This window comes from Ensifer sp. (assembly GCF_035999185.1).
Taxonomy (GTDB): domain Bacteria; phylum Pseudomonadota; class Alphaproteobacteria; order Rhizobiales; family Rhizobiaceae; genus Ensifer.
Genome location: NZ_DASYHB010000172.1, coordinates 1 through 54,729 on the forward strand (window position 1 = coordinate 1; position 54,729 = coordinate 54,729).

Annotated in this window: 62 protein-coding genes, 3 pseudogenes and 1 riboswitch (1 of these 66 only partly in view); of the genes and pseudogenes, 50 read left to right on the plus strand and 15 right to left on the minus strand. The window is 61.9% G+C overall.

Annotated elements, in window-relative coordinates:
* Window positions 1-86: 86 nt before the first annotated feature.
* The 8 genes and pseudogenes from VGO04_RS33045 to VGO04_RS23385 all read left to right on the plus strand — a co-directional run.
* A pseudogene (locus tag VGO04_RS33045) lies at window positions 87-230 on the plus strand (portal protein); the annotation flags it as partial.
* The gene (locus tag VGO04_RS23355; protein WP_327498350.1) at window positions 227-772 is read left to right on the plus strand and encodes a portal protein; all 546 of its coding nucleotides are present in this window, start codon (window positions 227-229) and stop codon (window positions 770-772) included. The pseudogene VGO04_RS33045 and the gene VGO04_RS23355, both read left to right, overlap by 4 nt.
* Window positions 769-1,434: a hypothetical protein gene (locus VGO04_RS23360; protein ID WP_327498351.1), complete on the plus strand. Its 666-nt coding sequence runs from the start codon at window positions 769-771 to the stop codon at window positions 1,432-1,434. The genes VGO04_RS23355 and VGO04_RS23360 overlap by 4 nt, the downstream gene beginning before the upstream one ends.
* 2 nt (window positions 1,435-1,436) lie before the next feature.
* Window positions 1,437-1,832 carry a DUF6258 family protein gene (locus VGO04_RS23365; RefSeq protein WP_327498352.1) on the plus strand — a complete coding sequence of 132 codons (396 nt, stop codon included), beginning with the start codon at window positions 1,437-1,439 and terminating at the stop codon, window positions 1,830-1,832.
* A gap of 152 nt (window positions 1,833-1,984) precedes the next feature.
* Window positions 1,985-2,392, plus strand: a complete 408-nt coding sequence (locus tag VGO04_RS23370; RefSeq protein WP_327498353.1) for a DUF6258 family protein — start codon at window positions 1,985-1,987, stop codon at window positions 2,390-2,392.
* 269 nt (window positions 2,393-2,661) lie between these two features.
* Window positions 2,662-3,117 (plus strand): portal protein, encoded by a 456-nt coding sequence (locus tag VGO04_RS32990; protein WP_422653421.1) that lies wholly within the window; start codon window positions 2,662-2,664, stop codon window positions 3,115-3,117.
* 82 nt (window positions 3,118-3,199) lie between these two features.
* Entirely contained in the window at window positions 3,200-3,550 is a 351-nt protein-coding gene (locus VGO04_RS23380) for a hypothetical protein (protein WP_327498354.1), read from the plus strand.
* The gene (locus VGO04_RS23385; RefSeq protein WP_327498355.1) at window positions 3,547-4,206 is read left to right on the plus strand and encodes a hypothetical protein; all 660 of its coding nucleotides are present in this window, start codon (window positions 3,547-3,549) and stop codon (window positions 4,204-4,206) included. Before VGO04_RS23380 ends, VGO04_RS23385 begins: the two co-directional genes overlap by 4 nt.
* A gap of 485 nt (window positions 4,207-4,691) precedes the next feature.
* On the opposite strand, the gene VGO04_RS32995 is transcribed toward VGO04_RS23385, so the two are convergent.
* Complete coding sequence (locus VGO04_RS32995) at window positions 4,692-4,838, minus strand: DUF6258 family protein (protein ID WP_414650591.1); 147 nt, start codon at window positions 4,836-4,838, stop codon at window positions 4,692-4,694.
* A gap of 320 nt (window positions 4,839-5,158) precedes the next feature.
* Between VGO04_RS32995 and VGO04_RS23395 the strand changes: the two genes are divergently transcribed.
* The 3 genes from VGO04_RS23395 (at window position 5,159) to VGO04_RS23405 (ending at window position 7,040) form a co-directional block, all read left to right on the plus strand.
* Window positions 5,159-5,401: a hypothetical protein gene (locus tag VGO04_RS23395; RefSeq protein WP_327498357.1), complete on the plus strand. Its 243-nt coding sequence runs from the start codon at window positions 5,159-5,161 to the stop codon at window positions 5,399-5,401.
* 81 nt (window positions 5,402-5,482) lie between these two features.
* Complete coding sequence (locus tag VGO04_RS23400; RefSeq protein WP_327498358.1) at window positions 5,483-6,637, plus strand: amidohydrolase; 1,155 nt, start codon at window positions 5,483-5,485, stop codon at window positions 6,635-6,637.
* A gap of 121 nt (window positions 6,638-6,758) precedes the next feature.
* Complete coding sequence (locus VGO04_RS23405; protein WP_327498359.1) at window positions 6,759-7,040, plus strand: hypothetical protein; 282 nt, start codon at window positions 6,759-6,761, stop codon at window positions 7,038-7,040.
* 39 nt (window positions 7,041-7,079) lie between these two features.
* Here VGO04_RS23405 and VGO04_RS23410 read toward each other — a convergent pair whose 3' ends face one another.
* From VGO04_RS23410 to VGO04_RS23425, 4 genes are all read right to left on the minus strand, one after another.
* Window positions 7,080-7,286, minus strand: coding sequence for a hypothetical protein (locus VGO04_RS23410; protein WP_327498360.1), 207 nt, complete (start codon window positions 7,284-7,286; stop codon window positions 7,080-7,082).
* Window positions 7,287-7,378: 92 nt separating this feature from the next.
* Window positions 7,379-7,585 carry a hypothetical protein gene (locus VGO04_RS23415; protein WP_327498361.1) on the minus strand — a complete coding sequence of 69 codons (207 nt, stop codon included), beginning with the start codon at window positions 7,583-7,585 and terminating at the stop codon, window positions 7,379-7,381.
* A 72-nt stretch (window positions 7,586-7,657) separates the two neighbouring features.
* The gene (locus VGO04_RS23420; protein WP_327498362.1) at window positions 7,658-7,954 is read right to left on the minus strand and encodes a hypothetical protein; all 297 of its coding nucleotides are present in this window, start codon (window positions 7,952-7,954) and stop codon (window positions 7,658-7,660) included.
* Window positions 7,951-8,340, minus strand: a complete 390-nt coding sequence (locus VGO04_RS23425) for a hypothetical protein (protein ID WP_327498363.1) — start codon at window positions 8,338-8,340, stop codon at window positions 7,951-7,953. The genes VGO04_RS23420 and VGO04_RS23425 overlap by 4 nt, the downstream gene beginning before the upstream one ends.
* A gap of 151 nt (window positions 8,341-8,491) precedes the next feature.
* On the opposite strand from VGO04_RS23425, the gene VGO04_RS23430 reads away from it, so the two are divergent.
* A complete protein-coding gene (locus tag VGO04_RS23430) occupies window positions 8,492-9,109 on the plus strand; it encodes a hypothetical protein (protein ID WP_327498364.1) in 618 nt (205 codons plus the stop codon).
* Between the two features lie 13 nt (window positions 9,110-9,122).
* Here the strand turns inward: VGO04_RS23430 and VGO04_RS23435 are convergent, their stop codons facing one another.
* Window positions 9,123-9,533, minus strand: a complete 411-nt coding sequence (locus VGO04_RS23435) for a hypothetical protein (RefSeq protein ID WP_327498365.1) — start codon at window positions 9,531-9,533, stop codon at window positions 9,123-9,125.
* Between the two features lie 267 nt (window positions 9,534-9,800).
* Between VGO04_RS23435 and VGO04_RS23440 the strand changes: the two genes are divergently transcribed.
* The 21 genes and pseudogenes from VGO04_RS23440 to VGO04_RS23540 all read left to right on the plus strand — a co-directional run bounded on the left by VGO04_RS23440 (window position 9,801) and on the right by VGO04_RS23540 (window position 27,317).
* Window positions 9,801-10,037, plus strand: coding sequence for a hypothetical protein (locus VGO04_RS23440; protein WP_327498366.1), 237 nt, complete (start codon window positions 9,801-9,803; stop codon window positions 10,035-10,037).
* Window positions 10,038-10,119: 82 nt separating this feature from the next.
* Window positions 10,120-11,070: a hypothetical protein gene (locus tag VGO04_RS23445; protein ID WP_327498367.1), complete on the plus strand. Its 951-nt coding sequence runs from the start codon at window positions 10,120-10,122 to the stop codon at window positions 11,068-11,070.
* A 166-nt stretch (window positions 11,071-11,236) separates the two neighbouring features.
* On the plus strand, window positions 11,237-12,232 hold the full coding sequence (locus VGO04_RS23450; RefSeq protein WP_327498368.1) for a DUF5309 domain-containing protein: 996 nt from the start codon (window positions 11,237-11,239) through the stop codon (window positions 12,230-12,232).
* Window positions 12,233-12,369: 137 nt separating this feature from the next.
* The gene (locus VGO04_RS23455; RefSeq protein WP_327498369.1) at window positions 12,370-13,173 is read left to right on the plus strand and encodes a phage tail tip lysozyme; all 804 of its coding nucleotides are present in this window, start codon (window positions 12,370-12,372) and stop codon (window positions 13,171-13,173) included.
* A 78-nt stretch (window positions 13,174-13,251) separates the two neighbouring features.
* Window positions 13,252-14,478 carry a hypothetical protein gene (locus tag VGO04_RS23460; protein WP_327498370.1) on the plus strand — a complete coding sequence of 409 codons (1,227 nt, stop codon included), beginning with the start codon at window positions 13,252-13,254 and terminating at the stop codon, window positions 14,476-14,478.
* Between the two features lie 18 nt (window positions 14,479-14,496).
* Window positions 14,497-14,844, plus strand: a pseudogene (locus tag VGO04_RS23465) (SU10 major capsid protein); the annotation flags it as partial.
* Window positions 14,845-15,096: 252 nt separating this feature from the next.
* Window positions 15,097-15,651 (plus strand): phage tail tip lysozyme, encoded by a 555-nt coding sequence (locus VGO04_RS23470; protein WP_327498371.1) that lies wholly within the window; start codon window positions 15,097-15,099, stop codon window positions 15,649-15,651.
* A gap of 257 nt (window positions 15,652-15,908) precedes the next feature.
* Complete coding sequence (locus tag VGO04_RS23475) at window positions 15,909-17,618, plus strand: hypothetical protein (protein WP_327498372.1); 1,710 nt, start codon at window positions 15,909-15,911, stop codon at window positions 17,616-17,618.
* 8 nt (window positions 17,619-17,626) lie between these two features.
* Window positions 17,627-18,126: pseudogene (locus VGO04_RS23480) on the plus strand (SU10 major capsid protein); the annotation flags it as partial.
* 117 nt (window positions 18,127-18,243) lie between these two features.
* On the plus strand, window positions 18,244-18,636 hold the full coding sequence (locus VGO04_RS23485) for a hypothetical protein (RefSeq protein WP_327498373.1): 393 nt from the start codon (window positions 18,244-18,246) through the stop codon (window positions 18,634-18,636).
* Window positions 18,637-18,644: 8 nt separating this feature from the next.
* Window positions 18,645-18,836, plus strand: coding sequence for a hypothetical protein (locus VGO04_RS23490; protein ID WP_327498374.1), 192 nt, complete (start codon window positions 18,645-18,647; stop codon window positions 18,834-18,836).
* Window positions 18,837-19,050: 214 nt separating this feature from the next.
* Window positions 19,051-19,656, plus strand: a complete 606-nt coding sequence (locus tag VGO04_RS23495; RefSeq protein WP_327498375.1) for a hypothetical protein — start codon at window positions 19,051-19,053, stop codon at window positions 19,654-19,656.
* A gap of 496 nt (window positions 19,657-20,152) precedes the next feature.
* Window positions 20,153-20,329 carry a hypothetical protein gene (locus VGO04_RS23500; protein WP_327498376.1) on the plus strand — a complete coding sequence of 59 codons (177 nt, stop codon included), beginning with the start codon at window positions 20,153-20,155 and terminating at the stop codon, window positions 20,327-20,329.
* A gap of 431 nt (window positions 20,330-20,760) precedes the next feature.
* Window positions 20,761-20,928 carry a hypothetical protein gene (locus tag VGO04_RS23505; RefSeq protein ID WP_327498377.1) on the plus strand — a complete coding sequence of 56 codons (168 nt, stop codon included), beginning with the start codon at window positions 20,761-20,763 and terminating at the stop codon, window positions 20,926-20,928.
* Between the two features lie 3 nt (window positions 20,929-20,931).
* Entirely contained in the window at window positions 20,932-21,255 is a 324-nt protein-coding gene (locus tag VGO04_RS23510; RefSeq protein ID WP_327498378.1) for a hypothetical protein, read from the plus strand.
* Entirely contained in the window at window positions 21,252-21,851 is a 600-nt protein-coding gene (locus tag VGO04_RS23515; protein ID WP_327498379.1) for a phage adaptor protein, read from the plus strand. The genes VGO04_RS23510 and VGO04_RS23515 overlap by 4 nt, the downstream gene beginning before the upstream one ends.
* A complete protein-coding gene (locus VGO04_RS23520; protein ID WP_327498380.1) occupies window positions 21,848-22,450 on the plus strand; it encodes a hypothetical protein in 603 nt (200 codons plus the stop codon). The genes VGO04_RS23515 and VGO04_RS23520 overlap by 4 nt, the downstream gene beginning before the upstream one ends.
* On the plus strand, window positions 22,447-24,063 hold the full coding sequence (locus VGO04_RS23525) for a hypothetical protein (RefSeq protein ID WP_327498381.1): 1,617 nt from the start codon (window positions 22,447-22,449) through the stop codon (window positions 24,061-24,063). The genes VGO04_RS23520 and VGO04_RS23525 overlap by 4 nt, the downstream gene beginning before the upstream one ends.
* Window positions 24,060-24,506 (plus strand): GNAT family N-acetyltransferase, encoded by a 447-nt coding sequence (locus tag VGO04_RS23530; RefSeq protein WP_327498382.1) that lies wholly within the window; start codon window positions 24,060-24,062, stop codon window positions 24,504-24,506. Before VGO04_RS23525 ends, VGO04_RS23530 begins: the two co-directional genes overlap by 4 nt.
* Before the next feature lie 5 nt (window positions 24,507-24,511).
* On the plus strand, window positions 24,512-26,047 hold the full coding sequence (locus tag VGO04_RS23535) for a tail fiber domain-containing protein (RefSeq protein WP_327498383.1): 1,536 nt from the start codon (window positions 24,512-24,514) through the stop codon (window positions 26,045-26,047).
* Between the two features lie 88 nt (window positions 26,048-26,135).
* Window positions 26,136-27,317: a hypothetical protein gene (locus VGO04_RS23540; protein ID WP_327498384.1), complete on the plus strand. Its 1,182-nt coding sequence runs from the start codon at window positions 26,136-26,138 to the stop codon at window positions 27,315-27,317.
* On the opposite strand, the gene VGO04_RS23545 is transcribed toward VGO04_RS23540, so the two are convergent.
* On the minus strand, window positions 27,314-27,493 hold the full coding sequence (locus tag VGO04_RS23545; RefSeq protein WP_327498385.1) for a hypothetical protein: 180 nt from the start codon (window positions 27,491-27,493) through the stop codon (window positions 27,314-27,316). The genes VGO04_RS23540 and VGO04_RS23545 overlap by 4 nt on opposite strands.
* Before the next feature lie 11 nt (window positions 27,494-27,504).
* On the opposite strand from VGO04_RS23545, the gene VGO04_RS23550 reads away from it, so the two are divergent.
* From VGO04_RS23550 to VGO04_RS23575, 6 genes are all read left to right on the plus strand, one after another.
* Window positions 27,505-28,941, plus strand: a complete 1,437-nt coding sequence (locus VGO04_RS23550; protein ID WP_327498386.1) for a hypothetical protein — start codon at window positions 27,505-27,507, stop codon at window positions 28,939-28,941.
* Between the two features lie 20 nt (window positions 28,942-28,961).
* On the plus strand, window positions 28,962-29,435 hold the full coding sequence (locus VGO04_RS23555) for a hypothetical protein (protein ID WP_327498387.1): 474 nt from the start codon (window positions 28,962-28,964) through the stop codon (window positions 29,433-29,435).
* 24 nt (window positions 29,436-29,459) lie between these two features.
* Window positions 29,460-30,305 (plus strand): hypothetical protein, encoded by an 846-nt coding sequence (locus tag VGO04_RS23560; RefSeq protein WP_327498388.1) that lies wholly within the window; start codon window positions 29,460-29,462, stop codon window positions 30,303-30,305.
* Window positions 30,302-30,505, plus strand: a complete 204-nt coding sequence (locus VGO04_RS23565) for a hypothetical protein (protein WP_327498389.1) — start codon at window positions 30,302-30,304, stop codon at window positions 30,503-30,505. The genes VGO04_RS23560 and VGO04_RS23565 overlap by 4 nt, the downstream gene beginning before the upstream one ends.
* A gap of 120 nt (window positions 30,506-30,625) precedes the next feature.
* Window positions 30,626-30,883, plus strand: coding sequence for a hypothetical protein (locus tag VGO04_RS23570; RefSeq protein ID WP_327498390.1), 258 nt, complete (start codon window positions 30,626-30,628; stop codon window positions 30,881-30,883).
* Window positions 30,870-31,244, plus strand: a complete 375-nt coding sequence (locus VGO04_RS23575) for a DUF1515 family protein (RefSeq protein WP_327498391.1) — start codon at window positions 30,870-30,872, stop codon at window positions 31,242-31,244. Before VGO04_RS23570 ends, VGO04_RS23575 begins: the two co-directional genes overlap by 14 nt.
* A gap of 284 nt (window positions 31,245-31,528) precedes the next feature.
* On the opposite strand, the gene VGO04_RS23580 is transcribed toward VGO04_RS23575, so the two are convergent.
* Window positions 31,529-32,560: a GlxA family transcriptional regulator gene (locus VGO04_RS23580; protein WP_327498392.1), complete on the minus strand. Its 1,032-nt coding sequence runs from the start codon at window positions 32,558-32,560 to the stop codon at window positions 31,529-31,531.
* Between the two features lie 306 nt (window positions 32,561-32,866).
* Here VGO04_RS23580 and VGO04_RS23585 point away from each other — a divergent pair, with 306 nt between their 5' ends.
* Window positions 32,867-33,700: an alpha/beta fold hydrolase gene (locus tag VGO04_RS23585; protein ID WP_414650593.1), complete on the plus strand. Its 834-nt coding sequence runs from the start codon at window positions 32,867-32,869 to the stop codon at window positions 33,698-33,700.
* A 108-nt stretch (window positions 33,701-33,808) separates the two neighbouring features.
* Entirely contained in the window at window positions 33,809-34,762 is a 954-nt protein-coding gene (locus VGO04_RS23590; RefSeq protein WP_327498394.1) for an MBL fold metallo-hydrolase, read from the plus strand.
* An 84-nt stretch (window positions 34,763-34,846) separates the two neighbouring features.
* On the opposite strand, the gene VGO04_RS23595 is transcribed toward VGO04_RS23590, so the two are convergent.
* Window positions 34,847-35,959: an NADH:flavin oxidoreductase gene (locus tag VGO04_RS23595; RefSeq protein ID WP_327498395.1), complete on the minus strand. Its 1,113-nt coding sequence runs from the start codon at window positions 35,957-35,959 to the stop codon at window positions 34,847-34,849.
* 1 nt (window position 35,960) lies between these two features.
* Entirely contained in the window at window positions 35,961-36,389 is a 429-nt protein-coding gene (locus VGO04_RS23600) for a RidA family protein (protein ID WP_327498396.1), read from the minus strand.
* 126 nt (window positions 36,390-36,515) lie between these two features.
* On the opposite strand from VGO04_RS23600, the gene VGO04_RS23605 reads away from it, so the two are divergent.
* From VGO04_RS23605 to VGO04_RS23620, 4 genes are all read left to right on the plus strand, one after another.
* Complete coding sequence (locus VGO04_RS23605; protein WP_327498397.1) at window positions 36,516-37,460, plus strand: LysR substrate-binding domain-containing protein; 945 nt, start codon at window positions 36,516-36,518, stop codon at window positions 37,458-37,460.
* Window positions 37,461-37,549: 89 nt separating this feature from the next.
* On the plus strand, window positions 37,550-37,852 hold the full coding sequence (locus tag VGO04_RS23610) for an ArsR/SmtB family transcription factor (protein WP_104668638.1): 303 nt from the start codon (window positions 37,550-37,552) through the stop codon (window positions 37,850-37,852).
* A 61-nt stretch (window positions 37,853-37,913) separates the two neighbouring features.
* Window positions 37,914-38,900, plus strand: coding sequence for a zinc-dependent alcohol dehydrogenase family protein (locus VGO04_RS23615; protein ID WP_327498398.1), 987 nt, complete (start codon window positions 37,914-37,916; stop codon window positions 38,898-38,900).
* A gap of 199 nt (window positions 38,901-39,099) precedes the next feature.
* Window positions 39,100-41,736 carry an SH3 domain-containing protein gene (locus VGO04_RS23620; RefSeq protein WP_327498399.1) on the plus strand — a complete coding sequence of 879 codons (2,637 nt, stop codon included), beginning with the start codon at window positions 39,100-39,102 and terminating at the stop codon, window positions 41,734-41,736.
* Between the two features lie 333 nt (window positions 41,737-42,069).
* Here VGO04_RS23620 and VGO04_RS23625 read toward each other — a convergent pair whose 3' ends face one another.
* On the minus strand, window positions 42,070-42,369 hold the full coding sequence (locus VGO04_RS23625; protein WP_327498400.1) for a hypothetical protein: 300 nt from the start codon (window positions 42,367-42,369) through the stop codon (window positions 42,070-42,072).
* A gap of 293 nt (window positions 42,370-42,662) precedes the next feature.
* Here VGO04_RS23625 and VGO04_RS23630 point away from each other — a divergent pair, with 293 nt between their 5' ends.
* The 3 genes from VGO04_RS23630 to VGO04_RS23640 all read left to right on the plus strand — a co-directional run bounded on the left by VGO04_RS23630 (window position 42,663) and on the right by VGO04_RS23640 (window position 47,185).
* Window positions 42,663-43,907: an RDD family protein gene (locus tag VGO04_RS23630; RefSeq protein WP_327498401.1), complete on the plus strand. Its 1,245-nt coding sequence runs from the start codon at window positions 42,663-42,665 to the stop codon at window positions 43,905-43,907.
* A gap of 71 nt (window positions 43,908-43,978) precedes the next feature.
* A complete protein-coding gene (locus tag VGO04_RS23635; protein WP_327498402.1) occupies window positions 43,979-45,199 on the plus strand; it encodes an RDD family protein in 1,221 nt (406 codons plus the stop codon).
* A 210-nt stretch (window positions 45,200-45,409) separates the two neighbouring features.
* Window positions 45,410-47,185 (plus strand): SLC13 family permease, encoded by a 1,776-nt coding sequence (locus VGO04_RS23640; RefSeq protein WP_327498403.1) that lies wholly within the window; start codon window positions 45,410-45,412, stop codon window positions 47,183-47,185.
* Between the two features lie 51 nt (window positions 47,186-47,236).
* Here VGO04_RS23640 and VGO04_RS23645 read toward each other — a convergent pair whose 3' ends face one another.
* The 3 genes from VGO04_RS23645 to aspT all read right to left on the minus strand — a co-directional run bounded on the left by VGO04_RS23645 (window position 47,237) and on the right by aspT (window position 52,499).
* The gene (locus VGO04_RS23645) at window positions 47,237-48,916 is read right to left on the minus strand and encodes an aspartate-alanine antiporter (protein WP_327498404.1); all 1,680 of its coding nucleotides are present in this window, start codon (window positions 48,914-48,916) and stop codon (window positions 47,237-47,239) included.
* A gap of 181 nt (window positions 48,917-49,097) precedes the next feature.
* Window positions 49,098-50,750 (minus strand): bifunctional aspartate transaminase/aspartate 4-decarboxylase, encoded by a 1,653-nt coding sequence (locus VGO04_RS23650; RefSeq protein WP_327498405.1) that lies wholly within the window; start codon window positions 50,748-50,750, stop codon window positions 49,098-49,100.
* A gap of 60 nt (window positions 50,751-50,810) precedes the next feature.
* Window positions 50,811-52,499 carry an aspartate-alanine antiporter gene (gene aspT, locus VGO04_RS23655; protein WP_327498406.1) on the minus strand — a complete coding sequence of 563 codons (1,689 nt, stop codon included), beginning with the start codon at window positions 52,497-52,499 and terminating at the stop codon, window positions 50,811-50,813.
* Window positions 52,500-52,995: 496 nt separating this feature from the next.
* Between aspT and VGO04_RS23660 the strand changes: the two genes are divergently transcribed.
* The gene (locus tag VGO04_RS23660) at window positions 52,996-53,472 is read left to right on the plus strand and encodes a RidA family protein (protein WP_327498407.1); all 477 of its coding nucleotides are present in this window, start codon (window positions 52,996-52,998) and stop codon (window positions 53,470-53,472) included.
* Window positions 53,473-53,562: 90 nt separating this feature from the next.
* Here the strand turns inward: VGO04_RS23660 and VGO04_RS23665 are convergent, their stop codons facing one another.
* Window positions 53,563-53,856, minus strand: a complete 294-nt coding sequence (locus VGO04_RS23665; RefSeq protein ID WP_327498408.1) for a DUF1330 domain-containing protein — start codon at window positions 53,854-53,856, stop codon at window positions 53,563-53,565.
* A 318-nt stretch (window positions 53,857-54,174) separates the two neighbouring features.
* Window positions 54,175-54,390: riboswitch (cobalamin riboswitch) on the plus strand.
* A 105-nt stretch (window positions 54,391-54,495) separates the two neighbouring features.
* On the opposite strand from VGO04_RS23665, the gene VGO04_RS23670 reads away from it, so the two are divergent.
* On the plus strand, window positions 54,496-54,729 hold the 5' portion of the coding sequence (locus tag VGO04_RS23670; RefSeq protein WP_327498409.1) for a DUF1636 domain-containing protein. Its footprint extends 180 nt past the window's final position; the window shows 234 of its 414 coding nt (coding positions 1-234); it begins with the start codon at window positions 54,496-54,498; its stop codon lies off the right edge, out of view.

A 54,729-nucleotide genomic window follows, 5' to 3' on the forward strand; every position in this document is an offset into this window, starting at 1 on the left:
CGGGCGAAGGCGGTCGCGATCGAGAAGCCAGGTGAAGAAAGCGCGCGGATCAGGGACTAGGCTGAGGCCGGGCGCGCCAGACGCTCGACAATCTCTACTGGCAGAACAACCAGCAGCCGATCGTCCAGGAAGGCGTTATCCAGAACCCGGAATCGGTGCTGAACCCAAAATTCGGCCAGCCGATCCGCGTCCATGCTCGCGGGCGGTGCGGCTTCGCGGCAAATGGGTGACCTTCGACCCGCGCCACTGGAACGCCGGCATGGATGCGACCGTCAACACCGGGCTTGGTGCGGGCACGCGCGAGCGCGACATGCTGACGATCCAGATGATCCAGCAATTGCAGGAGAAGCTGCTGACGACGCTCGGGCCCGACAATCCATACGTTTCGCCCGACAATCTCTACAACGGCATCGCCAAGACCGTGGAGGCGGCGGGGCTGAAATCGCCCGACCTCTATTTCACCAAGCCGACGCGCGAGGACATCCAGCGGCGGATGCAGGCGGCCCAGCCGCAGCAACAGCCTGATGCAGCCATGCAGCAACTGCAGATGCAGATGCAGCTGGCGAACGAGAAGGCGCGCATGGACGGCGAAAACGCCAAGCGAAAGCAGGAGATGGAGCGCGAGCTGAAGCTTGCGGAGATCCAGCAGAATGGCGCTTTGAAGCGCTATCAGATCGACGCCGAACTCAACCTCAAACGCGAACAGAACCTGGCCGAAATGGCCGGCGATGCGGCGCTCACTACAGCACATATTGGGGGACTTCCTGGATGAGACGCATCAGCGATTTCGACGATTTTTATGAAGCGCCGATCGGTCTTGGCGGCGCGCTGGAGCTTCGCGATTTTGGCGAGGAGGCGAACAGTTGGGCGTCAAACCGTGGACAGCGTGTCGGAACGGAGGGCCGGGGCGGAGCAGAATATGCGCAGGCTCGGCCGCCGGCGCGGCGCGGGCTCCCGGCGAGAAGCCCCGCTCAACAGGTGATCGCGGACCAAATTGTGCGCTTGGAGCGGGAGATCCGTCGCTTCAATCCCAACGAGGCATTTCTGAACCCTCCAGGGGGCTCTCACTCGCCACAGACCTTGCAAGGTCTTCAGCGTCGGCTGGAAGAGCTTCAAAGAGCCCCCGTTATCGACCGCAACACCGGTTGGCCCATTCAACGCTACATCGGCGACTCCCGCGGCAATAATATGATTGAACCGTTGGGAGGGCGCACCGTGCCCGGGAAAAACCCGGTTGACACGCACACGCTCTATCCGAACGGATCGAACTACCATAGGCTGAATCCGCAGGGGCATGGTTCTAGAAAAACACCGCACGCGCATGGCCATCTCGAAGGATCGGGGCCATACACCAGCGGGCAGGGCCCCTCGCTCGATGTCCTTGGGAACATCGTGCCCTGGAACAGTCCTGATGCACATTGGCCGATGAGATAAAAATGATGAAACCGGACGAGTTCTTGAGCAGCATTTACTTGGGTGACCGTGCCTGTAAGGCAGTCGTCCTTGACGGCTGGAAGGGTGAGGTGAAAATCCAGATGAACGCGGTGTCGCGTCTTCGGGGGGGCATCTGGAACTATGAGGAAGATATCGACGATGGCTTTCTGGTGTTCGAAGGGGTCGATCACATTTCCTTCGACCCGCCTGGTCGCTTGCTGAACGACGAGTTCGGCGTCGTCGAGTTTCTTGGCTACGACGGCGATCGCTTCACGGTTGTTATGGAAATCGGCTCGGGCTACGAGCTCGGGGATTATGTGAACGTCAAGACCACTATCCGGGCGAAGGCGGTAGCAATCGAGAAGCCGGGTGAAGAAGGCGCGCGAATCAGGGACTAAAATAGCGCGCGCACCGGCAGGAGGAAGGCGCGCGGGTCAGGGATTAGGATAGGCCGTTTGCAGGAAACAGCGGACGGGGCCCTCCATCGGCACCGACGAAAACATCGTACCCTGTAATGGTCCAGACGCACATTGGCCGGTAAGGAAGTGAAATGAAGCCCGATGAATTCTTGAGCAGCATTTACCTCGGCGACCGCGCCTGCAAGGCGATCGTACTCGACGGCTGGCGAGACGAGGTGAAGATCCAGATTGACCTGATTTCTCGGCGCCGGTCCGAAACTTGGAACTTTTACTCCGCTGAGGATGTGGAAGACGGTTTCCTCGTGTTTGAAGGGGTCGATCACGTATTCTTTGACCCTCAGGGCCCGATTCCGAATGGAGAAATTGGCGATATTGACTTCGTTGCCGATGGCGATGAGCGATTCCTTGTGAAGATAGATATCGGCTATGCCGAACAGAAGGATGGCAACGTCATCTTTCACAACGCCAAGCTGACCATCCGGGCGAAAGCCGTAGCCATCGAGAAGCCGGGTGAGGAACACGCGCGGATCAGGGACTAGGCGGCAGCGAGCGCATCCGTCGCTCGCCAACTTTTTCTGACAGGCAACCAGCGGCCGATCGTACGGGAAGGGGTGATCCAGAACCCGGAATCGGTGTTGAATCCGAAGTTCGGCCAGCCGATCCGCGTCGGCCAGGGCGTCGATGTGCGCGGCGCCGTCGGCTAAACGGCGGTGCCGTTCGTGGCGCGCGAATCCTTCTCCATGCTCGGCTACCCGCTTCTTGAGAGGCGCAATTTCGAACGGAAAACCGCTTCACACTTTTCCTGAAATTGCGGCAGGAGGCGATCGACCGCACCGGCATTTCCGACGCCTCGAGCGGCATGGCGCCGGATGCGCTGCAGAACATGACGGCGAAGGCGACGGCGCTGGTCGAGCAGGCTGGCATCGGCCAGACGGAGCTGATGGTGCGCACTTTTGCGCAAGGGCTGCGGCGGGTGTTCAAGGGGCTGCTGGGGCTGACCATCAAGCACCAGGACCGGCCGCGGGCAGTAAGGCTGCGCGGCAAATGGGTGACCTTCGACCCGCGCAACTGGAACGCCGGCATGGATGCGACCGTCAACACCGGGCTCGGTGCGGGCACGCGCGAGCGCGACATGCTGATGATCCAGATGATCCAGCAATTGCAGGAGAAGCTGCTCCTGCATGTTTCCTTAAATCCCAGCGGATTTAAGGGAAAAAACATGCAGCACTTCAAAGTGTTACAGCGACCTTTGCGCGTCTTTTAAGACGCGCGGCGCTGTAGCGACGCTCGGGCCCGACAACCCTTATGTTTCGCCGGACAATCTCTACAACGGCATCGCCAAGACCGTGGAGGCGGCGGGGCTGAAATCGCCGGACCTCTATTTCACCAAGCCGACGCCCGAGGACATTGAGCGGCGGATGCAGGCGGCGCAGCCGCAGCAACAGCCTGACGTGGGCATGCAGCAACTGCAGATGCAGATGCAACTGGCGAACGAAAAGGCGCGCATGGACGGCGAAAACGCCAGGCGCAAGCTCGAGATGGAGCGCGAGCTGAAGCTTGCGGAAATCCAGCAGAACGGCGCCTTGAAACGCTACCAGATCGACGCCGAACTCAACCTCAAACGCGAACAGAACCTGGCCGAAATGGCCGGCGGTACGGCGCTGACGACAGCGCATACTGGAGGAATGCCGGGATGATCAGAATTAACAAGCGGGGTTCCGTCGCCTTTGGCGGCAAGCCGAATGACGATATGTACGAAAGAGGCCCAAGGCCGACGACGGCGCTTGAACTGCGTGACTTCGGCGAGGAGGCCAACAGCCGATTGCCGAAATGGGGCACGGAGCGCGGGAGTGACAAGGGTGTGGAGGTGGCTGCGACCTATGTCATGTCCAATACCAATCCAAGTGTCCTCGGCGACAATACGCACACTGGCGTCTTCATCGACGGCGACGACCCCGTCCTGTGGGATCCTGCCGGCAATTACACGCATAGAGAGATAGGCAGCGGGCGTACTCTCTACGGATCGGAGTTCTCTCCCGAAGATTATTTGCGGTTTCAGTTGACTGACGGACCGGATGTAACGGTTCGCAAATTCAACACGACGCCCGAGCAGGAAGCGGAGATTAAGAAGAGGATCGACGACATTGGTGGCGGGGGATTTCTCACATGTACGAAAAATGTGACCGAGGCGATCAGCGGTATCGGACCATTCGGTGAGGTCGAGGAGAATTGGTGGCCAGCCAAGCTCGACAATCAGTTGCGCAGTTTGGATAAACACGTAGGCGAAGCCAATGATGTTCAGAGCCTGCGGCACTTGCTGGCGAAGAAAAACCGTTTGGGCGCGAGCAAATGAACCTGGGGTGCTAGCCTAGTGCAATCAGAGGGGGGGCTTTATCGCCGACTCGCGTAGCGGACGTGGATATGCCACAGTTTGCTTCCACTTAAAGGCGACGTGCTTGCTAGAGTTTAGCCCGGCAAAACCGACACGTCTCGTTCTAGGTACGTCATGCGCTACATGCTTGTTAATACGATCCGCGTTTTGTTGAGCTATGGCGCCATGCTGGCAACTGTTACTTGGTTCTTTGGTCGCCATTTGGACTTCACCACGGCCCTGCTGTTTTCGTCGCTTTACCTATTCGCCTTCGCGCCGCTTCCGGCCCGGCGCTTGTGGAAACGGCTTCTGTATATCGTCTTGGCAGCTGTCGTTTTGATGATCGTGCCACTCGGGTACTTCGTCGTTATCGACGGTACGCACAGTGTCAATCTTCTTTTGGAAACAATCGCAATTGTGGTCATCTTTGGCCTTCTTGGGCCCCAGACTATCGCGTTTCTGCTGACCTATATCGCCCTCGAAATTCCCGTCAGAAGAATTGCCAAGGCGCCTGGAACAGCCCCTTTGCAAGCGCGGTCGCCGAGGTAAACGGTCTTAAGAAATTCGTCGGGCTTCATTTCCGCCGGGGCGCTTGTTGCTGCATTTTTATACATTGCCTACCATCAGATCTATAGGGCGGTAGTGGAGAATGCCCCATTGCCAATTATGAACGGCGATGTTGTCACCGAACTCTTCTATGCAACGGTTACTCTGGTGGGCCTTGCTTGGGGGCCACACTACTGGGTCTTTGTCTTGAGCTACCTGGGTCTGGAGTATTCACTGATGAAGCATGCGAAGCCCGCTCCCGCGACCGAGACGGCATAGGTCGATCTTAGAGGCCACGCGGATCAGGGATTAGGCTCTTGGTGCAGCCTTCCAGGCGGACGGCTGCGACGGGCCATACACTGGCAATGATGCAGGACCAATGTGTGAGATGAACAGATCTATTGAAGCCATGCTGGACGCGTTCATTGCCGCAGACCGTCCGAGCATTCTCCTGGCGAACGAGATCGAGGTCGCGCTGGATGATGCCTACCCGGACAACGACTATGTTCAGGACCTGGTAAGCATGCTTGCCATGTACCGTCCACAAGGCGGTGAATTTCTTTACGACGCCGAGGCCATGCGCGCCAAATTGGTGCGTGCCAGGGACTATTTGTCCGGGTTGGCCGATTAATCCAGAACGCGTGATGGCGCGATTGGCGACACCCTTCGAGACCTGCTAAGAGCAGGGAAACTGGAATGCGGAGGGGCATGAATGTTTCTGATCGACCGTGAACTCGAGATACTGACAGCATTTCGGCGCGAACTGCATCGGCGACCGGAGGTTTCGGGCGAGGAGCGGGAGACGGCGGAAACCATCGTTGCCGCACTTGCCGAGACGAAGCCAGATGCGGTGATATCAGGCCTTGGCGGGCATGGGGTGGCGGCGGTCTACGAGGGACGTGAGCCGGGGCCGACGGTGATGGTGCGGGCCGAGCTCGACGGCTTGCCGATCGAGGAGATTTCCGAGATTGCGCATCGCTCTGAGATTGGGGGCAAAGGGCATCTTTGCGGCCATGACGGGCACATGACGATCCTGATGGCGCTTGCCAAGGGGTTGGAACAGAAACGGCCGGCCAAGGGCCGGGCGATCCTGATGTTCCAGCCGGCGGAGGAAAACGGCGCGGGGGCTGCGGCCGTGCTTGCCGATCCGAAGTTTGCCGGGATCAAGCCGGATCTCGTCTTCTCGCTGCACAATTTTCCAGGATTGAGCTTTGGCCATGCCGCACTTCGCACCGGGCCGGTCAATTGCGCCTCGCGCGGCATGCGGATTTCGCTTTCCGGCAAGACCGCGCATGCCTCGACGCCGGAGGATGGTATCGCGCCGACCTTTGCGATGGCCACGTTGCTTTCCGGGCTGACGGCACTTGGCAATAACGGGCCGCTTGACGAGGACTATACGCTTGTCACGGTGACGCATGCGCGCCTCGGCGAGGCGGCCTTCGGCATCAGCCCGGGCTATGCCGAAATCTGGGCGACGCTCAGGACGCTGACCGACGAGCGCATGGCCGATCTCGTGGCCCGTGCCGAAGCGCTGGTCGCGAAGGAGGCGGAGGCTGCCGGGCTGAAGGTGACGATCGGCTACGAGGACGTGTTCCACCAGTGCAGCAACGCGGAAGCGGCAGTCGCCGCGCTGCGGCGCGCCATGGACGAGGAGGGCGTCAGCCACGACCGCGGCGAGGGCGTGCTGCCGATGAAGGGGTCGGAGGATTTCGGCCTTTTCGGGAGTGTGGCGCCTGCGGCGATGTTCTTCCTCGGCGCCGGCGAAAACCACGCGCGGCTGCACAATCCGGATTATGACTTTCCCAATGGCCTGATCGGCATCGGCGCCAAGGTTTTCATGCGGGCGATCCGCAACACGCTGGGGTAAGGTAAGGGCGGCGGAGGTCGCTTGCGCGACGGCCATTGTGACGGCACTCTTTGAAATTGTGCAGTTCCGGACCGATGGCCTGTTTCGCGTCGCGTCGGGGTTTGTCTGAAAGGAGCAGGCGATGAGGCGGTGCAGCTTTCGTGTCGTGCTTTGCCTGGCGCTTGCCATCGCAGGCATAGTGCCTGCTCGCGCGGCGGACACGCCCGGCGCCGATGCTGTTACCGCGCCGCAGCCTGCCGAGAATGCCAGCCTCAAGGATTTCATCAAGGCCAATCCGGATTGCCTGGAGTTCACCGATCAATGTTCGCACTGCACTGTCGTCAACGGCATTGCCGAATGCTCGACGGCGGAGATTGCCTGCATCAAGCGGGAGAACCAGTGCACCAAATGGGCAGGTAAATAGAGCGGCTCTAAAGCCCGGTCTGCAGACAAGAGCCGCCGGCTACTTCCGTCGCCAGGCTCGTCGCGCAAACTTCAATACAGCGTGCACCGCCAAGCCGATCGGCACGCCGATCAGGAGAACGAGCGCCAACTGGACCAGGAACGATTGCTCCGGGAAGGTGTGTTCGACAAACCGTATGACCAGAAAGCCGATTGCCAGGTCGACCACGAATTCGACGAACTCAAGTTTCTTGGATTTTTCGGACACTGAGCTTTCCTGTTGACGACGGATCGAGCGTGGATCTGACATGCAGACGGTGACTACACGGTCCGCGCCGGGCGCGCAGTGACCGAACTCTGTTATTTGCGTCGCCAGTTTCTCCAACCGAAGACGAGGGCCGCATCGAGCGCAATGCCGACTGGCAAGATCACGGCGAGGCTGGCAGCCGCCCGGACCAAGAACGTCGATTCCGGCAGAGCGTGGTCGATGATCTTTGAAACCAACAGGACGAGGGCAACGCCGATCGCGACGCGGAAGAGTTCAAATTTTTTGGATTTTTCGGGCATTGGATGACCTGAGGCTTCACGGTTCGATAAGCGGCGATTGCCCGTCGAAGGCGATTTGGTCCAGCGCGCCGGCTAAAACCCGCGGGTGACGGCGAGGTAGGCGATCAGGCAGAGGACCCAGAAGAGTGCGGCTGCGACCATGCTCATGTCGGAGTTCAACAGAAGGCGACCATCCTGTTCGCGCTTCAGGCCCAACCAGTTGAAGTCACTGCCGGAGGCATAGACATCCTCGACCTGCACCCGCCCGAAGCTGAACAGTGGAACGATCAGCCGCGCCACTCGATGCAGGAGAAAGCCGAGAACGATGATATCGAGAATGTTGAGGACGATCCCGACGACAGCATCGAGGGCAACTCTGACTTTCTTCATGCTGCAAATCCCCTAACGGTAAAGCCAATGGCGGCGAGGCACAGGGCCCAGAAGCAGACGGCCACGATCTTTGCGGCGTCTGCACTCATCAACAGACGTCCATCCGTCGCACGCTTCAGGCCGAACCAACTAAATCCGGACTGATTGTCGTAGAAATCTTCGTCCACAAGCCGGCCGAAACTGAAAAGGCGAACAATGAGGCGGGTGGTTCCATAAAGGAAAAACTCGGCAACCAGCCAACCGATGTTGTCCATCGTCAGCCAGAAGGCGCCATCGAGCGCGAGCATTTCGAACCATCGCTTCTTGCTTTGCTTTTCCATCGCAAGACTATTCCGTTGAGATCTTTGAGGCCGCACTACGCCGCCCGGTAAAGTGGCATTTAACATTGTATGCTCGCACACTGGTAGCGCGGAACAAAAGCAGAATCAATCCCATTCACATTCGGCACGCTCTGCGAGGAGTAGCCAATTCAGACTGGCCGCCTCGCACGCGGGAACGCACGCCGGGCTGCAACGACCATTTCAGAAGGACCATGCTATGGAAGATTTCATTTTTCCGGGCCGTGCGAAGCCCGGCTCCGGAACCGTTGACAAGCGCAATCTGCCAAGCCGCGGCGCGGGATATCTAAGCCCCGAGGATGCGAGGGCCTATGCCGACGACCTTTTGCGCAGCGCTCTTGAGGGCCCGTCGGCATATACGGCGGAAGGGCTGCGGAAATCTCTGGGTAAGCTGTCTGAACGTGGTGACGGTACCTACAGCGCCAGGCCACGGAAGGGTCTGAGTGGCATGCAGGGAAATCTTGAGGGCGTAAAGACCGAACTTAACACCTTGCAGTCCGAGGTCAAGAACGACGACGGGATGGCGGCTCTGAAGGATATCGTTTCGTCGATCCAATCGATGCAGGAGCTGCTGGCCGAGAAGGAACACCAGGGATTCTATGAAGATCCTTATAGCAATCAACCGAAGTTGCCGGACAATTGCGAAGAGCTCCCCTGGAATAACTCATCGCAGGCGCGGCCCATTTCCCTCGGGGCCTCGAATGGCAACAAGGATGCACGCCAGCCCTTGGGCTGCGTAACGCCTCCTACGCCCTGGAACAACCCGAAGCGGCAGCCCATTTCACTGAGGAAAGCGCTCGACACGTGGAGCGAGTGAGCGGTCGTTCTGGCTACTTGAGGCTTTCGAGCGCGATGTAGAGTGTGCCGAGTTTCACGCGGCCAGCGTCTGTCTTGTAGTAGAGCACTTCGGCGTGAGGGCGGATGCTTGCGACGGAGGTCTCGTAAGTTCCATCCGCGAAGAAGCAGCAGGGATTGTCGCCATCCCAGGACGACGCAACACGCAGGCGGTAGCTGCCGTAGCCCATAAAGAAGCGTAAGCCGACCTCGTAATCGCCGACCGTGAGGGTGCAGACGCTGTTATCGCCGCACCAGTTCGTCGCGTGATCGAAGGTCTTGTCGTCCTTGAGCAGAAAGGCCTTGACGAGGTAGTGCGGCTCGCCCGATTGGCCGCTCGCCGAGGTGGGGGAGGTCACGGCGGCCAGAAGCAGGGCTGACAATCCCAGGCTCGATAATCTTCTCATGGGTTCCTCGTTCGATAGACGCGCGCGTCTGTGACTGGTGCCGGCCATCCGCTCCGCTCAGGCCTTGCGCCGAATGGGCAATCCGGACCGAGGCCTTTGATGCTGAATGGCTGGGCAGGCATGTTCGTTTGATAATTGCGAATGTGACCTAGGGTGGCAGATTGCTCCGGTTCGCACAGCGGTAGCGCGGAACAAAAGCAGAATCAAGGCAGCGTTCGACGCAAAATTTCGATCGAAAGCGATCGCTCTCCAACCGAGGTCAACAGCATGAAACCAGACGACCGGGCCGCGGCTGCGCGTGCCATTCTCGACGTGCCTTTCTTCGACACGCTGATGAACGAACAGGAATGGGCAGCGATCAATGGCTGCATTCATGCCGGCCTTACTGACGATAGCGGCCGGGCGGCCTATGCAGCCGAAGCCCGCGCCATCCGCAACTTCCGTGCCAGGCTCAAGTTTCTGACGGAACAAGCCAAGGCTGACGGCAAGGGCGCACCCGCCTGACGGGCAAGCGCTTTCATGAGGCTGTTTCAGGCAGATGTCTGTCCGGCCAAAGTATTGAAATATTACTCAAAAAGGTCACGCCATGACGAACGATAGTGCCAACCTGCCTTTTGGCGGGAGCAAAACCGTTGACCCCGCGACCGGGCTTGACGATGCCGATCTCGATTTCTGGGAGCCCGAGGACGGGGCCAACCTGGACGAGGGAGGGCCGAGCGAGTACGGCGCTGAAGAGGCCCTTGACCAGGACCCCGACGACACAGCCCATCCCGACGACGAGCCGGCTGATCCTGACGAGGACGCGGCGGCCAACGACGACGCGGATTTTCTGGTCGTGCTCAAGGGCGGTGAGGAAGTGCCGTTTTCCGAGCTGAAGCTCGGCTATATGCGCGACCGCGACTACCGCCACAAGACGCAGGACATCGCCAATCGCGGGCGGGCGCTCGAAGGCATGGCAAGCCGGGTGGCGCAATCGGCCAACGCCTTTGCCAACCTCATCGCCAGCCAGATCCCGCCGGAACCGCCGGAACATATGGCAACGCTCGACCCTGACGGCTATCGCCGGCTATGGGCGCTGCATCAGGCGGGGCTGCAGAGGATCGATGAGATCCTCTCGATCGGCGAGGCGCCGGCGGCGGTGGTCGACGCGCTTTTGCAGGCGGAAAGCGACGAACAGCTCGAGGAGGAGAACTCGAGGCTGATTGAAGCCTTTCCCGAGACGGCGGATGCCGAGGGGCGTCTCTCGTTTTTTGCCGGGGCTTTCGACGTGGCGCAATCCCTCGGCTTTTCTGAAGCCGAGGTGCGTGAAGTGACCGACCATCGTCTGTTCAAGCTCGCGCATTATGCCCGCCTCGGCCTTGCCGCCGAGCAGGCGAAGAAGCGGGCGCTGAGCAAGCTGCAAAGGGCGCCGGCACCGGTAGCGCGGCCAAGGCCGGCGGCCAGAGCCGAACAGGCGCCGGGACGGAGCCGGGAGGCGATGCAACGGCTTTCGAAAAGCGGCTCCATCCGCGACGCGATGGGCGTCGACTTCGACTGATCAGAGTCAGGCGCTCATAACAAACAGAGTCTGGAAAGCCGTCTATCCGGTTGTTTTTGCTAGATTCTATTCTTCCCTGCGCTTCCCAACCAAAACTGATCTCTCAAGCGTGCGCGCCGTCAGGCGCGGACGTTCATGACCATCTCAATCAATCAAGGACACTATCATGGCTGTCGTAGCAAACACCTTCACGACCTCGCAGGCCGTGGGCAACCGCGAGGACCTTTCCGACGTCGTTTCCCGCATCACGCCCGAGGATACGCCGATCTATTCGCTGATCGAAAAGGGCAAGTGCAAGACGCACCACCCGGAATGGGAAACCGACGAACTGGCCGCGCCCGGCGAGAACATCCGCCAGGAAGGCGACGAATACACCTTCGGATCGATCATCGCGCCGACGCGTCTTGGCAATTACACCCAGATTCTCCGCAAGGACTGGATCATCTCCGCCACCCAGGAAGTGGTGGCCGAGGCCGGCAACGTGCAGAAGCGCAAGTACCAGAAGCTGAAGAAGGGCGTGGAGATCCGCAAGGACCTCGAATTCGCGATCGCCGACACCAATGCTTCGGTTGCCGGCGCCACCCGCGAGCTCGGCTCGCTGCCGACGTGGCTGACCACCAACGTTTCGCGCGGGGCAGGCGGCGCCAATGGCGGCTATAACCCGACGACGGGCCTGACCGTGGCGCCGACCGACGGCACGCAGCGCCCCTTCACCAAGGCGATCCTCGACCAGGTGATGCAGACCGGCTACCAGAACGGCGCCAACTTCCGCCACGTCTCGGTCTCGCCCTACGTCAAGAGCGTGTTCGTCACCTTCATGTCCGACGCCAACGTCGCACCGTTCCGTTACGCCGTCTCGCAAGGCGGCGAGCGCAACACCATCGTCGCCACCGCCGACTATTACGAAGGCCCGTTCGGCACGGTGATGATCCACCCGAACCGGGTGCAGGCGGGTAGTGCGAAACTCGCGCGCAATGCCTACTTCCTCGACACGGACATGCTCTCCTTCCTCTGGCTGCGCAACATCCAGGAGGATAAGGCGGTGGCCAAGACCGGCGACGCCGACAAGGGCGTGATCATCGGCGAGGGCACGCTGAAGGTGCACAACGAAAAGGGTTTGGGCGTCGCGGCCGATCTGTTTGGACTGAGCGCGGCGAGCTGATTGGCCTGGAACCTGACCGCGGTTCGGCTTGAGCGGCTCCAAGGAGCCGCTCTCGTTCGTCGGCGCCTCGTGAGCGCTGACGCTTGTGCTGGACGGTGCGAGGTGCACGCAATAAATCCCAACACGATAGGTGTGAAATGAACCTGGAAGACAAGTTTCTGAACTCGATGGGACTGCCCGCCCGAATTCAATCCGTTCGGGAGGCGATCAAGTATTTTGACGAGAATTCGGCATTGGCGAGCGGCAAGCCTATCGCCGAAGTGGAGCCGCCGCGCGGTGAGAGTGCACGCTTCCGGCATCCGCCGGCGAGCGAACTCATGAGCGGTGATTTTCGCAAGGCGCCGATGCCCTATCGCGGTACGCTGACGGATACGACGAGGTTCCACAACAACGATCGAGTGTTGCCAGCCGACCGCCTCAAACCGACCGGTGCTCGTGACAAGCTCTCGGACAACATTGCCGAACGTTTGAAGCGTGATCTTCAGCATACGTTCAAGCTCAGTGAATTTCAGGCAGCTGCTATCGTCGGAAACCTTGATCACGAAAGTGGTGGGTTTCGATTCCACCAGGAGGTCGGCGTCGGCGGCAGAGGCAGAGGCGGCGCAGGCTGGGCTCAGTGGACGGGGCCTAGACGCGACGCGTTCGAAAAATATAGCAAAGATCTCGATCCGAAATCTTATGAGGCCAACTACGGTTATCTGAAGAAGGAGCTCACGGACGAATACTGGGGTGAGTTCATGAATGCGCTCTATCAGACGGATGATCTTGAATCGGCAACGAAACTCGTGTCGGACAAATTTCTCGCTCCGGACAAGGATAAGGCGCACGCAGACAGGCGGCAGTATGCGGCTGCAAACGCGATGAAGCTGCCAGGCCACGAAAAGGACATGCCCTACGATCACCGCCCTTGGAAAACGCCGAGACCCCGGGAGCGCCCATGACGCAACCGTTCGGGTGCTGCCCTTGATGGTTGTGGACATCTGCCATGGGAACGGTTGCAGGTGTTCTCTAAATGTTCTATGTTCCGGAAGTTGAATTTTGCCGGTGGCTCTACTGCTTCAGGTGGCGTTTCTTCGCAGCGGACCACGCGAAAGAGCTTGCCGAACCGAGATGCAGGAAGTGTCCGAGGAGGGGCCTTGTTCAGATCTCTGTTGGCGGTTTTGGCCGTTTTCACGGCAACCGGTTTTACGTCACCCGTCGCGGCCTCGCCTCAGGCGGAGCGGATAGTTGATGCATTCCTGAGCTGCAAGCCGACGTTCTTTGACGTGCTGAAGAGCGAGCGCGCAGCGTTTGGGCCCGTGAAAATCGAGGTGTTCGAAGATCCCGATACGAAGGCGCTTCACCCGGAGCGAGGCAAGCACATCTATGAACGCGTGACCTTTGGCCGGCCGCTTGAGGTCGGACCTTTCACGCTGCTGCGCTACGATCAGGATCGGTCCGTGGAAAGCGCACAGCCGAGCCAAACTGAATGGGGCTTTGGGATGGCGGAGGCTCCGGAAGCGGTTGCGCAACTCATCAATGCGCTGCTTGGAACCCGCTACGAGCAGAGAGAGGGATTGGAGACATGGCTCGATCAATCGTTGGCCGATCCATCTGCAAGTGGTCTGCGGATCGAAGCCGACTATCGGACCGGCGCTCGCCAGACCCTTGTCTTCTGCAAGATGTGGGAGAATGAAGCCCGCCGCATATCCATGCCGGAGCCGATGGAGCTTTTCGGGCCGCCACAGCTCGGCGGCCCACCGCTCATCGATCAGGATCGGCTCATGAAGGCGCTTCTCGCTTGCAGCGATGATTTCTTCGAGGCGCTGAAAGTCGAGAAGGCTGCCTTCGGCCCCGTCAAGGCGACCACCCGCAAGCTCAGCGACAACACGCCAGGATCAGGAGGGACGGTTGTGCGCGTCGATTTCCCCTGGATCGTTCACGCCTGGGGCATGCGGCTTAAAGGCTATGAGCGGCATATCGGCGGACGGGCGCGCAAAGGGACGACCACATGGAGCCTTCACGTAGAGGAGAGCCCGCGTGTGGTGGCATTTGTCATCGAGAGCAGGACAGAAAGTGTGAACGTTGAGGGCCAATGGATCGTCAACCTGGACGAGGAGGAGAACGGTGGATATGCACCCGCAAAGGCTTTCGCCGTTACCGACGACAAGCCAGATGGTAGCGTTCTTTCCTGCTCCCGCCGCCATGCGTTGAACGAGGCTGCAGTCTTGCCAGATCCCCACACGCTTTTCAACGTGGCGCCTTAAAGATCGGACCTCGTCATCGTCCTTTCCGACGCCAATGTCGCGCCGTTCCGTTACGCCGTCTCTCAGGGCGGCGAGCGCAACACGATCGTGGCGTCCGCCGACTATTACGAAGGCCCGTTCGGCACGGTGATGATCCACCCGAACCGGGTGCAGGCGGGAAGCGCGAAGCTCGCGCGCAACGCCTACTTCCTCGACACCGACATGCTCTCCTTCCTCTGGCTGCGCAGCATCCAGGAGGACAAGGCCGTGGCCAAGACCGGCGACGCCGACAAGGGCGTGATCATCGGCGAGGGTACGCTGAAGGTGCACAACGAAAAGGGCCTCGGCGTTGCGGCCGACCTGTTTGGGTTGAGCGCTACGAGCTGAGCCGTTCTGGAGCCTGATCACAAAGCAACTTGAGCGGCTTCAACGAGCCGCTCTCGTTCGCTAGTGCATCGTGATTGGTCACATGTGCTCAGGGTCAGGCAAAGCAGGCAGGACAAATCCCAAACACGTTAGGTGTGAAATGGACCTTGAAGACAAGTTTCTCAACTCGATGGGACTGCCCGCCCGAATTCAATCCGTTCGGGAGGCGATCAAGTACTTCGACGAGAACCCGGAGTGTTGCCGGCCGAACGCATGAAGCCGACCACGGCGCACGACAAACTCTCGGACAATATCGCGTCGCGTATGAAGCGGGATCTGCAGCGGCGCATGCTAATGGGTGAGCACGAGACTGCAGGAATTGTCGGCAATGGTGACCATGAGAGCGGTGGGTTCGGGGCGCTGCGCGGCAACCTCTGGCAACGGGGGTACGATACCGGTCGCTATGAAGGCAATGCTCGCGGTTTTATGCAATGGGACAAAGCGCGCCGGGAGGCATTCGAGGATTGGGCCAAGCAGAACGGCTACGACGCAGAATCGTATGAAGCAAACTACGGCTTTCTGGAGCATGAGCTTCTGAACACGCCGGAGAAGAAAGTTCTGGATCAACTGGACCAGGCAGTCACTGCCGATGACGCCGCGCGTATCGTCGAAAAAGCCTATCTGAGGTCTGGCAAACCGAAGCTTGCAGAGCGCCAGAAGCTGGCGCGCCGGGCCATGAACCTTCCGAACTATGAGCCACCCGTGCCGACGCCGCGCCCTGTCGACGGCCCGCCCTGGTACGCGCCGCGCAGTAAGGTAACCCGCTAGACGGGCTCCGTGACGGGCACGGAAGGCCATGAGCCGGCCGGCCTGATGCCAACGAGCGGTCACGCGCCATTCGTCGGGCGTCGCCGAGCGAACAGCGCTGGCGTGTTCTGCCGGCAAATTTCGATTGCGTGTGTTCTTGTATTGTTCTACAAACATGGCGGGTTTTCAGCGGGCGTAAATCCGGCCTGGTTGCATCGACGCGAAGGCAAGGAACGGGGGCTCCAATCCGGCCTTGACAGTTTCGAGGCGTTTGTCGGATGCGTTTGAGCAACACTATGCAGGTCACGAGGCGAGTTCGGCAGATGGGGTCCAACATTCTCAAGCGTCTTTGCGCGGTCTTCTATCTGCTCGTGTTTGCGACGCCTGCAGCGGCGGTTGAGCGGGACGATGCGGGAAAAGTGTTTGGCGCTTTTCTGGCGTGCAAGGACGATATCTTTTCTCTTCTCACGAGTGACAAGGCAGATTTTCGCGCAATCACGATCGCCCCTTATGACTACGACTCAGACAGAGTAAACGGGCACTACATCGCGTTCGCAGCGCCTGTCCTTGCTTCTGCGCTGCCGCTTGGCAGGTATGTCCAGTTCGAGGCCGTCGGCATTGCGGTTCCGCACTTTGCATGGGGCTTCGAGGTGGAGCGGAATCTGCCTGAGGTTGTCAATGCGATCGGGGCGCTGCTGCCGGGTGAAAGGTTCGTTGCCAAGGATGGTCATCTGCTCGAGTTGAAGCTCAGCACCGAGATGGAGGCACAGCGCAGCGACACATCGGTCGCCCCGGAGGACAGCTACAGGAAAATCGTCATTCGTCAGGCGAACGATCCCGCCCGGACGCTCGTGATGTGCGACGCTTCCAAGGATAGGATGTCGGGTCTGGCAACGGACAAGGAGACGGGAAGGAAACGCCTGCCTTCGCCGGAGGACCTGTTTCCGTCGGTGAAAGGACCGGCTAAAGCCGATAAAATTCTCGACGCTTTCGTCGCCTGCAAGCCCTCGTTCTTCAATGTGCTGTGGAACGAAAGAACGACCTTTCCGCGGGTCCGCGTCGAAGCCTTTGAAAGTCCAGGCAATGCGCCACATGATCCCGAGGCCAAGAATACCTACAACGAAAGCGTGACGTTCGAGCGTCCCGTCAAGGTCGGCGATTTTTCCGTCGTGCGCTTCTTTCAGCGAAGGACGATAGAGGAGGGCAAGCCGACACGCTTTGGCTGGGCCTTTCAGGTGACTGCGACCCCTGCTGAGACCGCGCGGGCGATTGCGGCACGGTACGGGGTGAGATTTGTGGGGGACGGCGATTACTGGTCGCTAAGCTCAAAGGATGCCGCCGCCGGCCCAGTGTCGAAGGATCTCGCGTTCGCTTCTTATTTTGATCCCGACCAGCAGGCGACGGTGACCTGTGAGCCCGACGAAAGCGCAACAAAGGATTTTCGCTTGCCGGGAGCGGAAGAGACTTTCGGATGGGCCGAGCTTGGGCCGCCCCCGCTCATCCGCGGCAACAGGCTGGTGAACGCGTTGCTTCAATGCCGGCAGGACTTCTTCGCGGCGCTGGGCGAGGAGAAGGACGCTTTCGGCAAGGTGACGTTCAAGGATGCCATGGGGCCATATCACGAGCCTGCGGACGTTGCGCGGTCGGCGTTGCGCGTGGGGTTCGAAAAGCCCGTCTATGTCTCTGGCTTTATGCTGACCGGGTACATTCAGGAGCGCGTAGATGTCGCCGGCCAGCCGAAGCTGATCTGGGGGTTCCAAACGCCAGGTGGTGAATACGATCTTATTCGTGTCGCGGAGAACCGTACGGGAAGCAGCTATGCCCGGAACGAAGGCTGGTCGCTTGACCTGGCAGCCGAAGCAACCGGCTATACGCCCTCTGAGGCACTCGGCTTCGCTGACGGTTTCGTTGGTTGTACCACGCCTCTCGCTTCCGGCAAGACGCCGCCAGTGCCGGCCGACCTCTTTCGGAAAGAACATGGGAAGTAGCGACCAGCGGATATCGTTTGGCGCTGGCGCCGACCGACGGCACTTGTGCGCCCCTTCACCAAGGCGATCCTCGACCAGGTGATGCAGACCGGCTACCAGAACGGCGCCAAATTTCCGCCATGTCTCGGTCTCGCCTTACGTCAAGAGCGTGTTCGTCACCTTCATGTCCGACGCCAATGTCGCACCGTTCCGTTACGCCGTCTCGCAAGGCGGTGAGCGCAACACGATCGTGGCCACCGCCGACTATTATGAAGGCCCGTTCGGCACGGTGATGATCCACCCGAACCGGGTGCAGGCGGGCAGCGCGAAGCTCGCGCGCAACGCCTACTTCCTCGACACCGACATGCTCTCCTTCCTCTGGCTGCGCAACATCCAGGAGGACAAGGCGGTCGCCAAGACCGGCGACGCCGACAAGGGCGTGATCATCGGCGAGGGCACCTTGAAGGTGCACAACGAAAAGGGTCTTGGCGTTGCGGCCGATCTGTTTGGGCTGAGTGCTGCGAGCTGATTTTTCGCAGCAGACAACCGCGTCATCATTCTTGCTTGCGGGCGAGGATGATGATCGCTGTTTAGGAAGCGGTTGACACGACCGATAATCTCACAGGCTGGAAGAAGGAATGATACGTTGGATCAAAGGAACAGCGGCAAGAAGATTAAACTCCACTTCGATGGCAAGCGGCTGAACGCCACCGAGAACGGCCGCTACGCCGGCGGCTGGGACGGGGTAGCCGGCATGCCGGGCAAGCAGGGGCCCGAGAACCAGAGGGAGCCCAACGAGGGTCCCATCCCCGAAGGCGTCTACGACGTCGATCAGCTTCAGTATCCGCCGCCGGCGTGGAGCTGGGAGCGTCTAAAGAGCCAAATGGGCGGGGGGAAATGGAGAGGGTTGGAGCGGTCCTGGGGCAATGCGCGAGCGTTTCTGGACGCAAAATCGGTCGTCGATCCGGCGACTGCGCATCGAAACGGCTTTCGATCCATGGCGGTACGAATCCGGGATCGAATGGCTGCATCGATCTGACGAGCGGGATGGACGGGTTTGCAGACTTCTATCGCAAAACCGGGCAATCGGCCGAGTTGAACGTGTCCTATCCCGAATACGACCCCAACAAGCCGAAGGATGCCCGGGCGGCCTCCGATACCGGCGGCCGCTGGGAGCCCGATGGCGCGGGCAACCGGCGCAGTTTCTCACTGCGGGACGCGCTCCGTTTCTGGGAGTGATGTCTTGGGCGCGGCCTGTCGATCGCAGATGCGGCCGCATGTCGTGACACGGCGGCAGGCCCCAGACATTTTTCTTGTGTATGTTCTTGAAATGTTCTGCATGTTTTGCGAGTATGATCGCCGATGTTTCCGCATTGGTCGCATTCAGCAGGACCGATTGACGATGAATGCATGCACGGGGTCGGCGATCGCGGCGTGAGCCCAAGGAGGATACGTGTTCAAAGGTGTGCTTTCTGCGCTCTCGGCGCTGTGGATTGCCGGTTTTGCGTCACCCGCCGACGCAGGGGCGCAGCGCGTGGTCGAAGCGCTGTTTGCCTGCGACATCAGTTTCTTCGAGGTTTTCGCGAGCGAACGAGCGGCGTTTAGCCCCAAGGAAGTCAGGATCAGCCATTTTGCGGAGCAGCGTATAGAGATCGTCAAATTCGATCCGCCGGTGGAAGCGTTTGGACTTCGCCTTACCGGTTACCAGCAGGAGATAGGCTTTTACTATGGCCCGCGGCCGACCTCCTTTGAATGGGGATTTCAGGTTGATGAAACGCCTGCGGGCGCTGCGCTCGCTCTTCGGCACCATTTCCCCGAAGGCTTTGAAGGCAGCGATGAAACGCTGATGGCGCTAAAGTTCCCGACGCAAACCCACAGAAACTTCTCCGTTTCTAAGCCTCGGCTGGCCGGGGAGACCGGCGCCAATCTGCAATGCTCTGTATCGCGAGAGAACCTCGGCAACATCTGGACGCTGCCGGATGTGGTCAACCAGTTCTCCGAGGAATGGGACACCAAGGGCCGATGGTGGGCGCGGGCTATTGACTGGTTTATTGAGTGAGGACGCGGGATTCCCAATCGCTACCACCAACGGAGCGCCGTCATGGGCTATTCCCTACCACCAGGTAAGCTTGTCCATGTACCGACCAGATGAGCTTGCGCGCGCGTGAGGGGCGGATGCTAATGCCGCAGGGGCGGCCCTTTAAAGACAGGCTTTCGGTAACGATACCCCCTAACGAAACAAGATGGGCCGCTTCAAGCGAAGCAGAGATAGCGCCGCCGAAGCATGCCGCACGAGGGGCGTCGAGAAATCCAATCGGGATGGATCGCACGATATCGGCTGGAGTGATTTAGGCTCGGCTGTCGGGGCTCTGCTTGGAGGCGGCGCTGCGTCGGTGGTGGGCACGGCCGACGGACACTACGCAGGAGGCTACGGGCCTGGTCTTATCAAGGAAACCGGAAGAGCCGTCGGGCGAGGCGGCTTCAACGGCGACCTGCGTTGAAAAGCGATCCTCCAACGATGGCGTTGGGCAGATCCTCACTCTTGGGACTGAGATATGTACCATCTGAAAGAAGCGTTGATATTTGCGGCGTTTGCCTACGTGTCTATCTCCTTTTTCGATCGAGCTTTGAAAATATCGCCAAGACTGACAGCGGTGCCAAGGGCCATAGGAAGATTTGCCGCGGCGTTGCTTGCGGTGCTGTTCGTCAGATACCTGCTGTTGCCGCTCTAGGCAGAAACTGCTGCGGGCGGCAGCGCCGACGCAACGTTGGCTGATGGCGCCAATGAAAGCCCGGTACGGGACGTCGCTGTCTGGCTCCAACTGGCGTCGAATGGCATGTCGACGTTGTGAGTTTCTGCAGCAAGCGTCGGCCACGTCGAACGGGCCATGGTTCCGGATTTGCGACGCCTGACGCGGCCTTCATAGGCACGCATACCCCGCAGAGGTTTTTGCGACCCAACCGATGCAGGCGGTCGTCCACCAGAGCGAGCCTGCGATCGCGACCGCCCGTGCACCCGCGCGAGCTCGGGGGTCACCGTTGTCGCAATGACGCATGACACCTGATGCCGGATGCGGACGTGTGATCGGCATCCGCTCCCCTTTCAAAAGTACAGTTTTGCCAAGGCGGCTCTCCAGGGTCGCCTTTTTTCATGGAGATTTTTATGTCCGACGCAAAGAAGCCCGTTCCCGTCCGTCTCGTCTACGACGTCTGGTTTGAGGAGGGTGAACGCACGGCCGCTGGCACGACCGTGTCTGTCAGCCTTGATGAGGCCAAGGCACTGATCGCCGCTGGCAAGGCCGAGCGCGCAGACCCGCTGCCGGGAGAGTGAGCCATGGTAATCCGTGATGGAGCCTGGACGCTCTACGACCACGACAGAATGACGGGGCGCTCGGTCTGGCACCACTTCGACGGGGAGAAGGACGTCTATCGCGTCGACTATCCGGTCGACAATCTGGTGAGCGAGAACCAGGACGTGCGCAACAGCGCGGAAAAGATCTGGCGCGGCGACTGGCATCGCGTGGCCTCGATACCGCTCAACATTGCGCATGCCTCGGGCCTGGTGTCCGCGCATTCGCAAGGCGATGACCGCTTCGTCAAACGCTTCCTCAACGACGGCGACAACCGTGCCTGGCGCACCAAGGAGGGTTCGTTATGAGCATTGCAGATTATGGGGCGTTGCTTGTCGATGCCGGGGAATACAGCGGGCGCAATGATGTCGCCCAGCTTTTTCCAAGATTCGTCGGACTTGCTGAACTGAAACTCAACCGGGTGCTGCGCGTGAGCGACATGGAGCCAACGGCGGCAATCACCGTGGTAGACGGCGATGCACCTCTGCCGGCGGATTTTCTCGAGGCGCGCCAGGTTCTGACTGCAGGCGGCAGGACGATCCGCGCCGTTGCCCTGCAACAGCTTGCCGAGTGCGGTGTTGCCGGAGCCGGATCGCCGCTCGGCTATGCGATCGTCGGCAACCGGATCAAGCTTTTTGCCGCCGGCAGCCAAGAGTTGACCGTGACCTACTATCGCAAGCTCCCGCCGCTTTCTGCCGCGAGCCCGACCAACTGGCTGCTTGAAAAGGCGCCTGACGTCTACCTCTACGGGCTGGTCGAGGAAATCGCCATCTGGGAGCGAGACGCCGGCAAGGCGGCCGCTGCACAACAACTGAAGATGGCAGCCCTTTCGGGGCTCGGTGTTGCCGACGAACGCGCCCGCTGGGGCAACGCCCAGATGTCGGTCGGAGGGGTGACGCCATGACCTTGCTTTCGGCAATCAACGAGGTTTGCGATATCGTTTCGCTCGACCGTTTCGAGAGTATCTATGGTTCGAACGATCCGAATGCCCAGACGATGGTGGCGCTTGCGCAGGAGGCGGGCGAGGAAATCTCCCGTCGCGGTGACTGGCGGATGATGCTGAAGCAGCATGTGGCGCTGACATCCCCCATGAACCTGCCGGGAGACTACCAGCGGCTGACGCCGGGTGGCGCCGTCAGGACCGCATCCGGCGCCTGCTTCCGGCCGATCACCAACAGTTCGCAATGGGCGATCGTCAGGGGCACGCCATCGACGCAGCCGTATTTTTTCCTGCTTGGATCGCAGATGCTCTTTTCGCCGACGGCGGCCGGGACCGGCGCGGTTGTCGACTACCTCTCGAAAAACTGGGTGTTGGGCGATCCGTTCGAGGAGCGCGACACGCTGAAAGCGGATGACGACCGAACGCTGTTTCCAGAGCGCCTGCTCGGCAAGGGCATTCTCTGGCGGTGGAAACGCCAGAAAGGCCTGCCGTTCGATGACTGCCTTGCCGAATTCGAGGCCGATCTCGCGCAGGAGCTCAATGCCGACAGGGGGGCATCATGAGAGTGGATCTGAAGCCCGGGCGGATCGGGCAGAGCAATCGCGGCGCGACGAGCATCGGGCAGCAGCAGACCTCGCAGCCAATGACGTTTCCAGCGCCGATCAACGGGCTCGTCACGGCAGCCGACATGGCCTCGCAGCAACCGGGATCTGCGACCGTGCTGCGCAACTTTTTGCCCACGCTCGTCGGCTGCCGCATTCGCGGCGGCTCGCAGAAGCGGGGACGCGCGGCAGACGGCGGCGCCATTCGAAGTGCCTTCAAGTACAAGTATGGCGCCACGGAAAAGCTCTTCATGGCAACGGACACGGCCATCTACGACATGACCTCGCCGGCAGCGCCGCCTGCGACAACGGTGGCCGCTGTCAGCGGACTTTCCGGCGGCAACTGGTGCTCCTTTCAGCACACGAATGCCGGCGGCCCGAACCTCATTTGCCTCAACGGAGCCGACCCGCGCCAAGTCTTTAACGGCAGCACCTGGACGACGGCGCCGGCAATCAGCTTTACTGACGCAACGACAATGGCGCAGCTCAACTACGGTTGGCTCTTCAAGAACCGGCAGTTCTTTTTGAAGAACGCGACGCTCGACGCCTACTATTTGCCGGTCAACTCGATTGGCGGCGCGGCCGCGCTGTTTCCCCTGGGCGGGGTGATGAAAAGGGGAGGCTCGTTGCTGACGGGCTTTTCCTGGTCGCTCGAAAGCGGCGACGGCCTTTCCGATCTCTGCGTCTTCGTTTCGACGGAAGGGGAGGTTGCCGTCTATGCCGGTTCCGATCCGGGTGATGCCAACAATTTCGGCTTGAAAGGCGTCTACCAGATCGGCCGCCCGCTCGGCAAAAATGCCTGGATCCGGGCCGGCGGCGATGTCCTGATCGCGACCAGCGACGGGCTGACGCCGATTTCGCAGGTGTTCCAGCGCGACCGCGAGGCCTTGAGCCAGGTTTCGATCTCTCGGCCGATCGAGGACGACTGGCGCCGGGCGGCAAACGCGACTGGCGCTGGCTGGGTTATAAAGCAGTGGCCGGAACAGAACCTCGTCTTCATTGCCTTTCCCAGCAGCAGCGTCGCTGCCGACACGACGTTCGTGCTGAACGTCTTGAACGGCCGCTGGGCGACGATCAGCAATTGGAAGGCGAGCTGCTACGAAACGTTGCAGGGTGGGCTGTTCTTCGGCTCGGACGGCGGGCACTGCTGGCAGGGTGACACGACCGGAACGGACGACGGATTGACCTTCACTGCGGCCTATCTTTCGCAGTTCATGCCGGCCGGCCAGTTCGGCAGGCGTGCGCAGGCGACCCTTGCGCGGATGTTCTTCCGCGCGAAAAGCCGGCCCAAGGTGCGCCTTTTTGCCCGCGCCGATTTCGACAGGTCGATCCCGCCTTCACCTCAGGTCACGGTCGGCAACGCCGCCTCGTCGGAATGGGACGTGGGGCTTTGGGACAAGGGTGTCTGGGACGCCTTGGCGCAGCAGCTTCGCTACAGCTTTCGCCAGAACGTGCGGGCAGCGGGAGACATGCTGGCCGTTGGATGTGCCGTTACATCAGGCGGTGCTGTGAAGCTCGATCTTGAGGTGGATCTCGCAACGCTGCAGGTGGAGGCCGGGGAGGCCAGTACATGAGGCTCCTGTGGGGCGGCGAGGGTGACCCTGCGGCAAACCAGGTGATCGCCGATTTCGTTTCAGCCCATATCCCCGGCTGTTCTCGCGGCTTTGCCGACTTCACCACCATGGGCGTCCTCGACAACGCGGCGCTTGTTGCCGGCGTCGTCTATCACAACTATGCGCCGGAGGCGGGCGTCATCGAACTTTCGGCCGCCTCGACCAGCAAGCGCTGGCTGACGCGGCCGGTGCTGAGAGCCATGTTTGGCTACCCTTTCGATGAGATCGGCTGCCAGATGATCGTTTTGCGCGTCTCCGAGCGCAATGCGGGGATGATCGCGATCGCCGAACGTTTCGGCTTTTCTCCCCATCGAATTCCCCGTCTTCGCGGACGGGACGAGGCGGAGATCCTCTTCACACTCACAGACAACGCCTGGCGGGCGCATCCCGCCAACAGAAGGTAGAGACCATGGGAAAACCCAAAGCTCCGAAGCCGCCGGATCCACGCGAGACAGCGGCAGCACAGACCTCGACCAACATTGGCACCGCCGTTGCCAACGGAACACTCGGCAACATCAACCAGGTGACGCCGGATGGCAGCCTGACCTATTCGCAGACGGGCAGCCGCAAGTGGACGGACCCGATGAACGGCGCCATCTACGACCTGCCGATCTGGACGGCAACGCAGACGCTTTCGCCGGCGCAGCAGGCGATCAAGGACCAGACGGACGCTGCCGAGAAAAACATGGCGACACTCGCCAACAACCAGTCGGCGCGGCTGAACGATCTGCTTGGCCGGCCGATCGATCTTTCCGGCGCTCCGGCAGCCGGAAATCCCAATGCGATCAACCTGCCGCAGTATCAGCAATACGGCCCGGGGCCGACGCTGCAGACGACGCTGCCGAACGCGGGCACGGCTCAAGGCACTGTCGCAAATGCTGGGGCGATCCAGAGCTCGCTCGGCAATGCGGGTGACATCAAGCGCAGCTACGAGACGGATTTCGACACCAAGCGCTATGAAGACGCGCTGATGGCGCGCATGAACCCGCAGCTGGACCGGGACCGTTCCGCCCTGGAAACGCAACTTGCAAACCAGGGCCTCCAACCGGGATCCGACGCCTACAACAGGGCGATCGACCAGGCGAACCGCCAGGCGAACGATGCACGCTTCGGGGCAATCCTCAATGCGGGGCAGGAGCAATCCCGCCAGGTGGGGCTCGCGCAGCAGGCGGCAGCCTTTCAGAACGCGGCACAGCAGCAGGCGTATGGCCAGATGCTTCAAAACGGCCAATTCGCCAACCAGGCGCAGAACCAGCAATACACCCAGAACGCCAACAACATGCAGCTGGCCAATGCCGCGCAGCAGCAGAACTTCAATCAGGCGCTTGCCGCCGCCGGCTTCAGTAACGACGCCCTACAGCAGATGCACCAGAACAGCCAGTCGACGACGGCGGCGAACAATACGCTGAAGGACCAGAGCTTCAACGCCCAGCAGGCCCAGCTGGCGGCGCAGAATGCGGCGCGGGCGCAATATCTCAACGAGATGTATGCGCAGCGCAACCAGCCGATCAACGAAATATCGAGCCTGCTTTCCGGCGCCCAGGTCAGCAGCCCGAACTTCGTGCCCACACAGGGCCAAAGGATCGAGGCACCGAACTACATGGGGATGGTGCAAAACAACTACCAAGGGCAGCTCGACGCTTACAAGACGCGGGTAAGTGCCGGCACCGATCTTCTTGGCAAGGTGCTGGGCATGCCGATGTGGGGCGGCAAGGCCGATTCAGACAGGCGGCTGAAAAAGGACATCAAGAAGGTCGGCAAGCTCGAAGGGCATGCGCTCTACGAGTACCGCTACAAGGATGAGCCTGCACGTGGCCCCAAACATATCGGCGTGATGGCGCAAGAGGTCGAAAAGTCCCGTCCCGATGTCGTCAGCCGCGGCCCCGACGGCATGCGCCGCGTGGACTATGGCCGGCTTTTTTCGGCTGGGCGGAAGAGGCGGTAGGCGCGGTGCCGCGGAATGCGCTCGGGGCACATATGCACGTAGCGTCGCGGGGAAACACGGTCGAGGCACCAACAGACAAGGCAGATCTATGGCAAAGGAACGAAACATACGAAGTGTATTGCCGCAAGCATCGGGTCGTCGTCAGCAAAGCTGGCCGTCCTTGGAAAACTATAGGGGTGTGGAGAGATCGCCGGCAACGGCTTTTGATTCCATGGCCTCCGCTATGGCGGATGCAGACATTGACGACGCGCCGCGTGCGCTGCCCCTGCCGTCGCAGGGAGGCCGTGTGCGCTACGGATCGTCGAGTAATCGACCAACCATCGACCGGAGCGTTGGCAACGCGCCGAGTGTGCCCGACGTGCTCCCGAGCCGGGCCGACGCTGATACGAAAGCTGGCGGGCCGTCGCGGCTTATCTCTCAAGACAGGTTGTCAGCCTCTGAGGCGGCTTACGCAAGGTTCAAGGCGCCCAAGCAATCCGTTGAAGAAGAGGGGTGGGCGGACACGATCGCGGATTATGCCGGGGATGTCGGCGACGCAGCTGCCGCTTTTGGAACCGGCGCCGTGGACGGCGTTCCAATGGTTGGCCCCTTCGCGCTCGGCGCCGTGGAGCATGCTGCAGCCGCCTTGGCTGCTCCATTCACGGAGGATGACTACTGGGAGACCCTTGACGGTATCCAAAACTATCGACGGCGTGTGCAAGACGAGAACCCGGGCTGGACCATGGCTGGGAACGTCGCTGGCGACATCGCTTCCTCCGTCTATATGCCGCTGCCCAAAATCAAGAAGGTAGGTGAAGTTGGCTTCGGTATCGTGAGCGGAATTGCCGGTGAGATGGCGAAGAACGGCGCCACCATGGACAATGCCATCAAAGGCGGCGTGGAGAGCGTTCTCAACAACATTCCAGTCGCCGATAAGATCATGGAAAGGTTCGCCGGTAAGGGCACTAACGTGGAATGGCTCACCGGCAAGGCGATCAACAAAGCAAACCAGGTGCTCAAGAAAAACACCCATATGTATGTCTCATCGCCACACCGAGCAAATGCGGCATTCGCGGCCAAGAAGGGAGCCGATGCCTTGACGGCCAAGGGAAATGGCGCGGTTGTGGACCAAGTGATGAAACAATTCTCCGATCAGCCCGTCGACCTTAACGATCCCTCGCTTCCATGGTGGCGGCGTGGCTCGTGGCTGCCCTATGGAACCCCTGTGTCGCGCGGAAAACGGAATCCGCTGAATGAGGTGCATTGGCTGAAACAGCCGGATCAACTCTAGTCGTCCGACACGATAGACAGCCGAATGATGCGATGCTCTTGCGGATGCTTTGCAGCCAGTCGGCTTGCGATCATTTCGCCGAGCACGGCCTGTGCGAACATCCGCCCTCCACCGCAAGTCCAGCTTAAGTCACCGATGACGCGACCAGCCTCCGGCTGGGACGTCTTATCTTTCATGGAGAACCGCCATGCCCAGAACAGGGGGAGTCTATTCGCCTCCCGCCGGCACCAAAGGCGTGCCGAACACCACTATTCAAAGCGTTCCCTATAACACTCTGATTGATGACCTGACCGCTGATGCCAACACGGCGCGCCCGGTGACGGCCGGCGGCACCGGCGCAACCTCTGCGAGCGCTGCGCGTGCAGCACTCGGCGTCGAGATCGGGACGAACGTACAGGCCTATGACGCGGGCCTGCAGTCGATCGCCGGACTGACGACGACCGCGAACAAAATGCTCTATACGACCGACACCGACGTCTATGCGACGACGGCGCTGACGCCTCTTGGTCGAACCCTCCTTGGCGGTGTCGATGCGGCATCGATGAGGGGGACGCTCGGGCTCGCCGCGGTGGCTGCGTCAGGATCCGCGAACGACATAGCTTCAGGCACGCTTAACGACGCGCGGCTGCCGACGACGATGTCAGCCAAGATCTTCAACGGGACGATCTCTGGAACGCGTATCGAACTGAACGGTAGCTACGTCACCACCGGAGCGGATTTTATCTTCCGAAATGCCGGCAACAAGCACATCTGGTTCCGCACCCCGGCTGACGTAAACCGTGCGCTACTTTACAACGAGGTTGCCGACAACTCGCTGAGGCTCGTGCTATACAACGCTTCAGGAGCGTTCGTGCGGGCGCTTTCATTCCGAGAGAGCGATGGCATGCTAACGGTCGAGGGGCCGATTGCTGTCGGCCTTAACACGATCACTGGCGGCGACATCACCGCCAGCCGTGGTAACGGAACAGGCGTCATCTTCTTGGGTGGCGGCTCTCGATACCTCCACTACGACGGCAGCAAATACGTGATGCCCGCCGCAAACCTGCTTCTAGGCGACGCCACTTACCAGACGGATGGCAACGTCATTTTCGCTGGGGGAATGGCAGCCTACGGCGGCTCGCTTGCGGCAGCCTTGAGCAACAAGGTTTCCTCCGGAGGAGAAGCCGGCTCCGCCCGTTACCTTAAGCAGGGTGGAGCCTCCGGTGGCGTCAACATGCAGTTTAACTGGTCCGGTCAGGGCGGACAGCCCAACTGGCTTTGGGGCGGCAACGACGGCACCAACATGTACGTCTACAACCCCTCGAACTTCAACGTGAACTGGGCCAACAATTCGGGCAATGCAGACACGGTTGACGGGCTCCACGCTGCTGCCTTCGCTCAAATCTATACCGGAAGCAACGCTGGCGAATTGAACTTCCCTTTAGGTCACACGATCGCCCTTGGTCACAACGGTGGCCTTGTCGCGCGAAACGCGACGATTATTCCCAATATCTACGCGGGCGATAGCGCCCAATATGTCGGATACGCGAGCGGTGGCATATTGTCTGGAACTTGGCGTGTTCGTGGGCTGACAGCGACTTTTGGCGGTGCTTCAAACGGCTGGCTCGTGCAGCGAGTTGCATAGAAAGGAGAGAGGTCAAGACGATGCCGACAGTTCACAAGATTCATTCGGTCAAAGCCACGCCCACCTCGGGCGTGTATAGCGTTGACGTAACAATCACCACTCTGGACGGGGACACGATAAGAGATGCTTTCATAAGTCGGCCAGATGATCCCTATGGCGTTGGCCCAGCGGTTCGCCAATGGCTCTCGGAAAACCCGGACTTTCCCATCGGCGCCTATGTTCCACCTGACGTAGATACTATCCGCGCCAGCATGCCGTCGCTTTCCGCACGTCAGTTTCGTTTAGGCTTGCTCGCCGAAGGCGTCCGGTCGTCCCAAGTGACGGCGCTGATTGAGGCAATGCCGGAGGGGTCGGCCAAAGGGGTAGCCCAGATCGAATGGGAATACGCGACCACCTTTGTCCGCACGCAGCCTTTGGTTGCGGAGATTGGCGCCGGGCTTGGTCTCAGCGACGAGCGGATCGATTCCATGTGGACCGCTGCCGTAGACCTCTAATCTCACTCAACGATTGGTGTTTTCATGAACAAAGCAGCGTTTTACGCGGCCTTGCGCTGGCGTGCGCCTGGAGAGCTGGGGATGTCCTTTTCTCAACCACAAGTGAATGGCGTCGAGGCCATTCTCGATGAGGCCGGGCGCCGCGACATAAGTCTCCTTCATCTGGCCGCGATACTGGCCGAGGCCTATCATGAGACCGGGGGCGCCATGCGGCCGGTTGAGGAAGATCTGAATTATTCGGCAAAGCGGCTCATGCAGGTGTGGCCGGCCCGGTTTCCGACGCTTGCGAGTGCGGAGCCTTATGCGAACAACCCTCGGGCGCTCGCAAACAGGGTTTATGGTGGTCGGCTCGGCAACGTTGGGGCTGATCACGGCTGGCTATATCGCGGGCGGGGTCTGGCGCAGATCACCGGTAGGGCGAACTATATGAAGTTCGGGCTGGCCGATGCGCCGGACCGGGCGAACGATATGGCGACGGCGGTGCGTGTTCTTTTTGATGGAATGATCGAAGGGCTGTTTACCGGTCGGCGATTGTCCGACTTCGACACCGTCGGCGGCAGCCCGGCTGATTCCGGTTATCGCTATGCCGCATCGCGGGCAATCATCAACAATGATGTCAGGCAAAACGGCGCGAAGATCGAGGCCTTTGGCCGGTCGTTCGAGGCGGCGTTGCGCGAGGCCGGATATGGCGGCGACGGTCTCCCGGGACCGGAGCCGTGCGACAAGGGCGTCGTCGTGACGTTTCGGCCGCACGGGCCGAGGCGTGGTCCGGAGAACGAGGTTCCTGGTGAGGCGCACCGATCCTCACCCGGCTTCCTCGGTCGCCTCCTTGAGGCTGCTGCCGCGGGTCTTGCGAGGTGGGTGAAATGAGCGCCGTGGTCGTTCGCATCTTGCTGCGCTATGGCGCCGGCCTGCTCGTTGCCAAGGGGATGCTTGCGCCAGAGGCGGGCCCCGCACTTGCCGAGGATCCGGATCTCCAGATGCTGCTGCAGGTTGGCGCCGGCCTTGTCGCAGGCGCGGCCTGCGAGGGCTGGTACCTGCTTGCACGACGCCTTGGCTGGGCGAAGTGATGTTGCCCTGGCCCAGACTGATCGTCGGTGGGCTTATCATTGCCGGTATCGCCTGGCTGGTTCACGAAATCCGCAGGGACGGGGCCCGATCCTTTGCCAATGCCATCGAAAGGCAGAACAATGACGCTCAGAGCAGCGCTCACAAGAAGCGCCTTGATTATGATGCCTGCCTTGATGCTGGCAGGCTGTGGGACTTCGCATCCGGCCAATGTTCCGGGATTGCGCGGCGTGGTCGGAACTGATCTCGTCGGTGCCCGTGGTGCGACACCAGCGGACCAGCGTCGGATCGATCGCACCGTGGTTGGCCTATGCGCCGGCGGCGTCTGGACGAAGGCCGAATGTGCCAAGCATGGAGAGCATGACCATGTCGCCGGCTGAAATCGACATCGTCGTCCATCGCCAATTGGGGGAGCTCGTCGCCGGCATGCGCGCCCTGCAGGAGTCCATTCATCGGGTGGAGGAGGGCGCAAGGCGGGCTGAGGACAAGTCAGCGCTCAGTCAGGCAAGCGTTCACCGTCGCATGGATCAGCTCGCCGACCGGGTCAGTGAACTCGAAGCGTCGGCGAGCGCGATTGCGGCTGACATCTCGGAGATGAAGCCGGTGACCGATGACGTCCGACGGTGGAAGCTCATGGGCATCGGCGCGCTTGGGGTGACCGGTATTGCTGCGATGGCGCTCGGGGTAAGCTTTGCCGAAGCGATCCGACGCATCGTGTTCGTGGTCGCTGGAAAGGCGTAGCGCGAGGAGTGACGGCGCTTTCGAGCGCCAGGAGGTGCCGGCAATACCAAGGCCAGCCAGCGGCGTCCTGCAAAGTTCGGTGCCGATCGACCTTGGAACGGGCCTTGCCAAATAATGCCAATCGCTTGATCAACGCCGCGCGCCCGAAAGGGTGCGCGGCGTTTTTTGGCGTTTGATGCTTTGAAGCGTGTCGCGATATCTCAGATGCGCTTCTTGCGCTTTCAGCATCTGAATTTTCGCATCTCGTCGCCGCAGAGCCGTCGCGCACCCCTGCGCGCCATGTTCTAGACGGCCGGTATCGGATCGGCGCCGAGCGAGCCCAATCCGCGGGCGCCGTCGGACACGGAGAAGCGCAGGCGGTACTCCTTTGGCGACAGGCCGAGGATCTTGCGGAAGATCTTGCGGTAGGCGTTGGTGTCGTCGTAGCCGCTCTGCCAGGCAACCTGTTCTATGGAAAGCTGCGAGCGCTCCAAGAGGTCGCGTGACTTCGCGATCCTCAGGCGTTGGCAATACTCTGTCGGGTTGAAGCCGGTCGCCTTCTGGAAGCGGCGCAGGAAGGTGCGATCGCCGAGGCTGGCGCGTTCGGCCATCATCTGCAGTGTCACGCCCTTCGTGCTGGTGCCGTGCAGCCAGTGCTGGATCTTCAGGATGATGCTGTCGCCGTGGTCGAGTTTTGGTGCGAAAACGCTGTAATAGCTCTGCTCGCGCGCGCCGGGATCGATGATCATGAAACGTGCCGTCGCCAGCATGACGTCGGTTCCGAGGAAGCGATCGACCAGTTTCAGCCCAAGGTCGATCCAGGCCATCATGCCACCTGAGGTGATGATGTCGCCCTCATCGATCAGCATCTTGTCGGTATCGATGCGCACATCGCGATAGCGATTGCCGATCAGCTCCTGGTGCGACCAGTGCGTGGTGATGGTGCGCCCGGTGGCCAGGCCGGATTCTGCCAGCAGATAGGCACCGCCGCAGACCGAGCAGATGGTGGTGCCGCGGCCGTGCTGTTCGCGCACGAAGGCGGGGAGGCCGCCCATGCGATCTCCGACCGGCAGGTCCGAAAGCGTCGGCGGCAGGATCAGCGCCCTGAGGCCAAGGGACGGGCCGGAGTGGGTGTCGCGAACTTTTGACACCGTGCCGTCGTCCTGAAGCTTCCAGTGGCTGACGCGGATCTGCGGCGCCTCCCGTCCGCCCTGTTCGCTCGCCTGCATGTCCGCCACCTGGAACATGTCGGTCAGCCCGTGGATCGCCGACATCAGGGCCCGCGGATAAACGACGATGCCGATCTCCGCCGGTTCGTTTTCCTGTCGTTTTGTCACTTCTGCCCCCATTGTTGTCAGCTTTGCCGGTCGAGAGGTTAGGCCCGCCGATTTATCAATTCAACCATAGCTTCCACGGACGGAAGCGGGGTTTGAAGAGATCAACGAGGTGAGGACATGACCGAGAAACAAGCACTCTCCGCAACGGTTTCAAGCGGCCTTTCGCGCCGCAGCGTTCTTTCGGCAGCCTTTGGTGCTGCAGCAACGGCCACAGCCGTTCACGCCGTCAGCAAGCCGGCCAAGGCCGCCGACACATCCACCACCCAGTCAGTCGCCGGGACAACCGGCATTCAAGGAGCAACGAGCATGGGCAGCCGCATCATCACCCGCGATGGCGTCGAGATCTATTACAAGGACTGGGGGCGCAAGGATGGCCCGGTGGTCGTGCTCAGCCATGGCTGGCCACTGTCGTCCGACAGTTGGGAAGCGCAGGCCTTCCATCTGGCCAACAACGGCTTTCGCGTCATCACCCATGACCGCCGTGGCCATGGCCGGTCGTCGCAGCCCTGGGACGGCAACGACATGGATCACTACGCAGACGATCTGGCCGATCTCATCAATGCGCTCGATCTGAAGGATATCTTCCTGGCCGGCTTTTCCACCGGCGGCGGCGAGATCACTCGCTATATCGGTCGCCACGGCACGGGCCGCATTGCCAAGGCCGGCCTGATCTCGGCGGTGCCGCCCTTGATGGTCAAGACCGACGCCAACCCCGGCGGCCTGCCGAAGGAGGTGTTCGACGGCCTGCAGGCAGCCAGCCTGAAAGATCGCTCGAAGCTCTACCGCGACATCGCGTCGGGTCCATTCTTCGGCTTCAACCGCCCGGGTGCTGTGGCCTCTCAGGGCATGATTGACAGCTTCTGGCTGCAGGGCATGATGGGCGGGCACAAGAACACCTATGACTCGATCGTCGCCTTCTCGCAGACCGATTTTACCGAGGATTTGAAGAAGTTCGACGTGCCGACCCTGATCATCCATGGCGACGACGACCAGATCGTGCCGATCGATGCCGCCGCACGGGCTTCGAAGACGCTGGTGCCGCATGCTGAACTCAAGGTCTATGCCGGCGCGCCGCATGGCATCACCGATACCCACAAGGACCAGCTCAACGCCGATCTCCTGGCCTTTGCAAAGGCATGACGGTTGGCGGCCGGCGCCGCCGATGTGGCGCCGGCCCCGCGTTCCTTAAACTCACGGATCATCTCCCAAGGGCAAGCCCTCAGGGACCAGACGCCAAGGACCAGAACCATGAGCTCTTTCCGCACTTCACCTGATGCTTCCACTTCCGAAAGCCGCCCCGGTTCCGCGACGGCTGCCGCTTCTTCACGGCCGCAAGGCACCCGGGCCGTCGATCCGCATCGCTTTCGCCACGGCCCGTTTGACATTTCGGTGGTCAGCGATGGTTTCATCATGCTGCCGGTGAGCATTGTCCTGCCGGATGCAAGCGAAGAGGAACGTCCTGACATCATGAACAGGCTCGGTGGAACGCCCGAAGCAGCGCCGTTCCACACCAACATTCCGGTCATCCGGGTGGGGGACGACCTGATCGTCGTCGACAACGGTTCGGGCACTCATTTCCAGGAAAGCGCCGGCAGGCTGCACACCAATCTTCTGGCCGCGGGGATCGATCCGGCCGAGGTCACCAAGGTGGTGTTTACGCATGCCCATCCCGACCATGCCGGTGGCACGCTCAGTGCCGATGGCGGGCTGAGCTTTCCAAACGCTCACTATTTCGTCTCGGAAGCGGAGTGGCAGTTCTGGACGGACCCGAACTTCGAAACGAACATGCCAAAAGGTCTGCACGGATTTGCCCGGGGTGCGCAGCGCGATCTTTTCGCGGTGCAGGACCGCCTGACGCTGGTCAGACCCGGCGACGACATCGTCTCCGGCTTGCATGTCCTCGACACGAAAGGGCACACACCGGGCCATATCTCGCTGCAGCTTCACGGTGGAGATGGTGCGGGCAACGACGGGCTCGTTATCACCGGCGATGCGGCCACGAGCAATGTCGTCTTCTTCGAGCACCCCGAGTGGCACTTCGGCTTCGACACCGATGCGGACGTGGCGCTGAAGAACCGCAAGGCGCTGATCGACAGGGCAGCATCCGAAAAGCTGACGTTGCTCGGCTACCACTGGGCCTATCCGGGCATCGGGCGAGCCGAGCGCAACGGTGCTGCCTATCGCTTCGTTGCCGGGTCCTGAGCGGCTGGCCCGTTTGGCGCCGGAAAATGTCAAAACAGAAAAGTGAGCGACGGGCACGGCGTAAAGGTGCCCGTCGCGGCGGCTTTAAAGCGCCAGCTCGCTGTCCTTGATGTCGCTGATCGGCGCAAGGAACGGCAGTTCGAAGGGGCGCAGGTCACGGCTTGAAGCAGCAAGCCTTGGCCAGTCTGGATTGACGAGCGCGCCGCGGCCGAGCGCGATCACATCCGCACCTGACGCCAACACTTCCTCGGCGCGCTTGCGATCATGCAGGCTGCCGTTGGCGATCAGGAAAAGCCGCGGCGCATGACGGCGGGCGAGCGCCACCAGCGAGGTTTCTCCTCCCTCGAAAGCCGGTTGCCAGGCCTCGAACTCGGTCACGTGGACGAAATCGGCCGGGCTTTCGGCAAGCGCCTCGAAAACCCTGGCTGCTCCTTCTTCCCGCTCCGCCCATTTGTGATTGAAGTCGTTGACCTTGCCTTGCGACAGACGCAGCCCGAGCGGCACGTCCGGGCCGATTGCGGCGCGAACGGCCTTCAACACTTCGAGCGACAGGCCGAAGCGCTGGATGATGTCGCCGCCCCAGCGATCGGTGCGCCGGTTTGAAAAATCGGTGAAGAACTGATCGAGCAGGTAGCCGTTTGCGCCATGGATCTCGATGCCGTCAAAGCCGGCGACCTCGATCGCAAGCCGTGCGGCGGCGGCAAAGCCCGCGATCGCGTCGGCGATTTCGCTCTCGCTGATCTCCCGCGGCAGGGCATAGGGGCCGTCGCCGTGGTAGCCGGCCATCTGGCTGCCTTTCGGCCGAACCGGCGAGGGGCCCACCGTATCGGACCGGTACGGGTTGCCCTGCGCCAGCGCGCCACCATGCATGAGCTGGGCGAAGATGCGCCCGCCCTCGGCGTGGACCGCGTCGGTGACATGGCGCCAGGCCTCGGCCTGCTGTCGATCCGTCAGCCCCGGCTGCCCCTTGTAGGTCTGGGCATAGGCCTTGTCGGTATAGATGCCTTCGGTCGTGATCAGGCTGAAGCCGCCACGGGCGAAGCGCTCATAGTAGTGCTGCATGCGCTCGCCCGGCACGCCTGAAGGCGAAGCGCTGATGCGGGTCATCGGGGCGACCGACAGGCGGTTGGCGAAGTCGAGCCCTTTCAGGCGGGTTCCGGTGAAAACCGGTGAGGGAACGGTGTGCGGTGCGTTCATCTCAACGGCTCCCCTCAAGCGCGATCGCTTCGATCTCGATCAGCGCCTTGGGCGAATAGAGCGAGGAGACCTCGATGATGCTGTCGGCCGGGTAGGGCGCGGAAAACCACTTGCGCCTGAGTTCGATGATCTTTGCGAAATTCTCCATCGAGCGCAGGAAGATGGTGACCTTGACGATCCGGTCGAGGCCGGAGCCGGCGGCCTTGAGTGCCCGGTCGAGATTGCGAAAGGCCTGTTCGGCCTGGCGGTCGAAGTCGCCTTCGCCGACGAGTTCGCCATCGTCGCCGATCGCCGCCTGGCCTGAGACGAAGACGAATCCGTTGGCCTTGATCGCCTGGGAAAGCAGGAACGGGGCGTAAGGATCCGGCCTGGTGACGACCTGTTCGAGTGACGTGGCCCGTTCGAAAGATCTGGCCTGTTCGAGAGACATGGATTGTCCTTTCATGCGTGAGATTTTCTCAGCTTGGCGCTGTTGCCTTGGCTGTTGAACTCAATATGTTGAGCCGGATGCCAGCTGACAAAGAACGATTTCTCAGCTGATAGATGATCTGGGCTCATGCATGAGGACGCGATGAGGAAGTTGCCGCCGCTGGGCGCGCTCAGGGTTTTCGAAGCCGCCGCCCGTCGCCTGAGCTTCAAGCAGGCGGCCGAGGAGCTGAATGTGTCTGCGACCGCCATCAGCCACCAGATCCGGCAGCTGGAGGACATGCTGGAGGTCAAGCTCTTCGAGCGCGAGACCCGACAGGTGCATCTGACGGATGCCGGCAAGGCGCTGTTTCCGGTGTTGCGCGATGGTCTCGATCGCTTCGAACAGGCAATCGCCGATGTTCGTCGTCAGCAGGCGGGCAAGGTGGCGCGGCTCACCTCCACCGTTGCCTTTGTCGCCAAGCGCCTGGCGCCGCTCGCCGGGTCGTTTCGCGAGGCCTATCCGGACTGGACACTCAGGCTCGACGCCTCCAACCGGACCGTCGATCTGGAGGCGGATGCCGATGCCGCGATCCGTTTCGGTGGGGGGAACTATCCCGGTCTCGTCACGGAGCCGCTGTTTGAAGACCGCTTTGCCCCGCTCTGCGCGCCGCGACTGGCGCCGAAAAGTGCCGGCGACCTGAAAGGCGCGACACTGATCCATTTCGACTGGGGCCTTGCGCGGCGCGATGATCCGCGCGCGCCGGTCTGGCGGCAATGGCTGCAAGCCGCCGGCATCGCGGGTGTGGATGCCAGTTCCGGTATTTCCTTTACCGATGAAATCCACGCGGTCCAGGCAGTTGTTGCCGGGCAGGGGATCGGACTCTTGAGCCTGACGCTGGTGGCAGAGGAACTGGCCTCGGGCATTCTCGTACAGCCTTTCGAGCTGACGCTTGCCAGCGACCGCTACGACCTTGTCTACAGCCCGCGCGTGGCCGAGCGGCCGGCGACGAAGCTGCTGCGCGCCTGGGTGGCGGAACAGTTCTGCGACGCCGATTGTCGCGGCCTGCGGCATGGCGCTCTGCCGCCTTTGTAGCCGCTGACCCAGCGAACTTCATTCCTGTCGGTAAGGATCCGAGCGATCTCCGCATTGACATATCGGTAAATATCGATATGAAATGGGGTATGGAACTGCTCGATATATTCAAAGCCCTCTCAAACCGGACGCGTCTTGAAATCCTTCAAGGCCTGAAGGATCCGGTGAAAAACTTCCCCCCGCAGGATGAGGGTGACGTTCTGACGGTGGGTGTCTGCGTCAGCAGCATTCAGGAAGGCGTCGGCCTGTCGCAGTCAACGGTGTCTGATTATCTTGCAACGCTGCAGCGGGCGGGCCTGGTCGAAGTCAGGCGCATCGGCCAGTGGACCTATTACAAGCGGAACGAGGCAACGATCCGTGCTCTTGCCGCGATCATCGGCAAAGAGCTCTAATTTTTTGCCGTGATATATCGATAATTCTCGATATCCCTTTTTGTCGAAACGAGGAACTGCAATGAAAGCGATGATACTGAGATCATTTGGTGGCCCGGAAGCGTTCGAACTTTGCGAGGTTCCGAAGCCCGTGCCGCAGGCGGGAGAGGTCCTGGTGCGGGTGCATGCAACCTCCGTCAATCCGTTGGATTACCAGGTCCGGCGCGGCGATTATCCCGACCTGGTGCCGCTGCCGGCGATTACCGGACATGACGTATCTGGCGTTGTCGAAGACGTCGGGCCGGGTGTGACGAGCTTTTCTGTCGGCGACGAAGTCTGGTACACCCCGCAGATATTCGACGGGCCAGGAAGTTATGCCGAGTACCACGTCGCTGCCGAGAACATTGTCGGCAAGAAGCCGGCCGCGCTGAGCCATCTTGAGGCAGCAAGCCTGACGCTCGTTGGCGGGACGGCGTTCGAAGCGCTGGTCGTACGTGCGGCGCTGCGGGTGGGGGAAAGCATTCTCATCCACGGCGGCGCCGGAGGGGTCGGTCATGTGGCGATCCAGCTGGCAAAGGCCATGGGAGCAAGGGTGTTCACGACGGTGCGCGAAGCAAACGCCGAGTTTGTCCGAAGCCTGGGTGCCGATGTCGTCATCGATTACGAGAAGGAGGACTACGTCGACGCCATCCTGCGGGAAACCGGTGGTCGCGGCGTCGACGTCGTGTTCGATACCATCGGCGGCAACACATTGACGCTGAGCCCGGACGCGCTTGCCCAACTCGGCCGCGTCGTCACGATCGTGGATATTGCACAGCCACAAAACCTCGTTCAGGCCTGGGGCAAGAATGCGAGCTATCACTTTGTCTTCACGAGACAAAACCGCGGCAAGCTCGATGAGTTGAGCGCATTGGTAGCGCGCGGTCAGCTGCGGCCCCATGTTGGCGCCGTCTATTCGCTCTCCGACATTCCACGCGCCCATGCCCGCCTGGAGAGCCCCAACAACGGCCTGCGCGGAAAAATCGCGATTGCAGTGGGACCGTCGGCCGATCTCGCAGGCGTATCTTGACCGTCAAACGCACTTGAGTGCCAAGCCACGAAGGTGGGGTCCGGGTTTCCGCGATCCCACCGTGGCAGGGCTCGTTGCAGCCCTGCAATTTCATGCAATTACGACGGCCGGAGCCGGCCGAAAGCTGGACGAAGCCGTCGTCGCGGCGTACCCTGCCGATGCTCCAAAAGGTAGAGCTGCATTCAACGAAGAGGCAGCCATGCGTAGAGTGATCTCCTATCTGACGATTGCGTCCTTTTTCTCCACTTCCGCCTTTGCCGATCCCGCGACCCTGACGGCCAATGTCAATTTCAGAACGGGTCCCGATACGGGTTTCGCCTCGATGCGGGTTATTCCGCAGGGCGAAGAGGTCGACATCAAGGAGTGCGATACCACGGCAACGTGGTGCGCCGTGAGCTATTCCGGCGCCAACGGTTTTGTCGCCGGCAAATACCTGCAGCAGTCCGACGCGAACACGCCTGCCTGGCCAAAGGTGTTCACGTCAGACGCAGGCGCCAAACTGACGCTCTATCAGCCGCAGATCTCCGATTGGACCAACTTCACCGAGCTCGACGCCCTGATTGCGGCGGAGCTCACGATGTCGGCCGACGCAAAGCCCGCCTATGGCATTATCGCCGCCTCCGCCAAGACGGTGGCGGACGACGACAGCGGAAACGTGACGCTGACCGACGTCAAGGTCACGCGCGTCGACTTCTCGACGCTTGACCGCCAACAGCTTACGGATCTCGCGCTCGAGGTTGGCAAGCTGTTGCCGACGGACCCGATCATCGTGTCGCAGGAGCGGCTGACGGCAAGCCTGATGGATTACAAGCGGCTCGCCGACGTGCCCGATATCAAGGCGGATCCGCCGCCGATCTTCGTGAGCGAGACGCCGGCAATCCTGGTGCAGACGAACGGCGCGGCCGTCACCGCGCCGGTCAAGGGCGCTCAGGGTCTTTCCTTCGTCACCAATACGAACTGGGACCTCTTCAAGGTCGGCGCGGACAATAGCTATTACCTGCGCGACGGGAAAAGCTGGCTGAAATCGAGCACGCTTGAAAGCGGCTGGGTCGTGGCCGACACGCTCCCGGCCGTTCTTTCCAGCCTGCCGGACGAGGAAAGCTGGAAGGAGGCGAAAGCGGCGGTGCCGCCGGCCGCATTCGCAGACAATGTCGTGCCCAAGGTCTTCTATTCGGACAAGCCGGCAGAACTGGTGATCTTTGACGGCAAACCCACGCTTGAGCCGGTCAAGGGCACGGAGCTCGAATGGGCATCCAATACGCGAAGCGGCGTCTTCTATTACAAGCCGAGCAAGACCTGGTACACGCTTCTGTCCGGGCGGTGGTTCTCGTCGAGCGCGCTTGAAGGCCCCTGGACCTTTGCCACCCCCAGTCTGCCGGCGGATTTTCTGAAGCTGCCAAGCGACGCGCCGTACGCCGTCGCGCGCGCCTCGATACCTGGCACCTCCGAAAGTGCAGAGGCGCGGCTGAGGGCGAGCATCCCGAGGCTGGCGCGGGTTGCGACCGATGGATCGGTCAAGGTGGAGCCGACCTATAGCGGCGAGCCGAAATTCGTGCCGATCGAAGGCACGTCGATGTTTTATGCGGTCAATTCGAACGACCAGGTGATCAAGGTCGCCGACAAGTATTTCGTGCTTAAGGACGGCATCTGGTTCGTCGGCGATACGCCGACCGGCCCCTTTGCGGTCGCGCGCGCGGTGCCGGACGAGATCTATACCATCTCGCCGTCATCGCCTCTCTACAATGTCACCTATGTCCGGGTCTATGACACCGAGGACGATGCCGTCTGGTACGGCTACACGCTCGGCTATCTCTACATGTATCTGGCCTGGGACACGATCGTCTGGGGCTCGGGCTGGTACTATCCGCCCTATTGGGATTATGACGACGGCGGCGACTGGCCGCCCTATTATCCGCCGCCGATCAGCTATGGCGTAGGCGCGTTCTACAATCCCGCCTACGGCGCCTTCGGGCGGTATGGCTACGCCTATGGCCCGAACAGGGGCCTCGTGGTCGGCGCGGGCTACAACCCGAAGACCGGAACCTATTTCCGCGGCGGCGCGGTGGCGGGTCCGGCCGGTCAGAGAGGCTTTGTCGCAGCCTACAACCCGAGCACCGGCAATGCCGCCGTCGCGCGCGGCGGGCAGGGCGTGTATGGCTCCTGGGGCAGTGTTTCGGTCAAGCACGGTGGCGAGTTCGCCAAGATCAGCGGCGGCTCGACCGGGTCGGCCGGCGGGCTTCGCTGGAAGAACACCGGCGGCAACAGCGGCTTTGCTGTCGGCAGCAAGGGCGGCGATGTCTATGCCGGGCGAAACGGCAATGTTTACCGCCGCGAAAACGGCCAGTGGCAGAAGCACACGCCGGACGGCTGGCAACCGGTTCAACGCCCTGAGGGTGAAGACCTGAGGAATGCCGCAAAGAGCGCGGCAGCCAATCGGCCGCAGGCAATCGAGCGTCGTCAGGGTGGGGCGGTCAACAGGCCGGCCGGAGGCCGCAGCCGGCAACAGGTGCGGGAGCGCGCGCCCGACTATCTCGCGATCGACCGGCTCGGGCGTGAGTTCGGCAACCGCAACGAACTCAGCCGCAGTTACGGCCGGCAGTTCCCGGATGGCGGTGGCTTCCAGAACTTCGACCGGGGCGGTCGAGCGATTTACGGCGGCGGCGGTGGCTACGGCGGTGGCGGTTTCACCGGTGGCGGCAACCGCGGCGGCGGCAGCTTCCACGGCGGCGGCGGCCACCGTGGCGGAGGTGGCTTCAGCGGCGGTGGTGGCCGCGGTGGCGGCGCTGGTTTTCGCGGGGGCGGAGGCGGACGCGGCGGCGGCGGTCGCGGGAGATAGGAGCGGCTTGCGAAGCGGTGCCGCGCCGGTCAAAGGGTAGGGCCGGCACACGGGACCAACTGTTCTACCGGTCCTTGGCCGCATCGAGCGCCGGCCAGGGCCTACCCTTTGCGGAACCGCCTTGCCGGTGATTTCGGCCAAGGCGCAGCTACCGTTCCGATCGCTGCATGCACGCAACGCGCCTTTGGCCACGATTGCCGAACATGGCCTGCTGGCGACCACGCCGGGGCACCCGCCGGAGACAGCCCCGATCATTTCATCCCACGCAGCGCGCCTATAGCGCCGACCCTTCATGATCCGAAGGTCTGCAGGGTGACAGCGACTGGCGCGTCGTCAGTCGTCGAAACCGAGGAAGTCCGGCGCCCAGCGGCGGCTGGTCAGGCGCAACGACCGGTCAGGCTCGATGATGTAGGTCTCGTAGACCTTGCGGCCGTAGGAATCGATGAACTGGTGCGGGACGATGCTGCCCACGGGCGCCTTTTTCAGCTTGGTGCGCGGCTGCCCGCCATAGGTGATGCTGCCGGGGATAGGCTGGAGGTTCGGCGAGTAGCCGTAGCTGATGTCGGGGCCGGTGGTGGCCGTACAGCCGCTGAGAAGCAGGACGACAGCGAAGGCGGCAAGGGCGTGTTTCATGTCGGCGATCCTCGGTTGCGGGGGGTGGTGAGCCCTCACCGAAGCGCCTTGTACGGGCGTTGCGGCCAAGGTCCAGTACTTTCTTCTAAAGTGTAGCGCTTCAACGGAAATTTCCAAGTTCTGGCCCATGTGTGCGGCTGCAAGTGCTGCTTGCACGGGCGGCGATCTGTCACCGCTGTGGAAAGTCCTCTGGCAACAGTTGCGACCGGCGTTGATGCAACCTACCGTTCCGGCGCCCCGCGTCTTGCCGGGTGGTTGGCCAGGGGGCTTGGCTTGGGGCTGGGGAGCACGCAATGACATCGTGGCACTATGCGATCGGGCCGGAACGGCACGGCCCTGTCGGCACTAACAGGTTGCTGGCGATGATCGCGCGCGGCGAGCTCGCTTCGGACGTGCTCGTCTGGCGAAATGGTCAGGAAAACTGGACCGAGGCCCGTGATGCGCCGGACATCAAGGCGGCCGTGCGTCGGGTAACGCCCGTGCCCCATGTGCCTGACGCGGCGCCGCCGCCTGTGCCGGCCTATCCGCTTGCCCGGCCGTGGCCGCGTTTCCTTGCCCGCATCTTCGACCTGCTGCTGCTCTACATACCGGCCGCCTTCCTCGCGTACATCGCGGCGCTCGTCCTGCCGAAGGACATCGTCGATATCAACCTGTTCATCGCGCGTGCCGCCGTCGATCTGGAATCCACCCTTTCCCTGTTTCTGCTGGTCCAACTGATCAGCTTTGCCATGCTGGCGCTGATGACGGCCGCTTTCGGAGCGTCGCCCGGAAAGCTGATCTTCGGCGTGCGCGTCGTGCCGCTTCAGGCAAAAAGGCGGCTGGGTTTTCACCTGGAGCGCGAGTTCATGGTCTGGCTGCGCGGCCTGGCGTTCTCGATCGTGCCGGTCTCCGTCGTCACCGCGATCATCCAGTACTTCCGGGTCGCCGAGGGGCACCCGGCCGATTACGACCAAGGCAAGGCCAGGGTGGAGGGCAAGCCGATTTCATCGGCGCGGCTGGCCGGCGGCATTGTCGCCACGTTGCTGGCGCCGTTCATTGCCGCAATGGCTTTTCAGTTCGGGCTTGGGCTACTTCCGAGCCCTCGGGCGGACGAGAGCGCCGAGCTGACGACACGCTGGACAAACTCGGTAACCTTGGGCGAAGCGCGTTTCGATCGCCCCTTCAGGATCGCCACGCTGAAAGGAAACAAGGGTGTGAACCCGTTTTTCGAGACGGGGGACTTTTCGGTCACCATGTACTTCGAACGCGACGCTGATGTGGGTGGGGGTGTCGGCTCGGCGGATTATGCCAAGGTCTGGACCGCCGAACTCAAGGATCTCTTTGTCGTCACATCGCCGTGGCGGCCGCTGACGATCGATGGGAAGCGGGCCTATCGCGCCTCGGCAACGCGACCGGGCAATGACCAGGGAGATGTCGAGTTGACCTTCGTTCTCACCGATGCAGGCGCCTGGCGGGTCACCGTCTACGCCGGTGCATCGAAGGTCAGCGACCTCGACATGAACAGAAACGTCACGGCGCTGTTTGAAACGATCGACTGAGCCGAGCGCCCGCGCGCGGGCCATGCCGGTTTTCGCTGTCTGCGCGGGGTGCGCACGAGTTGGGGGATGAAATGACGCTCTGGCACTATGCCGTCGGCGGTGAGGAAAAAGGCCCGATCGACGAAGCGGAGCTGCTGTCTCTCTTCGCGGAGAGAACCTTGACGCGGGAAACGCTGGTCTGGCGGCCCGGCACGGGCGACTGGGCGCGCGTGACCGAGACGCCGGAACTGATGGTCGCGCTTGAACCCGAGGATCCACCGACGGAGCTTGCCCCCGAAGCGATGCCGCCCAAGATCCCGGACGCGCCGTTGGCGCGTCCCTGGGCGCGCTTCTGGGCGACGGTTCTCGATCTCAGCCTGTTGATCCACGCGGCGAGCCTTCTGATCGTGTTCGTAATCTTCGCCTTGCCCTGGTTCGGTGGGTTTGGTTTCTTAAATTCGCGTCTCACCGTCCTGTTCGTGTACGCTGTGCTGGTGCTCTCATTGGCTATTCTCCTGCGCGCGGCCGTGATGGCGGTGTTCGGGACTTCGCCGGGCAAGGCGCTTTTCGGCATTCGGGTGGTGCAGCTCAATGATCAGGGCAGAGCACTGTTCCACGTTACGCGCGAGATGATGATGTGGCTGCGCGGCCTGGCGCTGTACATTTTTCCGCTGACGCTGGTCACGCTCGTGCTCCAGTATCGCCGTGTCGCGGACGGTGAGCCGGCTGGTCATGACCGGGACCGTGCCCGGGTAGAGGGACGGCGGATCTCGGGCGTCCGCTTTGGCGCCGGCGTCATTGCGGCGCTACTGGCTCCCATCGTGTTGAACAAGGTCACCGACCCGTTTGCAGACCGGATGATCGCTGCCCTGGCTCCGGCGGTCGAGCAGCAGACCTTTGTCAATCCGGTGACCGGCAAGCAGACGACGTTCGATGCGCTCTGGGTGGTCGAGGATCGATCGCAGGAGGACATGCTCTTCGTGATCAGCTCCGATCGGCTGGGCACCGGCATGCACTTCGGTCTCGAAAAAGTCCCCGAGACCATGACGCATCAGCAATATGCCGAGGCGATCGCTGCAGCCAACTGGGATACACACGATGTCAGCGCGGACTGGGTGCCGGTGACAATCAACGGCCAACAGGCGATCCGCACGACGATGCAAGCGCGCGCAAAGCCCAGCCAAGACACAGAGATGACGCTGATGCTGCGCGGGCAGAATGCCTGGCGGGTGGCGGCACCTCCACCAGATGCCAATGGGCGCGATGCGGCCCTCGATCTTCTGATTGCGGCCATCGTCGAAACCATCGAGTGACACTGCCCTGCCTTCGCCCAGGCTGTCCGGCGTTGCGGCGCGGTGCTTGCGCTTCGCGCCCATACCCAGATTTGTCGCTGGGGCGAATTCCGATTTCATGAAACATGGGTTACGTCTTCGGTGAACTTCCGTACGGATCGCGCGTTTCGGCCAAGTGCCAGCCGCGCGCTCCGTCCCGTCGCCAGTCCTTTTGCCGAACCCGGATATTGCATGACCGTTGAACAGTCCCTCGCGTTTGTCGTCATCGGCGCCATGATGGCATTCTTCATCTGGGGGCGGTTTCGATATGACGTGATTGCCTGTTCGGCGCTGATGCTGGCGGTTGCCGTCGGCATCGTGCCTTACGATCATGCCTTCGATGGTTTCAGCGACGATATCGTCATCATTGTCGGCAGTGCGCTGATCGTCAGCGCAGCGGTGGCGCGCTCGGGCATCGTCGATGCGGCGATCCAGCGTTTCCTGCCCAACATCTCGTCGGTCCGTGCGCAGCTGGCGCTGCTGGTCATCACCGTCACCGTGCTTTCCGCCTTCATCAAGAACATCGGGGCACTGGCGATCATGCTGCCGGTCGCCTTCCAGTTCGCGCGGCGCTCCAACGTCCAGCCCTCGGTGTTCCTGATGCCGATGGCGTTCGGTTCCCTGATCGGCGGGTTGATGACCCAGGTGGGCACGTCGCCCAACATCGTCGTCTCGCGCGTGCGCCAGGAACTGACCGGCGAGAGTTTTACCATGTTCGACTTCACGCCCGTCGGCGCCACTCTGGCGCTGGTCGGCGTGATCTTCCTGCTTTTTGCCTACAAGCTCGTGCCGCAGCGCTCCAGCCAGCAGATCTCCGTGCAGTCGGCAATCACCATCACCGACTATACGTCCGAGGCCGTAGTGGCCGCCGGTTCGCCGGCGATCGGCAAGGCACTGAGCAACCTGGTCAAGCTCGGCGACGGCGGCGCCGTCGTCATCGGCATCTTTCGTCGTGGCCTGCATCTGGCGCCGCTGCCGGACGTGACGCTCGAGGCGGACGATGTCCTGCTGCTCGAAGGCGGACCGGCCGCACTCGACCGCATCGTCTCCCAGGCCAAGCTGAAGATCTCCGGCGACCGCTCGCCCAATGGCCGCGAGAAGACCGATGCCGAAATCGAGGCGGTGGAGGCTGTCGTCGGCAGCGGCTCGCCGCTCGAGGGCATGTCGGCCCAGCGCCTGTCGCTGTTCAACACCCACAATATCAATCTGCTCGCCGTCAGCCGGCAGGGCGAACGGTTGAAACAGCGCCTCGGCAGCATTCGCCTCAGGGCCGGCGACATCATCGTGCTGCAGGGCGCGCGCCGCGAGTTGACGTTGTTCCTGCAGGACTTCGGCTGTCTACCGCTCGCCCAGCGCGAAATCCTGCTTGGCACCACCCGCAAGGCGCCGCTGCCGCTTCTGGTTCTGGCCGCTGCCATGGGGTCTACCGCCGTCGGTCTCGTGCCGGTGCCGATCGCCTTCTTCGCGGCCGCTCTTGCCATGGTCGTCTTCCGCATCATTCCGCTGCGCGATTTCTATCGCTCCGTCGACGGGCCGATCCTGGTGATGCTCGCAGCTCTGATCCCGGTCAGCGATTCGCTTCGAACGACCGGCGGCACGGAGGTTATTGCCGGCTGGCTGGGCACGGTCGCCGCGGGCCTGCCGCCGGCGGGTGCACTGACGCTGATCCTGCTTGCGGCCATGGCCGTCACGCCGTTTCTCAACAACGCCGCAACCGTGCTCGTCATGGCGCCGATCGCCGCAAGCTTTGCCGGCGCGCTCGGCTACAAGCCCGAAGCCTTCCTGATGGCGGTCGCCATCGGCGCCGGCTGCGATTTCCTCACCCCCATCGGCCACCAGTGCAACACGCTGGTGATGGGCCCGGGCGGCTACCGCTTCAGCGACTATCCACGCCTCGGCCTGCCGCTCTCGCTCGTCATCGTCATCGTCAGCATACCCACGCTGATGCTGGTTTGGCCGCTGCGTTAGGCGGCTCACTTGTCGGTCGCGGCCCGCGCGCCCCGCCGATACTCCGATTGATTAGCCGAGAACTGTAACCAGCACCGCACCCCACAATGCGAGCAGCACGTTGCCGATCGCATAGCCGAGGCCGTAGCCCAAAGTCGGGACCTTGCTGCCGGCCGCCTCCTGCACCGCAGCGAGCGCCGGTGCCGAGGTACCGGCGCCGCAGCAGGTGCCGGCGAGTACGCCCTCGTTCATGCGGAAGACCCAGCGGCCGAGTGCGAGGGCTGCGAGATGCGATATCGCGCAGATCAGGAAGCTGGCGATGACCAGCGCCGGGCCGGACTGGACGAGACCGGCGACGAAGCTCGGGCCGGCCGAAATGCCGACGCAGGCGATGAAGGCGCAAAGCCCGACGCTGTCGAAGAACCAGAGGGTCGCTTCGGGCACGAAGCCGAAGGTGCGCCGGACGGAGCGCAGCCAGCCGGCGACGAGGCCGGCGATCAGCACGCCGACCGCAACGCCGAGGCCGATTTCGAGCGCGCCGAGCTTGAGGGCGGGAATGCCGATCAGGCCGCCGAGGAAGATGAAGACGCCGACGAAGACCATGTCGGTCGCCGTCGTCTCGCGGTCGGCATAGCCGATCCGTGCCACGGCTTCCTCGACATGGCGGCGCGCGCCGGCGATCGACATCACGTCGCCGCGGCGGATGGTCAAGCCCGGAAAGATCGGTATCGGCTGCCCGGCGCGCAGGATGCTGCGCAGGAAGACGGAACGTGCCTCTGGTTGCTGCCTCAGCTGCCACAGGCGTTTCCCGGCAACCTCCTTGTTGGTCACCACCACGTCGAGCACTTCGACGGGAATGTCGAGAAGCGTGCGGTCGTCGATCTCGGTGCCGATCCGGCTGGAATATTCGACCAGGAAGCCGCGCAAGCCTGCAACGGCGATGATGTCGCCGGCCTGCAGCCGTTCCTTGCGGGCAGGGGTGATGATCTCCTGGCCCCTGCGGATCTGTTCGATATAGGCCTTCTGGTTTTCAGGGACCCTGGCTTCAGCCTCCTCGACGGTCAGGCCGACGAGGTTGTCGCCGATCACGAAGGCGCGCGCCTCGATCTCCCGGCGGGCGCTGTCGCCATTGTTTTGCGGGGCGATGTTGAGCTCGGCTTCGAGTTCGGCGCAGGCCTCCTTGAGACTGCGGCCGAACAGGCGCGGTGCCAGCTGCGACTGCACCAGGATGGCGGTCACGACGCCGACGAGATAGGCGACGGCAAAGCCGGTCGCCACGGCCGATTCGAACTGGCTGGCGGCTTCCGGCGTCGGCGTGGTCTTGCGGAAGGTGTCGATGGCGACGCCGACCGTCGCCGATTCCGTGGCGCCGCCCGCTAGCACGCCGGCCGCCGTGCCGAGATCGAAGCCGAAGAGCATGGAAAGCACGATCGCCACACCGAGGGCGACGACGCAGAGCGTGACCGTGACGGCGATTTGCGGCAGGGCATCGGCGTTGAGGCTCTGGAAGAATTGCGGGCCGGTGCGATAGCCGATGGCAAAGAGGAAGAGCAGGAAGAAGGCCTGTTTGACGTCGTTTGAGAGCTCGGCGCCCGTCTGGCCGATCAGGACGCCCGCCAGCAGGCAACCGGTAACGGCCCCGATGGTTACGCCGAAGATCGTGATCTTGCCGATGGCGTAACCGATGCCGAGCGCGAGGAACAGGGCAAGCTCAGGATGATTTCGCAGGATGTTGAAGATGGTGTCGATCACGCGGCCTTGCCTCCCGTTTGCCTGCCGAAGAGAGCCGCTTCAGCCGGACGATGCGCTGGTCACTGGGTCGGCAGAAACGGTTTGCCTGCCGGAAATGCGTGGATGCTTGGTGAGCCGAAGGGGACGCTCGCCGGGCGCAGGGTGAAGGCGGCCGGTCCAAAAGGCCGGCCGCCTCGGTCCGCTAGCTGATCTTCAGGCCCTTGGCGGCCTGATAGGTCTGCACATAGCCGCGCGCGACCGAGCGCACCGCGCGGCCGATCTGCGAATAGGCGTCGTCGTTGAGGTTGGCGAAGGAGACGCGTGCCGACCAGCTCGGCGCATCGAAGCCCGAGCCGTTGAGGAGCACGATGCCATGGTCCTCGGCAAGCCGGAACGGGATGTCGAGTGGGTGGATGTTGTCCTTCACCCAGGTGACCACGTCCTCGCCGACATATTTGCGCAGCCAGAACTCGAAATCGATGATGCCGTAATAGTGGTCGAAATAGATGCCCGGATTGGACTCGACGCCCATGCCCTCGATCAGGTTCCAGAAGCGCTTGGTGCAGATGGCCATGCAGGCCTTCTGGTAGACCTTATCGACATCCATCAGCTCGACGAGGCTGAAGAGCGACATCATCACCTGTTGCGGCAGCGACAGGCCGGCGGTGTGGTTCAGCGCCACGTCGCGGCTGTCGGCGACGATGCGGTCGATGAACTTCACGTCGCGCGGCTTCGGCGTCATTGCCTTGTAGCGCTTTTCGAGCAGCTTCTGGATCGGCTCGCCATGGGCCTTGATCTTCTCGTCGAAGATATTGTCTTCGGCGACTGCGATGACGCCGAGGCGCCAGCCGGTGCAGCCGAAGTATTTCGAGTAGGAATAGACGCCGATGGTGTTGCGCGGCAGATGGCCGAGCAGCGACTGGAAGCCCGGAACGAACGTGCCGTAGACGTCGTCGGTGAGCACGATCAGATCGGGGCGCTTCTTGGTGACGAGGTCGACCAGGCGCTTGATGGAATCCGGATCCATGGCCACGGCGGACGGGTTGCCGGGGTTCACCAGGAACAGCGCCTTCACCTTGGGGTTTTCGAGCGCCTTGATGTCCTCGTCGGTAAACTGGAAGCGGTCCTCCTGCTCGGCGCTGACATTGATGGTCTTGAGGTCGTAATCCTCCAGCTCCGGCATTTCGAGATAGGGCGTGAAGATCGGCGTGCCGAGGGCGATCGTGTCGCCGGCGTTGAGCAGGCGGGCATTCTTCAGCGCCTTGAAGATGTAGCACATGGCGGCGGTGCCGCCTTCGACCGGGTAGAGATCGAACCTCGCCTTGGGCCGATGGCCGGCGCACATCGCCCACATCAGATATTCATGGGTGATGATCTCGTTGTGATGCAGCGCGCGGTCAGGCACCGGATAGTTGTCGCCGATGATCGAATCCGTCAGCTCGTGCACGAAGGCGTCCGCATCGAAGCGGAAGGTGGTGATGGCGTAGTTGACGGCGTCAGACAGCGTCTTTGCCGGCGGAACGCCTTCGTCCTCTTCGTCCCAGTCGGCGGTGCTTTGGAGCAGCTTCTTCGTCCACTTCTCGAAGCGCGCATGGGCGCCGTCCTGCGGCGGCATGCCGGCGACACCTGCCTTCGGGTCGTAATAGGCGCGCTTGGCTTCCGTCAGCGCGAACTGGCCGAGCAGGAAGAAGGCTTCGCGGGCGCGCGTCGCCGTCCAGTTCGGGTTGCCGCGGCCGGCGTTGAGGAAGGCCTTGGCGGATTTCTGCGAGCTCGTCTTGGCAAGCTTGATCAGCTCGTCCTTGATTTCGAACGGGCTGAGGTCGGAGATGCTGTCGTAGAATTTGCGGTCCAACATGATCCACACTCCCTGTGATCTATGAAATTGGAACAATGGCCTCGGTTCTGCCTGCCCGCCTCAGGCGAGCATGATGACGATGACGAGGCCGAAGATGGTCAGCAGCGTGTTGCCGATGGCGTAGGGCATGCCGTAGCCGAGTGCGGGCACCTTGCTCTTGGCAGCCTCCTGGATCATGCCGAGCGCGGCCGTCGTCGTGCGGACACCGGCGCAGGCGCCAAACAGGATCGCCGGGTGGAACTTGAAGACGTAGTGGCCGATGAGCACCGAGGCGATCATCGGGATCGAGGTTGCGACCACGCCCCAGATGAACAGCGATATGCCGACCTCTTGCAGGCCCGCGACGAAGCCGGGGCCGGCGCCGATGCCGACGACGGCGATGAAGATGTTGAGGCCGAGCGTGTTCATCAGCCAGAGCGCCGGCGAGGGGATCCGGCCGAAGGCAGGGTAGGTGGTGCGCAGCCAGCCAAGCACGAGGCCGGCCAGCAGTGCACCGCCTGACGTCGAAAGGCCGATCGGGATGCCGCCGATGGTAATCGTCAACGCACCGATCATCGCGCCGATGAACAGGCCCCAGCCGAGGAAGGCGATGTCGGTGGTCTCGACCGGGCGATCGGCAAAACCGAGCGCCTTGATTGCCGCCTCAACATGGCGCTTGGCGCCGCCGATCGTGACGATGTCGCCGCGCTCGACCGTCGTCCCGGGCAGCACCGGGATCTCGACCAGCGAGCGGATGATCTTGCGGGCATAGACGCCGCGCGCCCAGTCCATGGTGCTGACTTCCGCAAGCGTCTTGCCGGCGAGCGCCTTGCTGGTCACATAGACATCGAGGACTTCAGCTTCCGCGTTCAAGAGCTCCTTGTCCTCGACCTCGAGCAGCTTGTTGTCGAGGTTTTCGACGAGCAGCGAACGCCGGCCAGAGAAGGCGACGACGTCGCCCGGCTGCAGCACAGTGTTGCCATCCGCCTCGATAATCTGGCTGCCACGGCGCAGACGCTCGACGAAGACGCGGATGCCGGGAAGGATGTCCTTGACCGGCTTTCCGGTCAGCCCGCTCGCCTCGTCGACGCGATAGGCCCGAAGGCCGAAGTCGTGATAGGCGCGGGTGATGCCGGGTTCGCTCGCCTCGCTGCCGCCGCCAAGCTTGGCCTCGTATTCCCGGCAAGCAGCCGGAAGGTCGATGCCGAGCAGCTTCGGACCGAGCTGTGCGAGGATGATCGCCGAGCCGATCGTACCCCAGATATAGGTCACCGCATAGGCGATCGGGATCTGGTCGGAGAAGGTCTTGGCCTGTTCAGGCGTCAGCCCGAGCGAGTTGATCTGGTCCGTCGCGACCCCGATCGCGGCCGAAATCGTCTGTGATCCCGCATACATGCCGGCGCCGTAGCCAAGCGGCAGCCCGGCAATCAGCGCGCAGAGATAGGGAACGATGAGGCAAAGCACGAGGACCGAGAGCGCAAAGGCGATCTGCTTGGGTCCGTCGGTGCTGAGGCCCCGCACGAATTGCGGCCCGACGCCATAGCCGACGGCGAAGAGGAAGATCAGGAACAGGGTGGATTTCAGATCACCGGAAACCTGGATGCCCAACTGCCCGATGAGAACACCCGCCAGAAGCGTGGCGGTGACATTGCCCAGGTTGAAGCCCGCGACCTTGATGGGGCCGATCAGGAAACCGATGCCAAGGGCAAGAAAGATGGCGACGGGCGGATAGGTCCGAAGCGTCTCGACGAAGAAATCGATGGGATTCACTGCTGTCCCCTTCAAAAAGTTGAGTTGCCATCACTTCAATTCGGGTTATGCGCGGCTAAGTTGAGCCTATTTTTGCGGCTTGTCGATGCCCACTTCTAATCCCGCCTATTGTTGCCCTCCACCGTCGAACTACTCAACGGTGATAGGGTTACGTGAGGGTAACGTACGTTACATTCCAACGCTTTTACTTGAGCGAGGCGACGGTCGCGGATAGCGCCGTGCCGAAGGTGTGACCGGCGGCAACGGATGTTGCACCCGGCCGGATCAAGCCGGCACTTCAACTCTGGCGTTGTAACTCGGGGAGCGATGTCACTCTGTCCCCGGGTCTTGCTTTTTCTTCGCGATGCTTGGGAAAGTGGCTGGACGCACAGGAAACCGTGCGCTTTCTTGTTTGCCGCGGGGTGGCAGAGCTTGAAATGGCGAGGATATCCCAGACCGAAGGCGGCACGATTCCGCCGACCGGCCGGTCTGGCGGATGACAACGAGAGGGGAAGGCATGGCTGACGAAGTCGTTCAACGGCTGGAGGCACTCGGGCATCGGCTGCCGACGCCGCCAAGGCCGCTCGGTGCCTATCGTGCGGTGATGGAGGCGGGCGAGATGCTGCATGTCTCCATGCAGGGGCCGCTGCTTGACGGGCGGTTCGCGTTTACGGGCCTGCTTGGACGCGAGGTGTCGATCGACGACGGGCGCAAGGCAGCCGCGCTTGCCGTCGTCAATGCGCTGGCGCAGATCCACGAGCATCTCGGCCGCTTCGAGCGCATCCGCCAGATCGTGCGGCTCGAAGGGCATGTGGCCTGCACCGAGGATTTCTTCCAGCATCCGCAAGTGCTCGACGGCGCGTCGGAACTGCTGGCGGCCGCGTTCGGCGACAGGGCGGGCCATGTGCGCTCCGTCTGTGGCGTGCGCAACCTGCCGGGCAATGTGCCGGTTGCGGTGACCCTGTCGGTGGAGCTTTGGCCGCCGCAGTTTTAAGGGGGACGAAGGCGCCTTGAGGCTTGTGGGCGTGGGGCGCTCGTCTGTCTGCCCGACGGGCAAGGCCGGCACTGCTTTCGGCCTGCTGTCTCAGGTGGCGACGCCTTCCAGCGCGATGATGCGTGTCCTGGCGCAGCGCTCGCGGATCGCCTTCAGGCGCTGATACTCCGGCGACTGGTACCAGGAGAGCAAGGCCTGCATGTCCGGGAATTCGATGATGACGAGCCGGTGCGGCTCCCAGTCTCCTTCGAGCAGCCGGGTCGTGCCGCCGCGGCCGAGATAGCGCCCGCCATAGCGGGCCTCCGTCGCCGGCACCTCTCGCTTGTATTCCTCGAAGGTCGCTGCATCGGTGATATCGACGTCGGCGATCAAATAGGCAGCCATGGCAGAGCTCCTTTTCCGACAAGCAAAGGAGCAAGGATACGCCGGTCGTCGCCGTCAGGCGAGGCTTTCGCCCACCGCGGCCGGCAGGCTGCGCCGCTCAATGTTTCCTTTGACCACAGCCGAACAGGGGCCAAAAACATGCAGGGGTTCAAAGTTCTACAGCGACTTTTGCACGTCTGATCACACGCGCGGCGCTGTCGGTTCTTTTCGCTGTTGATTGTTGTTATGTTATTTTATAACAATCGCCGCATGACGAAACGACGCATGTTGATAGAGCCTGAAGCAGACGCCCGTGCGGTTGTCTCGCTCTTCGATTCATGCAAGGAAAGCGTTGATGGTGCTGCGTCCGCGACAATGCGGAGGCGGCTGAAAAGGGAACACGGAACGGACGACCCTGACGGGACCGAGACCGTGGCTGCCCCCGCAACTGTGAGCGGACAGCGCATCCACACCACGTCACTGGCGATCAGCCGGGAAGACGTGGATGCGCCGCGACCCGCGAGCCAGGAGACCTGCCATCAAACCGATCAACCACAACGGACGGGGTGTTCCGATGGACAAGAACTGGCTTTTCAGCGACGGTTTTCCGTCATCCTGCCGCTTCGCCATCTCCTGCCGTCAGTCCGGCGGAGAGAGACGATGGCCGAGCCGACTTCACGACAGCACAAGATAACGGTCTGCACCGATTGCCGCTTTACCGGCGGTCCCTGCACGCCCGGCGCCGAGCTCATCAAGCGGCTCAACCGCAGCATCGCCACGCTCGGTGAGCCGCTCGACCGCGATTTCTCGATCGCCGGCACCGTCTGCATGGCGGCCTGCACGCGTCCCTGCACCATCGCTTTCCAGGCGACCGGCAAGGCGACCTATCTCTTC

Coding starts and splice junctions, on each gene's coding strand:
- VGO04_RS23385 (WP_327498355.1), top strand. CDS start 3,547: ATGATCAGAATTAACAAGCGGGGTTCCGTCGCCTTTGGCGGCAAGCCG.
- VGO04_RS23525 (WP_327498381.1), top strand. CDS start 22,447: ATGAGAGTGGATCTGAAGCCCGGGCGGATCGGGCAGAGCAATCGCGGC.
- VGO04_RS23415 (WP_327498361.1), bottom strand. CDS start 7,585: ATGCCCGAAAAATCCAAAAAATTTGAACTCTTCCGCGTCGCGATCGGC.
- VGO04_RS23620 (WP_327498399.1), top strand. CDS start 39,100: ATGCGTAGAGTGATCTCCTATCTGACGATTGCGTCCTTTTTCTCCACT.
- VGO04_RS23500 (WP_327498376.1), top strand. CDS start 20,153: ATGTACCATCTGAAAGAAGCGTTGATATTTGCGGCGTTTGCCTACGTG.
- VGO04_RS23510 (WP_327498378.1), top strand. CDS start 20,932: ATGGTAATCCGTGATGGAGCCTGGACGCTCTACGACCACGACAGAATG.
- VGO04_RS23635 (WP_327498402.1), top strand. CDS start 43,979: ATGACGCTCTGGCACTATGCCGTCGGCGGTGAGGAAAAAGGCCCGATC.
- VGO04_RS23600 (WP_327498396.1), bottom strand. CDS start 36,389: ATGTCTCTCGAACAGGCCAGATCTTTCGAACGGGCCACGTCACTCGAA.
- VGO04_RS23605 (WP_327498397.1), top strand. CDS start 36,516: ATGCATGAGGACGCGATGAGGAAGTTGCCGCCGCTGGGCGCGCTCAGG.
- VGO04_RS23425 (WP_327498363.1), bottom strand. CDS start 8,340: ATGTTAAATGCCACTTTACCGGGCGGCGTAGTGCGGCCTCAAAGATCT.
- VGO04_RS23540 (WP_327498384.1), top strand. CDS start 26,136: ATGGCAAAGGAACGAAACATACGAAGTGTATTGCCGCAAGCATCGGGT.
- VGO04_RS23595 (WP_327498395.1), bottom strand. CDS start 35,959: ATGAACGCACCGCACACCGTTCCCTCACCGGTTTTCACCGGAACCCGC.
- VGO04_RS23530 (WP_327498382.1), top strand. CDS start 24,060: ATGAGGCTCCTGTGGGGCGGCGAGGGTGACCCTGCGGCAAACCAGGTG.
- VGO04_RS23535 (WP_327498383.1), top strand. CDS start 24,512: ATGGGAAAACCCAAAGCTCCGAAGCCGCCGGATCCACGCGAGACAGCG.
- VGO04_RS23575 (WP_327498391.1), top strand. CDS start 30,870: ATGTCGCCGGCTGAAATCGACATCGTCGTCCATCGCCAATTGGGGGAG.
- VGO04_RS23555 (WP_327498387.1), top strand. CDS start 28,962: ATGCCGACAGTTCACAAGATTCATTCGGTCAAAGCCACGCCCACCTCG.
- VGO04_RS32995 (WP_414650591.1), bottom strand. CDS start 4,838: ATGTATAAAAATGCAGCAACAAGCGCCCCGGCGGAAATGAAGCCCGAC.
- VGO04_RS23470 (WP_327498371.1), top strand. CDS start 15,097: ATGAAGCCGACCACGGCGCACGACAAACTCTCGGACAATATCGCGTCG.
- VGO04_RS23640 (WP_327498403.1), top strand. CDS start 45,410: ATGACCGTTGAACAGTCCCTCGCGTTTGTCGTCATCGGCGCCATGATG.
- VGO04_RS23505 (WP_327498377.1), top strand. CDS start 20,761: ATGTCCGACGCAAAGAAGCCCGTTCCCGTCCGTCTCGTCTACGACGTC.
- VGO04_RS23570 (WP_327498390.1), top strand. CDS start 30,626: ATGACGCTCAGAGCAGCGCTCACAAGAAGCGCCTTGATTATGATGCCT.
- VGO04_RS23625 (WP_327498400.1), bottom strand. CDS start 42,369: ATGAAACACGCCCTTGCCGCCTTCGCTGTCGTCCTGCTTCTCAGCGGC.
- VGO04_RS23545 (WP_327498385.1), bottom strand. CDS start 27,493: ATGAAAGATAAGACGTCCCAGCCGGAGGCTGGTCGCGTCATCGGTGAC.
- VGO04_RS23665 (WP_327498408.1), bottom strand. CDS start 53,856: ATGGCTGCCTATTTGATCGCCGACGTCGATATCACCGATGCAGCGACC.
- VGO04_RS23560 (WP_327498388.1), top strand. CDS start 29,460: ATGAACAAAGCAGCGTTTTACGCGGCCTTGCGCTGGCGTGCGCCTGGA.
- VGO04_RS23450 (WP_327498368.1), top strand. CDS start 11,237: ATGGCTGTCGTAGCAAACACCTTCACGACCTCGCAGGCCGTGGGCAAC.
- VGO04_RS23630 (WP_327498401.1), top strand. CDS start 42,663: ATGACATCGTGGCACTATGCGATCGGGCCGGAACGGCACGGCCCTGTC.
- VGO04_RS23475 (WP_327498372.1), top strand. CDS start 15,909: ATGCGTTTGAGCAACACTATGCAGGTCACGAGGCGAGTTCGGCAGATG.
- VGO04_RS23660 (WP_327498407.1), top strand. CDS start 52,996: ATGGCTGACGAAGTCGTTCAACGGCTGGAGGCACTCGGGCATCGGCTG.
- VGO04_RS23565 (WP_327498389.1), top strand. CDS start 30,302: ATGAGCGCCGTGGTCGTTCGCATCTTGCTGCGCTATGGCGCCGGCCTG.
- VGO04_RS23365 (WP_327498352.1), top strand. CDS start 1,437: ATGATGAAACCGGACGAGTTCTTGAGCAGCATTTACTTGGGTGACCGT.
- VGO04_RS23550 (WP_327498386.1), top strand. CDS start 27,505: ATGCCCAGAACAGGGGGAGTCTATTCGCCTCCCGCCGGCACCAAAGGC.
- VGO04_RS23585 (WP_414650593.1), top strand. CDS start 32,867: ATGGGCAGCCGCATCATCACCCGCGATGGCGTCGAGATCTATTACAAG.
- VGO04_RS23420 (WP_327498362.1), bottom strand. CDS start 7,954: ATGAAGAAAGTCAGAGTTGCCCTCGATGCTGTCGTCGGGATCGTCCTC.
- VGO04_RS23490 (WP_327498374.1), top strand. CDS start 18,645: ATGGACGGGTTTGCAGACTTCTATCGCAAAACCGGGCAATCGGCCGAG.
- VGO04_RS23360 (WP_327498351.1), top strand. CDS start 769: ATGAGACGCATCAGCGATTTCGACGATTTTTATGAAGCGCCGATCGGT.
- VGO04_RS23455 (WP_327498369.1), top strand. CDS start 12,370: ATGAACCTGGAAGACAAGTTTCTGAACTCGATGGGACTGCCCGCCCGA.
- VGO04_RS23440 (WP_327498366.1), top strand. CDS start 9,801: ATGAAACCAGACGACCGGGCCGCGGCTGCGCGTGCCATTCTCGACGTG.
- VGO04_RS23395 (WP_327498357.1), top strand. CDS start 5,159: ATGAACAGATCTATTGAAGCCATGCTGGACGCGTTCATTGCCGCAGAC.
- VGO04_RS23520 (WP_327498380.1), top strand. CDS start 21,848: ATGACCTTGCTTTCGGCAATCAACGAGGTTTGCGATATCGTTTCGCTC.
- VGO04_RS23590 (WP_327498394.1), top strand. CDS start 33,809: ATGAGCTCTTTCCGCACTTCACCTGATGCTTCCACTTCCGAAAGCCGC.
- VGO04_RS23615 (WP_327498398.1), top strand. CDS start 37,914: ATGAAAGCGATGATACTGAGATCATTTGGTGGCCCGGAAGCGTTCGAA.
- VGO04_RS23460 (WP_327498370.1), top strand. CDS start 13,252: ATGTTCCGGAAGTTGAATTTTGCCGGTGGCTCTACTGCTTCAGGTGGC.
- VGO04_RS23370 (WP_327498353.1), top strand. CDS start 1,985: ATGAAGCCCGATGAATTCTTGAGCAGCATTTACCTCGGCGACCGCGCC.
- VGO04_RS23445 (WP_327498367.1), top strand. CDS start 10,120: ATGACGAACGATAGTGCCAACCTGCCTTTTGGCGGGAGCAAAACCGTT.
- VGO04_RS23435 (WP_327498365.1), bottom strand. CDS start 9,533: ATGAGAAGATTATCGAGCCTGGGATTGTCAGCCCTGCTTCTGGCCGCC.
- VGO04_RS23610 (WP_104668638.1), top strand. CDS start 37,550: ATGGAACTGCTCGATATATTCAAAGCCCTCTCAAACCGGACGCGTCTT.
- VGO04_RS23405 (WP_327498359.1), top strand. CDS start 6,759: ATGAGGCGGTGCAGCTTTCGTGTCGTGCTTTGCCTGGCGCTTGCCATC.
- VGO04_RS23430 (WP_327498364.1), top strand. CDS start 8,492: ATGGAAGATTTCATTTTTCCGGGCCGTGCGAAGCCCGGCTCCGGAACC.
- VGO04_RS23400 (WP_327498358.1), top strand. CDS start 5,483: ATGTTTCTGATCGACCGTGAACTCGAGATACTGACAGCATTTCGGCGC.
- VGO04_RS23650 (WP_327498405.1), bottom strand. CDS start 50,750: ATGTTGGACCGCAAATTCTACGACAGCATCTCCGACCTCAGCCCGTTC.
- VGO04_RS23515 (WP_327498379.1), top strand. CDS start 21,252: ATGAGCATTGCAGATTATGGGGCGTTGCTTGTCGATGCCGGGGAATAC.